Source organism: Streptomyces sp. NPDC028314 (genome assembly GCF_055565795.1).
Window position 1 is genome coordinate 54,450 of sequence record NZ_JBVHTP010000003.1, and the last position, 54,626, is coordinate 109,075.

General features: G+C 70.3%; 48 protein-coding genes and 3 pseudogenes (1 of these 51 only partly in view). 20 read left to right on the forward strand and 31 right to left on the reverse strand.

The features are described from left to right. Positions 1–176 carry the 5' end (the start) of a hypothetical protein gene (locus tag ACZ4TG_RS07905; RefSeq protein ID WP_468160568.1) on the reverse strand. Its footprint begins 382 nt before the window's first position, so only the first 176 of its 558 coding nucleotides appear in the window; it begins with the start codon at positions 174–176; its stop codon lies beyond the left edge, outside the window. Between the two features lie 168 nt (positions 177–344). Here ACZ4TG_RS07905 and ACZ4TG_RS07910 point away from each other — a divergent pair, with 168 nt between their 5' ends. After that, entirely contained in the window at positions 345–641 is a 297-nt protein-coding gene (locus ACZ4TG_RS07910; protein ID WP_468160569.1) for a hypothetical protein, read from the forward strand. A gap of 75 nt (positions 642–716) precedes the next feature. Next, the gene (locus ACZ4TG_RS07915; protein ID WP_468160570.1) at positions 717–1,922 is read left to right on the forward strand and encodes a cellulase family glycosylhydrolase; all 1,206 of its coding nucleotides are present in this window, start codon (positions 717–719) and stop codon (positions 1,920–1,922) included. A gap of 60 nt (positions 1,923–1,982) precedes the next feature. On the opposite strand, the gene ACZ4TG_RS07920 is transcribed toward ACZ4TG_RS07915, so the two are convergent. The 10 genes from ACZ4TG_RS07920 to ACZ4TG_RS07965 form a co-directional block, all read right to left on the reverse strand. Next, entirely contained in the window at positions 1,983–3,101 is a 1,119-nt protein-coding gene (locus tag ACZ4TG_RS07920) for a glycosyltransferase family 4 protein (protein ID WP_468160571.1), read from the reverse strand. Beyond that, the gene (locus ACZ4TG_RS07925) at positions 3,098–4,342 is read right to left on the reverse strand and encodes a polysaccharide pyruvyl transferase family protein (protein WP_468160572.1); all 1,245 of its coding nucleotides are present in this window, start codon (positions 4,340–4,342) and stop codon (positions 3,098–3,100) included. Before ACZ4TG_RS07925 ends, ACZ4TG_RS07920 begins: the two co-directional genes overlap by 4 nt. Beyond that, positions 4,339–5,769 carry a lipopolysaccharide biosynthesis protein gene (locus ACZ4TG_RS07930; RefSeq protein ID WP_468160573.1) on the reverse strand — a complete coding sequence of 477 codons (1,431 nt, stop codon included), beginning with the start codon at positions 5,767–5,769 and terminating at the stop codon, positions 4,339–4,341. The genes ACZ4TG_RS07925 and ACZ4TG_RS07930 overlap by 4 nt, the downstream gene beginning before the upstream one ends. A 22-nt stretch (positions 5,770–5,791) precedes the next feature. Continuing rightward, entirely contained in the window at positions 5,792–6,943 is a 1,152-nt protein-coding gene (locus ACZ4TG_RS07935; protein ID WP_468160574.1) for a glycosyltransferase family 4 protein, read from the reverse strand. Beyond that, on the reverse strand, positions 6,940–9,231 hold the full coding sequence (locus tag ACZ4TG_RS07940; protein WP_468160575.1) for a DUF2206 domain-containing protein: 2,292 nt from the start codon (positions 9,229–9,231) through the stop codon (positions 6,940–6,942). Before ACZ4TG_RS07940 ends, ACZ4TG_RS07935 begins: the two co-directional genes overlap by 4 nt. Further along, positions 9,228–10,352 (reverse strand): glycosyltransferase family 4 protein, encoded by a 1,125-nt coding sequence (locus tag ACZ4TG_RS07945; RefSeq protein ID WP_468160576.1) that lies wholly within the window; start codon positions 10,350–10,352, stop codon positions 9,228–9,230. The genes ACZ4TG_RS07940 and ACZ4TG_RS07945 overlap by 4 nt, the downstream gene beginning before the upstream one ends. Continuing rightward, entirely contained in the window at positions 10,352–10,777 is a 426-nt protein-coding gene (locus tag ACZ4TG_RS07950) for a hypothetical protein (protein WP_468160577.1), read from the reverse strand. Before ACZ4TG_RS07950 ends, ACZ4TG_RS07945 begins: the two co-directional genes overlap by 1 nt. Next, entirely contained in the window at positions 10,774–11,487 is a 714-nt protein-coding gene (locus tag ACZ4TG_RS07955) for a glycosyltransferase family 2 protein (protein ID WP_468160578.1), read from the reverse strand. The genes ACZ4TG_RS07950 and ACZ4TG_RS07955 overlap by 4 nt, the downstream gene beginning before the upstream one ends. A gap of 254 nt (positions 11,488–11,741) precedes the next feature. Continuing rightward, positions 11,742–12,857: a LamG domain-containing protein gene (locus tag ACZ4TG_RS07960; RefSeq protein WP_468160579.1), complete on the reverse strand. Its 1,116-nt coding sequence runs from the start codon at positions 12,855–12,857 to the stop codon at positions 11,742–11,744. Positions 12,858–13,226: 369 nt separating this feature from the next. Beyond that, on the reverse strand, positions 13,227–14,171 hold the full coding sequence (locus ACZ4TG_RS07965) for a LysR family transcriptional regulator (RefSeq protein ID WP_468160580.1): 945 nt from the start codon (positions 14,169–14,171) through the stop codon (positions 13,227–13,229). A 219-nt stretch (positions 14,172–14,390) separates the two neighbouring features. Here ACZ4TG_RS07965 and ACZ4TG_RS07970 point away from each other — a divergent pair, with 219 nt between their 5' ends. The 3 genes from ACZ4TG_RS07970 to ACZ4TG_RS07980 all read left to right on the forward strand — a co-directional run bounded on the left by ACZ4TG_RS07970 (position 14,391) and on the right by ACZ4TG_RS07980 (position 18,171). Further along, positions 14,391–15,671 (forward strand): FAD-dependent monooxygenase, encoded by a 1,281-nt coding sequence (locus ACZ4TG_RS07970; protein ID WP_468160581.1) that lies wholly within the window; start codon positions 14,391–14,393, stop codon positions 15,669–15,671. A 441-nt stretch (positions 15,672–16,112) separates the two neighbouring features. Further along, positions 16,113–16,466 carry a beta/gamma crystallin domain-containing protein gene (locus tag ACZ4TG_RS07975; protein WP_468160583.1) on the forward strand — a complete coding sequence of 118 codons (354 nt, stop codon included), beginning with the start codon at positions 16,113–16,115 and terminating at the stop codon, positions 16,464–16,466. A 676-nt stretch (positions 16,467–17,142) separates the two neighbouring features. Then, positions 17,143–18,171, forward strand: coding sequence for a calcium-binding protein (locus tag ACZ4TG_RS07980; protein ID WP_468160584.1), 1,029 nt, complete (start codon positions 17,143–17,145; stop codon positions 18,169–18,171). A gap of 89 nt (positions 18,172–18,260) precedes the next feature. On the opposite strand, the gene ACZ4TG_RS07985 is transcribed toward ACZ4TG_RS07980, so the two are convergent. The 3 genes from ACZ4TG_RS07985 to ACZ4TG_RS07995 form a co-directional block, all read right to left on the reverse strand. Then, entirely contained in the window at positions 18,261–18,962 is a 702-nt protein-coding gene (locus ACZ4TG_RS07985) for a 2-phosphosulfolactate phosphatase (protein ID WP_468160585.1), read from the reverse strand. Between the two features lie 174 nt (positions 18,963–19,136). Beyond that, a complete protein-coding gene (locus ACZ4TG_RS07990) occupies positions 19,137–20,012 on the reverse strand; it encodes a hypothetical protein (RefSeq protein ID WP_468160586.1) in 876 nt (291 codons plus the stop codon). A 585-nt stretch (positions 20,013–20,597) separates the two neighbouring features. After that, on the reverse strand, positions 20,598–21,476 hold the full coding sequence (locus ACZ4TG_RS07995; protein WP_468160587.1) for an AraC family transcriptional regulator: 879 nt from the start codon (positions 21,474–21,476) through the stop codon (positions 20,598–20,600). A 269-nt stretch (positions 21,477–21,745) separates the two neighbouring features. On the opposite strand from ACZ4TG_RS07995, the gene ACZ4TG_RS08000 reads away from it, so the two are divergent. Continuing rightward, on the forward strand, positions 21,746–22,861 hold the full coding sequence (locus ACZ4TG_RS08000; RefSeq protein WP_468160588.1) for a serine hydrolase domain-containing protein: 1,116 nt from the start codon (positions 21,746–21,748) through the stop codon (positions 22,859–22,861). A gap of 384 nt (positions 22,862–23,245) precedes the next feature. Here the strand turns inward: ACZ4TG_RS08000 and ACZ4TG_RS08005 are convergent, their stop codons facing one another. Together ACZ4TG_RS08005 and ACZ4TG_RS08010 are read right to left on the reverse strand one after the other, a co-directional pair. Continuing rightward, positions 23,246–23,845, reverse strand: a complete 600-nt coding sequence (locus tag ACZ4TG_RS08005) for a hypothetical protein (protein ID WP_468160589.1) — start codon at positions 23,843–23,845, stop codon at positions 23,246–23,248. A 205-nt stretch (positions 23,846–24,050) separates the two neighbouring features. Then, positions 24,051–24,224: pseudogene (locus ACZ4TG_RS08010) on the reverse strand (NF041680 family putative transposase); the annotation flags it as partial. A gap of 574 nt (positions 24,225–24,798) precedes the next feature. Between ACZ4TG_RS08010 and ACZ4TG_RS08015 the strand changes: the two are divergent. Next, entirely contained in the window at positions 24,799–25,149 is a 351-nt protein-coding gene (locus tag ACZ4TG_RS08015; RefSeq protein WP_468161418.1) for a DUF6193 family natural product biosynthesis protein, read from the forward strand. 67 nt (positions 25,150–25,216) lie between these two features. On the opposite strand, the pseudogene ACZ4TG_RS08020 reads toward ACZ4TG_RS08015, so the two are convergent. After that, positions 25,217–25,312: pseudogene (locus tag ACZ4TG_RS08020) on the reverse strand (IS5/IS1182 family transposase); the annotation flags it as partial. Positions 25,313–25,848: 536 nt separating this feature from the next. Here ACZ4TG_RS08020 and ACZ4TG_RS08025 point away from each other — a divergent pair. Further along, complete coding sequence (locus ACZ4TG_RS08025; protein WP_468160590.1) at positions 25,849–26,571, forward strand: dienelactone hydrolase family protein; 723 nt, start codon at positions 25,849–25,851, stop codon at positions 26,569–26,571. A gap of 85 nt (positions 26,572–26,656) precedes the next feature. Here ACZ4TG_RS08025 and ACZ4TG_RS08030 read toward each other — a convergent pair whose 3' ends face one another. The 3 genes from ACZ4TG_RS08030 to ACZ4TG_RS08040 form a co-directional block, all read right to left on the reverse strand. Beyond that, complete coding sequence (locus ACZ4TG_RS08030; protein WP_468160591.1) at positions 26,657–27,019, reverse strand: DUF1330 domain-containing protein; 363 nt, start codon at positions 27,017–27,019, stop codon at positions 26,657–26,659. 377 nt (positions 27,020–27,396) lie between these two features. Beyond that, complete coding sequence (locus tag ACZ4TG_RS08035) at positions 27,397–31,086, reverse strand: protein kinase domain-containing protein (RefSeq protein WP_468160592.1); 3,690 nt, start codon at positions 31,084–31,086, stop codon at positions 27,397–27,399. 167 nt (positions 31,087–31,253) lie between these two features. Then, positions 31,254–32,549: a competence protein CoiA gene (locus tag ACZ4TG_RS08040; protein ID WP_468160593.1), complete on the reverse strand. Its 1,296-nt coding sequence runs from the start codon at positions 32,547–32,549 to the stop codon at positions 31,254–31,256. A 241-nt stretch (positions 32,550–32,790) separates the two neighbouring features. On the opposite strand from ACZ4TG_RS08040, the gene ACZ4TG_RS08045 reads away from it, so the two are divergent. Beyond that, entirely contained in the window at positions 32,791–33,369 is a 579-nt protein-coding gene (locus tag ACZ4TG_RS08045) for a DUF6086 family protein (protein ID WP_468160594.1), read from the forward strand. Between the two features lie 1,326 nt (positions 33,370–34,695). On the opposite strand, the gene ACZ4TG_RS08050 is transcribed toward ACZ4TG_RS08045, so the two are convergent. Next, the gene (locus tag ACZ4TG_RS08050) at positions 34,696–35,130 is read right to left on the reverse strand and encodes an ester cyclase (RefSeq protein ID WP_468160595.1); all 435 of its coding nucleotides are present in this window, start codon (positions 35,128–35,130) and stop codon (positions 34,696–34,698) included. 447 nt (positions 35,131–35,577) lie between these two features. Here ACZ4TG_RS08050 and ACZ4TG_RS08055 point away from each other — a divergent pair, with 447 nt between their 5' ends. Both ACZ4TG_RS08055 and ACZ4TG_RS08060 read left to right on the forward strand, forming a co-directional pair. After that, positions 35,578–36,249 (forward strand): HEAT repeat domain-containing protein, encoded by a 672-nt coding sequence (locus ACZ4TG_RS08055; RefSeq protein ID WP_468160596.1) that lies wholly within the window; start codon positions 35,578–35,580, stop codon positions 36,247–36,249. Positions 36,250–36,252: 3 nt separating this feature from the next. Then, the gene (locus tag ACZ4TG_RS08060; protein WP_468160597.1) at positions 36,253–37,308 is read left to right on the forward strand and encodes a MerR family transcriptional regulator; all 1,056 of its coding nucleotides are present in this window, start codon (positions 36,253–36,255) and stop codon (positions 37,306–37,308) included. 205 nt (positions 37,309–37,513) lie between these two features. On the opposite strand, the gene ACZ4TG_RS08065 is transcribed toward ACZ4TG_RS08060, so the two are convergent. Both ACZ4TG_RS08065 and ACZ4TG_RS08070 read right to left on the reverse strand, forming a co-directional pair. Next, positions 37,514–37,804: a hypothetical protein gene (locus tag ACZ4TG_RS08065; RefSeq protein WP_468160598.1), complete on the reverse strand. Its 291-nt coding sequence runs from the start codon at positions 37,802–37,804 to the stop codon at positions 37,514–37,516. Positions 37,805–37,934: 130 nt separating this feature from the next. After that, positions 37,935–38,300: a hypothetical protein gene (locus ACZ4TG_RS08070; protein ID WP_468160599.1), complete on the reverse strand. Its 366-nt coding sequence runs from the start codon at positions 38,298–38,300 to the stop codon at positions 37,935–37,937. Positions 38,301–38,451: 151 nt separating this feature from the next. Between ACZ4TG_RS08070 and ACZ4TG_RS08075 the strand changes: the two genes are divergently transcribed. Then, positions 38,452–39,213 carry a DUF6193 family natural product biosynthesis protein gene (locus ACZ4TG_RS08075; protein WP_468160600.1) on the forward strand — a complete coding sequence of 254 codons (762 nt, stop codon included), beginning with the start codon at positions 38,452–38,454 and terminating at the stop codon, positions 39,211–39,213. A gap of 235 nt (positions 39,214–39,448) precedes the next feature. Then, positions 39,449–39,640 carry a hypothetical protein gene (locus ACZ4TG_RS08080; protein WP_468160602.1) on the forward strand — a complete coding sequence of 64 codons (192 nt, stop codon included), beginning with the start codon at positions 39,449–39,451 and terminating at the stop codon, positions 39,638–39,640. 187 nt (positions 39,641–39,827) lie between these two features. Here ACZ4TG_RS08080 and ACZ4TG_RS08085 read toward each other — a convergent pair whose 3' ends face one another. Together ACZ4TG_RS08085 and ACZ4TG_RS08090 are read right to left on the reverse strand one after the other, a co-directional pair. Further along, a complete protein-coding gene (locus tag ACZ4TG_RS08085; RefSeq protein WP_468160604.1) occupies positions 39,828–40,181 on the reverse strand; it encodes a hypothetical protein in 354 nt (117 codons plus the stop codon). 86 nt (positions 40,182–40,267) lie between these two features. Then, a pseudogene (locus tag ACZ4TG_RS08090) lies at positions 40,268–41,333 on the reverse strand (IS701 family transposase). Positions 41,334–41,500: 167 nt separating this feature from the next. On the opposite strand from ACZ4TG_RS08090, the gene ACZ4TG_RS08095 reads away from it, so the two are divergent. Beyond that, complete coding sequence (locus tag ACZ4TG_RS08095; RefSeq protein ID WP_468160605.1) at positions 41,501–41,905, forward strand: type II toxin-antitoxin system PemK/MazF family toxin; 405 nt, start codon at positions 41,501–41,503, stop codon at positions 41,903–41,905. 355 nt (positions 41,906–42,260) lie between these two features. On the opposite strand, the gene ACZ4TG_RS08100 is transcribed toward ACZ4TG_RS08095, so the two are convergent. Both ACZ4TG_RS08100 and ACZ4TG_RS08105 read right to left on the reverse strand, forming a co-directional pair. Next, positions 42,261–43,130 (reverse strand): MBL fold metallo-hydrolase, encoded by an 870-nt coding sequence (locus tag ACZ4TG_RS08100; RefSeq protein WP_468160606.1) that lies wholly within the window; start codon positions 43,128–43,130, stop codon positions 42,261–42,263. 371 nt (positions 43,131–43,501) lie between these two features. After that, complete coding sequence (locus tag ACZ4TG_RS08105; protein ID WP_468160607.1) at positions 43,502–44,965, reverse strand: MFS transporter; 1,464 nt, start codon at positions 44,963–44,965, stop codon at positions 43,502–43,504. On the opposite strand from ACZ4TG_RS08105, the gene ACZ4TG_RS08110 reads away from it, so the two are divergent. The 4 genes from ACZ4TG_RS08110 (at position 44,964) to ACZ4TG_RS08125 (ending at position 48,706) form a co-directional block, all read left to right on the forward strand. Then, complete coding sequence (locus tag ACZ4TG_RS08110; protein WP_468160608.1) at positions 44,964–45,986, forward strand: helix-turn-helix transcriptional regulator; 1,023 nt, start codon at positions 44,964–44,966, stop codon at positions 45,984–45,986. The genes ACZ4TG_RS08105 and ACZ4TG_RS08110 overlap by 2 nt on opposite strands. 259 nt (positions 45,987–46,245) lie before the next feature. Beyond that, positions 46,246–46,719: a hypothetical protein gene (locus ACZ4TG_RS08115; protein ID WP_468160609.1), complete on the forward strand. Its 474-nt coding sequence runs from the start codon at positions 46,246–46,248 to the stop codon at positions 46,717–46,719. A gap of 14 nt (positions 46,720–46,733) precedes the next feature. Then, entirely contained in the window at positions 46,734–48,179 is a 1,446-nt protein-coding gene (locus ACZ4TG_RS08120; RefSeq protein WP_468160610.1) for a hypothetical protein, read from the forward strand. Further along, positions 48,176–48,706, forward strand: coding sequence for a hypothetical protein (locus ACZ4TG_RS08125; protein WP_468160611.1), 531 nt, complete (start codon positions 48,176–48,178; stop codon positions 48,704–48,706). Before ACZ4TG_RS08120 ends, ACZ4TG_RS08125 begins: the two co-directional genes overlap by 4 nt. Here the strand turns inward: ACZ4TG_RS08125 and ACZ4TG_RS08130 are convergent. Next, a complete protein-coding gene (locus tag ACZ4TG_RS08130) occupies positions 48,685–49,350 on the reverse strand; it encodes a LysE family translocator (protein WP_468160612.1) in 666 nt (221 codons plus the stop codon). The two genes, ACZ4TG_RS08125 and ACZ4TG_RS08130, sit on opposite strands and share 22 nt — an antisense overlap. Next, on the reverse strand, positions 49,343–49,660 hold the full coding sequence (locus ACZ4TG_RS08135) for a hypothetical protein (RefSeq protein ID WP_468160613.1): 318 nt from the start codon (positions 49,658–49,660) through the stop codon (positions 49,343–49,345). Before ACZ4TG_RS08135 ends, ACZ4TG_RS08130 begins: the two co-directional genes overlap by 8 nt. 139 nt (positions 49,661–49,799) lie before the next feature. Here ACZ4TG_RS08135 and ACZ4TG_RS08140 point away from each other — a divergent pair, with 139 nt between their 5' ends. After that, the gene (locus tag ACZ4TG_RS08140; RefSeq protein WP_468160614.1) at positions 49,800–51,149 is read left to right on the forward strand and encodes an aminotransferase-like domain-containing protein; all 1,350 of its coding nucleotides are present in this window, start codon (positions 49,800–49,802) and stop codon (positions 51,147–51,149) included. Between the two features lie 80 nt (positions 51,150–51,229). Here the strand turns inward: ACZ4TG_RS08140 and ACZ4TG_RS08145 are convergent, their stop codons facing one another. After that, positions 51,230–51,874, reverse strand: coding sequence for a dihydrofolate reductase family protein (locus tag ACZ4TG_RS08145; protein ID WP_468160615.1), 645 nt, complete (start codon positions 51,872–51,874; stop codon positions 51,230–51,232). A 159-nt stretch (positions 51,875–52,033) separates the two neighbouring features. Next, positions 52,034–53,758 (reverse strand): BCCT family transporter, encoded by a 1,725-nt coding sequence (locus tag ACZ4TG_RS08150; protein ID WP_468161420.1) that lies wholly within the window; start codon positions 53,756–53,758, stop codon positions 52,034–52,036. Between the two features lie 370 nt (positions 53,759–54,128). Between ACZ4TG_RS08150 and ACZ4TG_RS08155 the strand changes: the two genes are divergently transcribed. Next, positions 54,129–54,386 carry a hypothetical protein gene (locus ACZ4TG_RS08155; protein WP_468160616.1) on the forward strand — a complete coding sequence of 86 codons (258 nt, stop codon included), beginning with the start codon at positions 54,129–54,131 and terminating at the stop codon, positions 54,384–54,386. Positions 54,387–54,626 lie beyond the last annotated feature (240 nt).

The window sequence follows — 54,626 nt, forward strand, 5'->3', positions numbered from 1 at the left end:
AGGTGCAGATGGAGGGTGGTGTGCCGCGCCGATATGCCGCACAGCGTCCCGCGCGCGCCCACCGCGTGCTCGACGCCGGGAGCGCCGTTCACCTCGCAGACACCGAATCGGGCCGGCTCCCGCGCCGTCGCGAACGACCAGCCATCGGTCGGGGTATCGATCACGCGGCCGAGCATGCCACAGCCCTTCCTCGCCCAGCACTGACCGGTGCGACGACGGCGTGCCCCGGCCTGGCCCGGCCCCTGGATGGCCGCCGTCGGATTGCGGGCGCACCGCAGTACGGGTGAGCTCACCGGCCCTGGCAGCGCTGCCAGACGGGGAAGAGCGCGGACACGTTCACGACCGTGCCGACCGTGATGGCCCAGCTGTGCTCGGACTCCCAGCTCGAGATCGGGCCCAAGGTCCAGGTCAGCTCCGGTACCGACGGAAACCGCTTCCACTTGAGCGCAGCGGCCGTGTTCGGCAACGGCACCCAGGACAGTGCCTTCCTGCCCTGGGCGGACATGGCGGACGGCGGCGACACCACGATCCGCGGACGGGTCCTCGCCGTCGCCTCCGGCGGGCTGTCCAGACCCGTCGCCCTGCCGTTGCCGTCGGACTCCGGACAGGGGCACTTCCTGCGTTCCCCAGGCGATCCCTGACCATTTGGACCGCGTCCGCGGACCCGGATGGCCTGGGGGCCCGACCATCCGCACACTTGGCCTAGGCTGACCCCCATGGTGGGGCACTCAAGTACACGGCAGCGGCTGGTCGTCGCCCTCGTCTCCTTCGTCCTGGCGACCGTCGCGACGATCGTGGCGGCGTCGTCCTCGACCGGGCCGGCGTCCGACGCGGACCCGCGCGCCGCCGGGGGCCTGCAGCGGCCCCCCGAGCCGCCCAAGGAGCACGATCTGCGGCTCGGCCTCTCCTACGGCGACACCCTCACCTGGAAGTCCGACGACGGCCTGGCCGCCGCCCTCAACGACGCCGTGGGCCTCGGCACCACCTGGATCCGGGTGGACCTGTCCTGGAACAACATCCAGCCGGACAGCCCCCGCGGCTACCAGTGGCAGCGCTTCGACCGGATCGTCAAGGCGGCCCGCGAACGCAACCTCGACGTCCTCGCCACGGTCGCCTACACCCCCGCGTGGGCGCGGTCCGCGTCCTGTACGGGGCAGCGGCCCACGTGTCCGCCGGCGGACCCGAAGAAGTTCGCGGCCTTCGCCAAGCTCGCGGCCCTGCGCTACGCGCCCCAGGGCGTGCACACCTGGGAGGTCTGGAACGAGCCCAACATCCCCCAGTTCTGGTACCCCAAGCCCGACGCCAAGGGGTACACCGCGCTGCTGAAGTCCACCACGGCCGCACTGCGCGAAGCCGACCCGACGGCCTACGTCCTCATGGGCGGGCTGGCCGCGGTCGGCACCTGGGAGTCGATCAGCTACGTCTCCCACCTGGACTTCCTGGAGCAGGTCTGCCGGCTCGGCGGCAACAAGGCGGTCGACGCGATCAGCTACCACCCCTACGCCTGGCCCCAGCTCCCGCACGACGGCAAGGTGTTCAAGGAGGTCAGCAGCGCCGGTGAGAACCTGGTCGGCATCGCCGAGCGGCACGGCACGCCCGGCCTGCCCGTGTGGCTGACCGAGACGGGCGCGCCGACCAACGGCCCCGGCAACGCCGCGGCCAACGAGAAGTCCCGGGCCGAGAACATCACGCACGTCACGGAGGAGTTCCAGGCGCGGATCGCCACCGACACCGTGCCGACCGCCGCGCAGGACAAGTACGTGGCGGCCGCGTTCTGGTTCGCCCACCAGGACACGGCCACCGGCAACGACAAGAGCCACTCCAAGTACTACGGGCTGCGCCGCTACGACGGTTCCGCGAAGCCGGCGTTCGCCGCGCTGCGGACCGCGATCGAGGAGTACGAGAAGAAGCAGCCGAAGTAGCGGCGCCCGCGCCCCGGGGCTCCGGCGCCGGCTTCCGGCCGGGCCGGGCCCGGCCGGTGGTCAGAGCGAGCGGAACAGCTCCACGTACCGGGCCAGGAGGCCGTCCCAGGCGAACCGCTCGCGCGCGGCGCGCAGGCCCGCCGCGCCCAGCCGGTCGGCCAGGGCTCCGTCCTCGAGCAGCCGGCGGCAGGCCCCCGCCAGGGCGCCCGGGTCGCCCGGGGGGACCAGCAGCCCGGTCCGCCCGTCCTCCACGACGTGCGGGATGCCGCCGACCCGGGAGCCGACCACGGGAGTTCCGCAGGCCATGGCCTCCACGAGGACCATGCCGAAGGACTCGGCCTCGGTCAGCGACGGCAGCACCAGCACCGCGGCCTCGCGGACCGCCCGGGCGAGGTCGGGGCCGGTCAGCTCCCCGGCCGCGGTGACCCGGTCGGCGACACCGAGGGAGGCGGCCAGGGCGAGGTGGTCGGCGACCGCGTCGCCGCCGCCGACGAGGCGCAGCCGCGCCCCGGGCACCTCGGCCAGGGCGCGGACCAGGACGTCGACGCCCTTCCAGGCCGAGGACCGGTCGATGCGGCCGACGTAGAGGAGGGTCGGCGGGCGTTCGGAGGGCGGCCGGCCCGGGGTGAACCGGCCGGTGTCGACGCCCGGGCTGATCTCCAGGGCTCCGGGCCGGGGGGCGGCCAGGGACACCGGGGACACGGCGACCAGGGCGCGGGCCCGGGCGAACACCCTTGGCAGCACCCGGCGCTCGTAGAAGGCGATGAGGCGGTCGGCGGCTCCGGTGCCGGGGCCGCCCTTGAGCATCGAGCCGGAATGGTAGGTGAGCACGGCGGGGCGGCGCCCCGCCACGGCCACGGCGATGTCCCCGAGGCCCGGCACGGGGGCGTGGGCGTGGACCACGTCGGCGCCCGTACGGCGCAGCCAGTACCGGACCTGGAGCGGCCACAGGGGGCTCAGGGGGGTGTTGGAGAGCCGGAGCCAGGCGCCGAGCCGCACGACCCGTACGCCGTCCTCCACGCGGGTTCGGGTGCGCAGGCCGGGGCGGCTGGTGAGCACGATGGCGTCGAGGCCGTCCGCGTCGTGCACGGCGCGGGCGACCCGGGCGGCGTACTGCTCGACGCCGCCGAGGTGCGGCGGGTAGTAGGGGGTGACGACGGCCACGGTGCGGGAGTTCACGCGGCGGCCCGCAGCAGGGCGGGGAAGCGGTCGGCTTCGGCGACGTATCCGGGCAGGCGCCGGGCCAGCTGCGCGCGGTAGCCGGAGTCGTCGTGGAGCAGCGGCTCGACGAGCGTCCACAGCCGGGGGTGGGTGACGTCCTCGATGGGCAGCACGTGGTCGCCGAGGCCGAGATCGGCCATGATGCCGCCGGTCTTGTGCTCGTACTCGATGGCCACGCAGGGCACTCCGCTGGTCAGCGAGAAGATCACGGAGTGGAAGCGGGTGCCGATCAGCAGGGCGCACTCGCGGTAGACGCCCTTGAGGTCGCGGTAGTCCACGCTGTCCTCGATGAGCAGGGGGACCCCGGTGCAGTGGGAGGCGATCCGGCGCTCCACGATGCGGTCGTCGTCGCCCAGGTAGTCGGTGCTGACCTGCGGGATCAGCACGACGCGGGCTCCGGTGGCCTGGACGGCGTCGATGGTTTCGGCCAGGGCCCGTTCGTAGGCGTCCTGCGCGGCCGGGGCCAGCCAGCGCCGGGCCGTGACCCCGACCAGCCGCTGCTGCGGGCTCACGCCGAGGCGGGTCCGCCAGTCGGAGACGGGCGCCGGGTCGAAGGCGAAGCCGGAGTCCACGCCGCGGGTGACGGCCGCGTCGGGCAGGCCGCAGCCGCGCAGCTGGGCCACGCTGACGTCCTCGCGGGCCAGGACGAGCGGGGAGCGGCCGAGGGCGCGGGCGACGAGGCGGCGTTGGACGGATGCGGGGAACGGCCCGTAGGACTGGGGGGCGAACACGACGGGCACGCCGGCGCGCTGGGCGAGCAGGACGGGCAGCAGGACGAAGAAGACGTTCTGGTGGCCGTCGAGCCCCGGGCGGGCCAGGACGTAGGCGCCTCCGGTGGACACCACCAGGTCGGCGCCGGTCAGGGCGTCCGCTTCGCGCCGGGCCTCGGCGGGCAGGGCACGCCGCAGGAGGCCCGCCGCGGCGCGGGGCAGCAGGAGGAGCCCGGCGGCGGTCGCGCCGACGGACAGCTTCCGCAGGATCCGGCGGGGCAGGGAGACCGTTCCGTCGGCGACGTGGCGGCGGATCGAGCCGAGGTTGGGTGCGCCCTCGAAGACGGGGTGGACGGCGGGGTCCTCCATGCCCGCGACGCGTACCTCGGCCCCGGGGAAGGCCTCGCGGATCTGGCGCAGGCAGACGGAGAGCAGCGCGGCGTCGCCCGCGTTCTCCCGGACGTAGGCGTTGATCACCACGATCTTCACGGGCGGTACCTCTCGACAGGCGGTGCGGCAGACGGCGTTGCGGCAGAGGGCGGAGCGGCGGACGGCGGTGCCGCCGGTGCGGCGGCGGTCTTCCGGGTGGGGTCGGGCGGGGGCGGGGCCGGGGGCTTCGGCCCGGGCAGGCGTACGGCGCGCAGTTGGAGGGTGTCGACCGGGGACCAGCCCGGTCCGGGGTCGACGTCCGGTTGCGGCGGGCGGGGCGCGGAGGGCCGGCCGCGCAGCAGCGCGGTGGTGGCGAACAGCCCGGCGGCCAGGTTGCCGATGCCCCAGGCGTAGCCCACCCAGACCAGTCCGCGCGGCGCCCACAGCGCCGACAGGCCGATGGAGGTGCCCGCGAGGATGGTGTTGGCGGTGATGAGCTGTTTCATCCGCTGGGCCAGCTTCAGCCCGAAGCAGGCCCAGGTGTTGAGGGCGACGGCGAGGGCGGCGACGGCCAGCACGCTGAGCAGTCCGCTCGCGGTGGTGGCGTAGCCGCCGCCGAACACGAGCAGGAGCAGTCCGCTGCCGGCCGCCACGACGGCGACGGCCGGCACCTGCACGGCGGCGATGATCTGCGCGGAGCGGCGCAGGAGCTCGCCGAAGCGGGATTCGTCGGAGGAGACCTCGGCGAAGACGGCCTCCCCCACGGCGGTGGACACGGAGTTCAGCAGGGCGGCGATCTGGAAGGCGACGAAGTAGTAGCCGGCCTCTGCGGCGCCCAGCTTCTGGAGCACGATCAGCGGAGTGACCAGGACGGGCGCCAGGTTGATCAGACTGGAGACGTAGCTGGCGACGGAGAAGCGCAGTTGTTCGCGCAGCCGGGTGCCCCGGGTCCGGAGGTCGAAGCGGAAGCCGAGGCGGCGCCGGAGCAGGAGGAGGGCCGCGCCTGCGGCGACCGCGTAGCCGATCCCGGCGGAGCCGAGGATGCCGACCGCGCCGAAGCCGACGAGGGCGACGGGCGCGGCCAGTTTGGCCAGGCCCTGGAGGATGCCGTCGAACAGCACGTTGTACTGCGCCATGCGGGCGCTGATGAACACCGACTTGACCAGCAGGTTCAGCGCGGAGCAGGCACAGAACAGGACGAAGAGCACGGCGAGCTGGGGGTGGTCGCGGACGAACAGCAGCTTGTGCCCGTACCACGGCAGCCCCAGCAGGTAGATCCCGGCGGCGACGCAGGAGACGAGCACCACCAGCGCCATGGACTGGGTGATCTGGCCGTTGCGGGCCGTGCCCTCGGCGGGGAAGCGGATCAGGGTGCTGTTGAGGCCGAACATGCTGAGGTAGGACAGCAGCGAGGTCGCGGAGATCAGCGAGGTGGCCAGCCCGACCTGCTCGGGCGGGTAGAAGCGGGCGACGACCACCCAGAAGAGGAAGCTCAGCCCGGCCGTCGTGACGGTCGAGGCCAGCAGGAAGAAGGAGCTGCGGAACATCTGGTCCGGGGGTCGGGCGTGCCTACCCACGGCGGGCGTCCCGGTAGTGCCCGAGCAGCGCGCTCACGTGCCGGTCCCAGCCGAAGGAGGCCTCGGCGAAGGCCCGGGCGGCGGCTCCCGTCGCGGCCCGCGCGCCGGGGTCCGCGACCAGCCCGTCGAGCGCGGCGCGCAGCGCGGCGGTCTCCCGCGGGACCAGCAGGGCCACGGAGCGGTCCAGGCCGTAGGGCGCGTACCCCGGGTCGTCGGTGGTGACGACGGGCAGGCCGCAGGCCATGGCCTCCTGGACGGTCAGCGGGAAGCCCTCGGCGGTCGAGGGCAGGGCGAACACGTCACACGCCCGGTAGGCGTCGGCGAGGTCCTCGGCGGACAGGGCGCCCAGGCGGTGGACCCCGGGGCGGCCGGCGAGGGCCGTGGCGTCCCCGTCGCCGGCGAAGACGAGGTCGTAGGCGGTGTCGCCGGCGTGCGCGTCGAGGAGGAGGCCGTACCCCTTCTTGGGGACGAGGCGGCCCGCGAAGAGCACCAGGGTGCGCCCGGCGGGCAGACCGAGCCGCGCGCGGGCCGCGGCGCGCTCCGCGGGGTCGGCGGGCGGCCGGAACAGGTCGGTGTCCACGCCGTTGGCGAGGTGGTGGCGGGCCTCCGGGCGGGCGCCGAGCCCGCCTACGAAGGCGGCGACACCGGCGTTGACGGTGAGCACCCGGCGGGCGCGGCGGAGCAGCGGCCTGCCCGCGACGGCGTAGACGGCCCGCTGGACGGCGCGTACCAGGGCCGAGGGGTGCTCGACCAGGCCCACGTGCTGGGTCACCACGGTGGGGGTGCGGGTGACGGCCGCGGCGAGCCCGGCCGCCCAGGAGGAGGCGTACAGGCAGTCGTGGACGTGGACGACGTCGGCGTGCCGGGCCCAGCGCAGGGCCGCGGGCAGCAGGGCCGGCGAGAACAGCGGGAAGGGGACGCCGGACCGGCGCTCCACCGCGTTCGACGCGGCGACGCGTACGACGCGGACGCCTTCCTCCAGGCCGGTCCCGGCGCGTTCGCCGCTGGTGAGGACGGTGACGTCGGCGCCGTGCCGGGCCAGGTGGAGGGCCTCGTTGCGGACGACGTTCTCGATGCCGCCCAGGTGCGGCGGGTAGTAGTGGCTGACGAGCAGGACCCGGGGCTGCCGCTGGGAGTGGGTCACCGGTAGATCACGGCCCCTTCGTTGCTGTAGATCAGGTTGCGTGTGGTGTCGAGGAGGCCGCGCGGATACCGGTACGTCACGAGGTCGCCCCGGAAGAAGACGGTGACCTCGTCCTTGCGGGTGGGGGTGGTCCCGAGCAGCACGTAGGACTGGGACCGCAGCAGCGCGGGGTGGACGCTGTCCTGGGTGCGGACGGAGAAGAGGGTCTGGAGCCGGCTGAAGGAGTACCGGTCGGTCTGGACGACGACGTCGTCGCCCGCCGCCCGCTGGTTGAGCCACATCGCGGCCCGGCGGTCCTCGGCGTGCGGGTAGTAGATGTCGTAGGAGGGCCCGGAATTGCTGAGCGCGAGCTGCGCGGGATAGCCGCCGAGGGCCTTGGGGACCACGCCCGTCAGGTCGAGCAGCAACCCGGCGACCAGGACGCAGAGCGCGGGGACGGCCCGGCGGCCGGCCCAGCGCACCGCCCACAGGGCGCCCACCGCGATGAACGGGGCGAAGAACAGCAGCCCCTGCTGGAAGGCCCGCAGCACGCTGTAGTCGACCGACAGCTGGGGCACGAGCGTGAACAGGCCCATCATGGCGAGGGCGCCCACGGTCAGCGTGGTCTGGTCGCGGACGGGGGTGAAGGGACTCCTGCGGCCGCGCAGGGCGACCACGAACCCGACCAGGACCAGGACCTGGAGCAGCAGGGCGGCGGCCTGACGGAGCAGCCCGTTGACGGCCGGTACGCTCACGCCGGCGCCGTCCAGCGCTCGGCCGACGGGCGTGAGCGGCATGTTCTCCTTCTCCGCGACGGGCGTCGGGTACTTCGCCAGGCTTTCCAGCGGCGGGTACTTGCCGGCCGCTCGGTCGGTCCGGGTGTAGCCGACGGTGTCCTCGCGGTACTCGTCGAGCCGCTCCTGGGGTGTGACGCCGGCGCCGCCGAAGAGGCTGTAGCGGGTGTCGGAGGAGCCGCCGCGGGCGTCTCCCGGCCCGAACAGGTCGCCGGCGACGACGCGTAGCGTGCTTTCGAGCTGGCCGCCGGTGTGGGTGAGGGGGCCGGCCCAGAGCAGCGCCAGCACGGCCGGTACGGCCACCGTCCACCACGTCAGGAAGGTCCGCATGCGGTCGTGGCCGCGGGCGCGGTGCGGATTGCGGCGGCCCCGGCGGGAGGCCAGCCGCCAGACCTTGTCCACGGTGAAGGCCGTCGCCAGGGTGCCGACGATCACGTAGATCGTCGAGTAGTGCGACAGGACCACGCCGGCCAGCAGCACCGTGAACACCACGCGCCGCAGGGGCAGCGGGCGCCGGGCGTCCGTCAGGACGAGCATCGCGCAGGCCAGGAGCAGGAAGGCGATCGCCTGCCGGCCCAGGAACGGCATGTCGGTGAAGAAGGTGGGGAACGCCATGAAGAACACGGCGGAGAGCAGGGCCACCAGCGGGGGCGCCACGTTGCGCACCGCACGGTGGACCAGCACCGGGGTCAGGGCGAACAGCAGCGGCAGGACCGTCTTGAAGACGTAGACGTCCTCGATCCCGGTGAGCCGGAACACGCTGACCGGGAGCAGGGTGATGCTCAGGCACGCGTTGTACGGGTCGGTGTAGGCGGAGATGTCCCAGAACCCGCCGCCGAGGGTCAGCCGGAAGAAGAGGTACTCGCGCTGGATGTCGTGACCGGTGACGTACCAGCCGCGCAGGGAGGTGAGCAGCAGCAGGGCGGCGGACGCCGCGTAGATCCCGGCCTCCAGGACGGGCGGGGAGTAGCGGCTGCCGCGTACCAGCAGGAGCACGACCAGCGCCGCGACCAGGACCAGGGCGGCCGTGCTGACGGCGCCGCCCAGACCGTTGTTGAGGCGGATCGGGCCGGCCACGGAGAGCACCAGCGCGGCTGCGGCCGCCCAGGCCACCGGGCGGGCGCCGCGCAGGGGCGCGCCGCGCAGCAGGGGGTGGTGTGACTCGGGGGCGAGGACGCCGAGGACGAGGAGCACGGCGGTGGTCGCGGCGGCCAGCACCAGCCGGGTCAGCGGCCGTTCCACGCCGAGCGGCGGCAGCGCGGTGTTGACGGCCAGCGCCACGAGGATGTCGAGGAGCACGGTGAGACCGGTCGCCAGCATGAGCGAGCCGCTGCGGGTGGAGACCACCTTGTCGGTGAGACCGCGCAGCAGCAGCACGGGAGCGGCGAAGAGCAGCCACAGGCCGACGGGCGCGAGCAGGAGGCCGGGGACGCCGGGCAGCGTCTCGACGGCGCAGGCGGGGCCGAGGCTCAACAGGACGCCGAGGCGCCCGCGCAGCCAGCTGGGCGGATTCATATCCCTGCCCTCCGGTACACGAGCTCCACCTGCCGCGCGACTTCCTCCCAGGTGTGCCGCCGGGCCCGCTCGGCGCTGCGTACGGCCAGTTCGCGCCGCAGGCCGGGGTCGGCCGCGAGGCGGTCCAGCGCGGCGGCGAGCGCGGCCGGTTCCGGAGCGGCCAGCAGGCCGACGCCGCGGAGCAGCTCCGTGTTGCCGGGCACGTCGGTGGCCAGTACGGGGAGGGCGCCGGCCATGGCCTCCAGGGCGGCGAGGGGCATGCCCTCGCGGTCGGAGGGCAGGACGAAGGCGTCGGCGTCCGCGTAGGCGGCGAGGAGGTCCCCGCCGTGCAGCGGACCGGTGAACCGGACGCGCTCGCCGAGCCCGAGGCGGGCGGCCCGGGCGCGCAGTTCGACGTCGAGCTCGCCGCCGCCGACGATGCGGAGCCGGACCGGGGCGGCGGCGAGGCTGACCGCGTCGAGCAGGCGCGCGAGGTTCTTCTGCGCGCTGAGGCGGCCGACGTAGAGCAGCCGCAGGGGGCGGGCGCCGGTGGCGGGCGGAACGGCCGGGGCGCTCACGGTGGCCGGGGCGGGGCGGAAGAACTCCGGGCCGACTCCGTTGGGCACCACGTGCACCCGCCCGGCCGGTACCCGGTAGGCGTCCTCGACGAAGCGGGCCTGCTGCTCGGTCAGCACGATGACCGCCGCCGCGGCGCGTGCGACGCGCCCGAAGACGTGCTTCTTGTAGGCCGGCAGGAGCCCGCCGAGGCGTCCGCTGGCGTCCACGTCGAGGTGGAAGTGGAGGACGTACGGCTGCCGGCGCAGCCACGCGGCGAGCGCCACCGTCTCCGGCAGGAGGGCGTGCGCGCAGTGCGCGTGCAGCACCGCGCCGCGCGGCGCGGCCAGCAGCGAGCCGAGGAGGCCGGGGGCGATCGCGGTGTGCGCGACCTCGGTGGCACGGTGCCTGCGTACGGCCACTCCGTCCTCACGGGCTCGCCGCGGCGCGCCGCCGGAGCCCAGCGTGGTGGTGACGACGCGGACGTCGTGGCGCTCCGCGAGACGGCGCGACAGCTGCAGCACGACGCGTTCGAGGCCGCCGAGGTGCGGGGGGTAGTACGGGGTGATCTGGAGAACGGTGCGCATCAGAGTTCCGGGGGCGGGCCGAAGCGGAAGTGGAGGGTCTGCGGATGGCCGGCCAGGGAGACCCGGACGACGGCGACGTCGGCCCCCTTGGCGCGCACCCGCGCCGTGACCGGGACCGCGGCGCCCTGGTGGGGCTCGACGGCATAGTTCTCGGTCGCCAATACCTTGCCGTCCGCAGCCTCGACGGTGAGCGTCGCGACCAGGGAGCGAGCCCCGGAGCCGTGGTCGTTCACGGCGAAGGGCACGAGGACGCTCGCACCGTCGAAGCGCGGGTTCTCCGTGAAGTAGAGCTCGATGAAGGCAGTCTGCTGACGGGTGAACGACTCCAGGAGGACCGTCCGCACGGGCGGCAGCGACCAGGCGCCCGCGCACAGCCCCGCGGCCAGGACGAGCACCAGCGCCGCCCGGATCAGACGCTTCCTCATGCCGGGGTGTGCCGCCGCTCGTAGTTCGTACGCCGGTCCTCGGCGGGCCGGCGGAAGCGGTGCGCGAAGAGCTGGCGCAGGTTGGCCATGCCGTCGGGCAGCGCGTTCAGCTTCACCTCGCCCTGGCGGTTGCGGTACTCGATGGGTACTTCGAGGCACCGGTAGCCGGCTCGGGTGGCGGCGTTCTTGATCTCCTGGGAAAAGGCCATGCCCGTCGACTGTACGTCAACGCCGTCCCAGACGTACCGGCGGAAGACCCACATACCGGACTGCGAGTCGCGCAGTCCGTTGCGGAACAGGGCCCGGCTCAGGGCGCTCAGCGCATAGTTGGCCATGGTGTGCGACCGCTTCATCGCCGAGCGGTTCTCGCGGCGGAGCCGGTCGGTGGTCATGAACTCGATGTCGGCCTCGGTCAGCGTGGCCAGCAGCTCGGGCAGCGAGTCGAACGGGTAGGTGCAGTCGGCGTCGCCGGTGGCTATGACGTCGCCCTTCGCGGCGCGGAAGCCGGCGTGGTAGGCGTTGCCGTAGCCCCGTTCCGGCTGGGAGACGACCGTGGCGCCGAGCGCGGCGGCCACCGCGGCCGTGTCGTCCGTGGACGCGTTGTCCACGATGATGACCTCGGTCTCCCAGCCCAGGGCGCGGAGCGCCCCCGTGGGCACCGAGTTCACCACACTCGGCAGGTTGGGCGCCTCGTTGAGCGCGGGAATCACGACGGAAAGCGTATTCAATTCATCCCCCGGTGCCGGACGAGAACGACGGCCCACGAGCGCCTCGGCGGCTGAGGGCCTTCACGTCGTGGAGTCTCGGCCGCGCACCCTGTGCCGGGCGGTCTGCTGGATGTTCTCTGGTACGGACGTCGGCCCGGAATCCGGGCCAGCGGTGACCTTAGCCGACTCGTGAGGCGCCCCTCCACCGGGGTGACCTGCCCGCGATGATCAAACCGGTGTGAATTCGGTCGGAACGGTCACCCGATGAGCCAGGAGCCGACGGGCTTGATCTCCTTGTCCAGCTTTCCGCCCTTGAGGGCGAGCACCTGATCGGCGGTCAGTGGCTTGTCCCACACCAGCACATGGCCGATGACCCCCGCCCAGGGCCCGCTCCAGATCCCGTGGTGCCGGGATCGGCCCAGCTGCAGCGGCCCCTGGCCGGCCCAGGCCGCGGGCACCGCGGTGCGGCCGGCCTCCTTGCCGTCGACGTACAGCGTCAGCGTCTTGGCCTGGGCGTCGTACACGCCGGTCAACAGGGCCCAGGTGCGCACCGTGTTGTGGCCCTCGGAGACGGCTGCCACGGCGGTGGACGCGGCCCCCTTCTCGTCGGTCTGCATCCGGAACGCCCAGCCCTTCTTGCCGCCGTTGTCCTCACGGCCGAGTTCGAAGGAGTACGAGGTGCCGTCGCCCTGGCTTATCGCGAAGCGCGAGCCGCCGTCGGCCTCGTTGTAGACCCACGCCGAGACCGTGAAGCTCTTGGACGCGTCGACGACCTGCTCGGCGGCCTGCGCGTAGGAGTTGCCGTTGCTGCGCAGGCGCAGCACGTTGCCGTTGTCCACCTTGCCGAGGACGGCGTCCGGGCTGAGCGCGATGTTGATCTGGCCGGAGCGGTCGCGCAGCAGGTTCGGCTCGCCGGGGACGGTGGGCGCGTTGGCGTCGGAGGGATCCTGGCCCGGGGCGGCGGACGCCGCCTGGGAGGGGCCGGGGCCCGATTTCTCCCCGCCCTTGTCGTCCTTGTCCAGGACGAGGAACCCGGCGCCGACGCCGAGGCCGCACGCGGCGACGGCGATGGCGGCCATCCAGATCCGCTTGCGCGTCTTCTTCTCCGACTCCGAACGGTCCGCCATCGCCTGCCAGTCGGGCTGGGGCGACGGGGTGAAGGCGGCCGGCGAGGGCTGCGGCACAGGCGCCTGGGGGTGCTGCGGGGGCCCGCCCGCCGACCACGGCTGGGGCAGCGGCTGCTGGTACGGATTGGGCTGCCCGGGCTGCGGGAAGCCGTAACCGCCGGGCGTCCCCTGGGGATATCCGTAGCCGCCCTGCCCCGCGGCGGGGTCCTGCTGGGGAGTGTTCGCGCGATCCGTACCGTCAGTCATGGCACGGATCGTAAAACATGACTGACGGGCAGCCATCGGACGGTACGTCACGAGACGGACTCGACGCCCTGAGCGAAGCCCTCAGGTGGGGCCGCGGTCGCGGGCCGGGGTGTCGGCCGGCCGGGGTGTCGGCTCGCCCCGGCCGGTCAGCGGCAACCGCCCGGTGGACAGCGGTTCTGGCAGCCGCCCGGTGGACAGCCGCCCTGCAAGCGGCCGGGCAGGTGCGTTCTCCGTGCACCGCGTTGACCCGGGACCGCGTCCGCTCGGCCTATGGCCGGCCACCGCCCGACCGCACCGGATGCCGGGGTCCGAACCGCAGGAGCCGACCTCCCCGCCGGGGAGGACCCACCCCCCCCACCCCACCGGAGGTCATTCACCGCCGGTGGACCTGGCGCCGGCCCCGTCATCCGTCGGTCGGTCGGACAGCTCGCGGCGGTCGGACAGCTCCGTCCACAGGTCGAGAAAGGCCCGCAACGGCGCACTCGGCCGGGCGCCCGGGCGCCAGACGAACACCTTCCGCAACCGGATGGCGGGCTCCAGCGGCACGACGACGAACCTCGGGTCGGCAGCGAGGACCGGACTCGCGTGGGAGGTCAGGGCGATACCGATCCGCTCCGCGACCAGCGCGACTTGGAGGGCGACGTCGTTCGTCGCGTAGGCGATGTCCAGCCGCAGCGCCTTCGCGGCGAAGGCCTCACGGATGAACGCATGCACCCCACTGTCGGGGCCGTAGCTGATGACCGGGCTCCGAACCGCCTCGTCGAGGGTCATCGGACGGTTCGCGGTCCAGCTTCCTGCGGGGAGGACCGCCACGATCCGGTCCTCCAGGAGCACCCGTGATGCGACGGCGGCGGGCGCGCCCTCCGGCGGTCCCGCGATCACGGCCGCGTCGATCTGCCCGTCGCGGACCTTCGCCAGCAGAGACGGGCTCGACGCCCCGGTGAGGCTCACCGCGACCTGGGGATGACGTCGGTGGTACTCCCCCAGCAGCCGGGGAATGCCGGTGCCTTCCAGACCGCCGACGGTCCCCAGCGCGAACGATCCACTGAGCAGACCGGAACGGTCGGCGAACTCCCGGACGGCCGACGCGGCCGACGCCAGACAGGCCCGGGCGTGCGGCAGCAGGGCGGCGCCGCCGGAGGTGAGGACCACCTGTCGGGGCAGCCGTTCGAACAGGGGCTCGCCCAGCTCCTTTTCCAGGGCCTGGATCTGCTGGCTGATCGCGGGCTGCACGACATGGCAGCGGACCGCCGCCTTGGTGAACGACCGCTCCTCCGCCACCGCCACGAAGTACTCAAGCGTGCGGAGCTCCATGGCGGCCAACTTATCAACTCCGGTGTTGAGAGCCTGCGTTGTGATGTCTGCCGCCGGCTGGCCGACTCGGGCCAGGCCCGGTGCGACGTCGCCCGGTGCGATCAGTGATCGTGACCGCTGCCATCACCGCTGCGTATTGGACATCCGCGGCCGGTGTCCCGAGGCTGGTAACAGACTGTCGGCCGGCTCCATGGCCCGGCGAAGGGCAAGGACAGACCGATGAGAGTGACCGTCGTCGGCGGGGGCATCGCCGGGCTGACGTGTGCCCTGAGCCTGCACGCCGCCGGATTCGAGCCACAAGTGTACGAAGCGGCGCGTACGGTCAAGGCGGTCGGCGTGGGGATCAACCTGTTGCCGCACGCCGTCCGGGAACTCTCCGAACTCGGGCTGGACGCCGAGCTGGCCTCCGTCGCGCTGCCCCCGCACCGGCTGAGCTACCGCGACCGGGCGGGCGAAGTGGTCTGGGAGGAGCCGCTGGGGCGCGCGGCCGGGTATCACTGGCCGCAGTACTCCGTCCACCGCGGCCGTCTGCAGATGCTGTTGCTGGCGGCGGTACGCGAGCGTGTGGGGCCGGACTCGGTCCGTACCGGCCTGCTGTTCCAGCGGTTCGAGCAGACCGCGGGTGGCGTCAGGGCCCACTTCCTGGACCGGTCGAGCGGCCTGACCGCCGTTGCCGACGCCGATGTGCTGGTCGGGGCCGACGGCATCGACTCCGCGGTCCGAACCCAGCTCTACCCGGAGGAGAGCCGCCCGGAGTGGAACGGCGTCCACATGTGGCGGGGCGTCGCACACCACCCGCACATCCTCGACGGCCGCTCGATCGTGGTGGCCGGGGGCACGCCCGGTGCGAAGTTCATCGCCTACCCGATCGAGGACCCCACGACAGCCGATGGCGAAGCCTTGGTGAACTGGGTGCTGGAGGTTCGGCACGGGCACGGGCACGGGCGCGGACACGGGTCGTCCGCCCCGCCTCCGGACGGCACCGGCCGTCGCATCACGGCGGCGCAGGCCCGCGCCGGGCTGTCGTCCTGGAACCTGCCGTGGATCGACCTGGCGACGCTCGGCGAACGCTCCTCAGCGATCTTCGAGTACCCGATGCTGGACCGCGATCCCCTGCCGCGCTGGAGCTTCGGACGCGTCACCCTGCTCGGCGACGCCGCACACCCGATGTACCCCGTGGGCATGAACGGCGGATCGCAGTCCATCGTCGACACCCGTGTGCTGGCCTGGTGCCTGGCCCGGGAGAACGACCCCGCGGCCGCACTCCGCCGCTACGACCGGACGCGCCGGCCGGCCGTCAACGCGGTCGTCCTGGCCAACCGGGAGCTCGGACCGGAGGAGATCATCGCGAAGGCCCAGGACCACGGCGGGGCCCTGCCCGCCGGGCAGGCAGAGAAGATCGCGACACACTACAAAAGGCTGGGCCAGGCCACCGTGACCCAGGTCAACACCCACGCGTCCTGGACGGTCCCGCGCCGCCCCACGGACCCGGCGCGCTGAGGGGCCGGCCGACACACCCCTCCAGCGAGCAGGACCCCGAGCAACCGTCATCCGCGCACGCGGCATCCGGGCTCACAGCGGACCGCACTGCTACACCCCTGCGCCGGCGCGATCTCAACCCGCTCCCGCATCGCCGAGGGCGGCCGCACAGTCGGGGCGGCCGGCAGCGTGTTCACGGGTCGGCGGCAGGGCAGCGACGATATTACTTTTCAACCTGCCAGATCACCCAACCGGCCCCGTTCTGGACATTCGGGAGCACATTCCAGCCGGGACCTCCAAAGAAGATTGCCATGTACAGCAGTCTCACAGGATCGTCATTAGGCAGGCACGAAGCGAGACGAAGCGAAGGCGTCACTGTGGGGCTGTCCGTCTAATCGGCATGCCATCACTGCGGTTTGCGTACCGCCTTCCCAGCTCAGCACGCGGAATAAGGAGCAAGTCGTGATCTCGAAAATGAAGAAGGCCGCTCGTTCTGCGGCCGTGGCGTTCGCCGCGGCCGCGACTGTGACCGTGGCCCTGCCCAGCAATGCCTATGCCATCGACCACATCCCTTGCCGTGGCGGAGAGAACTTCCTGAAGATCTGGTCGCATGACGGCAGCGGGCGTACCAGCGTGGACTGCTACGCGAACCGCGGGAGGACGTCGTTCGGCGGGTGGTGGATCGACAAGATCTCCACGGGGAACAACGACTTGATCTATTTCGACGCGAATGGCGACTCGGTGAAGGTCGAGCGGTGGCACGAGATCACCTTCCCGAACCGCCCGCCGAAGGTCAACGACATCGAAATCCTCTGACGAGGTAGGAGCTGGCGACACGGATCCGCGATTTCGCCGAGTTTCCGATCCGGGATTCTGTCACCTCTCGGATGATGACCCGGATTTCCGCGGAATGAATCCACTCGCCACCGGCTCGCTGATGTCGGCCATGCCTTTCGAGCGTGGCCGACATCAGCACATCTGACGACGTTGCGGCCCGGCCGCCGACATAAGCTGCCGCAGTGATGGGGCCGGTCGTCGGTGAGCCGGACCGGCCACTCGTACTCGCCGATCCGGGCCACGGCGGCGGCGAGCCGGCTCACGGCGTTGGCCCGGTTGGGCCTCGCCGCCCACAGGCGGCAGCCGGTGACGGTGCCCGTTTCGCCGTCCAGGTCGCCGCATGGCGCACGTTCTGGATGGTGATGGCAGGCCACGTGCCGGCGGAGCCGTTCCCCTCGAGTTGCCGCCGCGCCGAGATGCGTAACACCCTGGAAGGAGAAGCGGCAGGTCTGCCTGGCCCGTTTCGACAAGTCGGCCGCCCATGTGAAGACGGCCGAACCGAGCGACGCTCGGACACCCCCGCCCCGGATCGTTGGGCCCGCAATACAACGGCAGCTGTCCTTTCCGTGCCACCCCTCGGTAGCCGCTGGCGGCTCGCGGATCGCCGCATCCTTTGCGCACGACAACCGACAGCACTCACACGGGAGTTCGCGCGATGAGGAAGTTGTGGGTCGGGCTCGCCGCGATGACGCTCCTGGCGCCCGTACAGGTGCTCGGTTCCGCCGGGACTGTCCATGCGGCGGGCACCAGCGTGTCTGTGAGCCCGCAGAAGAACCTGGCTGTGCTGGCGGAAGCGGGGGCGGCCAACAGGATCAAGGTCACCGTGTCGGGGACCGACTTGGTCGTCACGGACTCGGGAGCCACCCTCACTGCGGGTGACGGGTGTGTGGCGGGCGCGGAAGTCCGCTGCCCTGCCGCCGGAATTCTGCGGGTCGTCGTCCGCGCGGACGACGGCGACGACGATGTCGAGATCGCCCGCGATATCAAGCTGTTCACTTCCCTCTTCGGTGGTGACGGCAACGATGACATGCTTGCGGGTTCCGGCCAGGCCTATCTGTGGGGCGATGCCGGCAACGACAAGCTCTACGGCGGGTACTCCGACAACCACGTCTACGGCGGGCCGGGCGACGACCACCTGACCGGCGGGCCCAGCAGCGACGCCCTTGACGGCGAGGACGGCAACGACTATCTCCATGCGCTCCAGAGCGGCGACATCCTCCAAGGCGGCAGGGGCGAGGACGAACTCATCGGAGATGTCGGCCACGACGTTCTTGACGGCGGGCAGGACCGTGACCGCCTCTTTGGCGGCGACCAAGACGACCGCCTTGACGGCGGGAACGGCAAAGACTACGTGCGCGGCGGAAACGGAAACGACCAGGTAACCGGCGGCGCCGATCCAGACGTCGTCCACGGTGACGCGGGTGAGGACTTCGTGCGTGGCGGCGTCGACGACGACATCCTGCTCGGAGGCGCCGGCTGGGACCAGCTCGATGGCGAGGCCGGTAACGACCATGTCGAAGGCGACGAGGGATGGGACAAGCTCTGGGGCGGAGTAGGGAACGACGACCTCTTCGGCGAGGTCGGTAACGACACGCTCCAGGGCGACGATGGCAATGACTATCTGCAGGGTGGCGACGGCACCGACATATGCCGGGGCGAACGCGAAGCGCACTGTGAGCGGTGAACGCCCAGCGTGCCTTGCGTGCCTGGCTCCCCCGGGCGGCGCCGGCCTCGGCGCCACCGGCTGTACCGATATCCCCCAAGGATCAGCGATCAGACCGGATCCCCAGCAGTCAGCGAAGGCATCGCGTGCGGACGCAGGACCATGAGCGCGCCTTCCAAGGTCGCCACCATGGCAAAGGGAAACCGGTCGACCTCAAGACAGAGCGCAACGTCATCAGGATGGACTCCTTGACGCACCCCCTCCGCCAGTTCGGCGGCGGCGCGCGACTCGGCAGCGCGGCGGAGGAACTCAGCAGCGTCCGCACCTGCTTCGGTGACCCTACGAGCGATGTACTGAGCGCACGCCAGATCTTCGTCGGCCTGCCCATCTTCGCCAGTGACCACGAACGTGACACTGTCACTCTTGCGCGCCCGCAAGAGCCGAGCCGTTGCCCCCGCCACCACGAAGCTGGCGCACAGCACCAGCGGCGCGTCCTTGACGGCAAGGGCGCCCACTGTCCCTGCCGTGGTCTTCTGCACGACGGTCCGTCCGCCAAGGTCCATAGACCGCATCAGGCCCGGCGAGTTGACGGTATCGAACCCGGGCGCAGGCGGACCGTCTTTGACCGCGACCCAATCCGGGTGGCGAGCCTTGAGCGCCAGGGCCTCATCCAGCGACTCAGCAAGAACGATCTTTTCCGCCCCCTGGGCAAAGGCCCAGGCAGCCACGGTGAAAGCACGCATGACGTCGACCACTACCGCCACGGACGGGGCTTCGACCAGATCAGTGATACCAAGCAAACGAGCGTCCATTCCGGTCATGATCGCGCATGCCCGACCCGAGGCACCCAGAGGGTGATGCGCATCACATCGTCCACTGGGCTCCACCCCCGCGATCGGTCCGCGATCAGCGAGGCGGCCCGCTCCTTCCGGCCCCCCAGAGCCAGGCGGCCCGCATCTCGGCGTCGCCGCAGTAGCGTTCCGGCATCAGGAGCCGTTGGCGGCCTTCCGCAGCTGGTACAGCTTCCCGGAATCCGAGTGACCGATGTGCTGGTATATCCGGGGCGTGCGGTCGGTGCCGCCGACGCTCCACGCCGGCCAGGAACACCCCGGGACGTGGATGCGGACCTCCTGGGCCCACGCGTCCCTCCCGGGCTCGTACGACCAGGTGCCGGAGCCCGTGCACTGCCGTGAAGCGCCGCTGGGGTGGTCGTCGGGGTCGTGCTCGCCGACGCCGGAGGCCGTGACCCGGCCGTCCGACGCGAAGACCAGCGAGCCGCCCCGGTGGTCGACCCAGCTGCCGGCCATGGTCGCCGGACCGATCGACGGCGGCTCGTACGCGGGCAGCAGCCCGACGGTGAGCCCGAGTACACCGAAGAGGGCCGTCCCCGCCACCACCGCCGTGCCCCACAGGGCCACTTGCCGGACCAGTCCCGGGTGCCGGGGCCGGGCGACCAGGCCGCCCACCGAGAGCGCGGCCGTGGCCTCCGCCCAGAAGGCGAGCACGGACCGCGTCTCCACACTGTTGTACGCCGCGAACGCCACGATCGGAGGTGCCACCAAAACCGCCACCATCAGCGGCACCCACCACCACACCTCGCGGCCACCGATGCGGCGACCGAACAGGTCGGCCAGCGCCACCGCAGGCAGCACGAAGACCAGGGACAGCAGGAACGCGATCACGACGACGATCGCGCCAAAGGAGAACAGGGCCGCCACCAGGGTGGTGTAGTCGACCGCGGTGTCCGGCGGCGGCTGCGTGCGGACGTACAGGAGAACCACCACGACGGCGAGCGCGACCTCCAGGCAGCCCACGAGCGCCGAAACCAGCAGCATCCGGCCGTACGACCGCTTCTGGTCCACGGTCAACCCCCCTCGTGGCACGGCGAAATGAACGCGTCCGCCGGGCGGCGGCTCGATCCATTCTGCCCGCCGGACTGAACGCGTTCAACTCAGAAGGCTCGGCTACTCGGAGCCAACCGCCGCGGCGCCCGACTCCACAGCCCCTCGCCGCTGGGCCGCTCTTCCTCAGGAAGCCACGTTCGCCATGACTCGGTGTCGAATTCCCCCTCGGTGACGGTCAGAAGGTGCTCCATCCGGCCACCGCACGACTCACAGTCCGGCCAGCACGGCTCCTGTCTCCAGCCGGGATAGCCGCCCAGCTTGAACCCTGGCGCGTCGGCGAGATGGGACGAGTACCGCAGCCCGGTCTCCGCGTGCAGTCCCTCGAAGCGGTCCTCGAGTGCGTCGCGGAGATCTCGTGACAGGTCGTTCCTCGGGGCGCGGGTGCAGGCGGACGGAGTCGCGGCGGAAGGGGCGGAGCTCCGGGAAGAGACTCTCCACGTCGACCCGGCGGGCAGGAGAGTGACGGGACATGTGCCGAACTCCAGATCTGGGGTGCGACGGCCAGCCCACCAGTCCTGGCCAGCTTCGCAGAAATCCCTCCGCCTACGCAGCCACGCTGCTGCGCCGTTCCACCGGGATCCACAGCTGGGAGCCGGTCTCCGCGCCGATCTCTACCGGCTGCGTCCGCAGGAGTTCCGGACCTGGCCGGCTCACGTACGGGTTCGAGGGGAACCACTGCGTGAACACGTCTCGCCACAGCGCCTGGAGGGCGCTCGGATAGGGCCCGTGGTTGTCGAAGACCGCCCAGGTCCCGCCCGGCACGTCGAGGGCGTCGAGGTCCTCGGCGGCCGCCTCGGGACCGGTCACGACGCCGATCCAGTAGTCCACCTCGGCGCCCTCCTCCCGGCTGTCGGTCAGGTGCACCACGGCCGACAGGACCCCCTCCGGCTCCCGGTGGACCAGCTCCTTCATCCGTACGATCGCCTGCTCGTCCAGGCTCTCCGCGTGCGCCGTGGCGGCCGCGTTGACCCCCTCGTGCACGAGGGGGACCCGGGCCTTCCTGCCGACGACCCGAAACGACTCCTTCTCCACGATCCGGTACCGCATGGTCGTACCGCCTTCGACGACGACACGGAAGGACATGCGCGGCTGCGACGTGAGCACCGCGCCCGTGCGCCGGGCCTCGCCCGGCCCGATGCCGTGCACCGACCGGAACGCCCGGGCGAACGCCTCGCCCGAGCCGTACCCGTACCGCACCGCGACGTCGAGCAGCGTCAGCTCCCCCGCCAGCACCTCGGCCCCGGCGAGCGTCATCCGCCGGCGCCGCACGTAGACCGGGAGCGGCATCCCGGCGAGCGCGGAGAACAGCCGCCGGAAGTGGTACTCCGACACCGCGGCGATCCGGGCCACCTCGGCCATGTCGACCTCCCGGTCGAGACAGGTCTCCAGGTGGTCCAGCGCCTGATTCAGCCGCTCCAGCACGTGTATCCGTCCTTCTTCTTCCTTGTGTCTCCACTGTAGGGACGCCCACCCTGCCAACCGGCCTCAGCCGCCGCAGGAGCCGCGGGATCCGCACCGGCCGGGCTGTCGTGACACACATGCTCGACGAGTGATCCCGGGGCTGTTCCCCGTGGGAACAGCTTCCGATACGGCTTGATGGAGCTGAGACAAATCCGATCGCGCCTCGCCCGACAAAACCAAAGCGGGAATTGTCGGGCAGGCAGCCCTGGCGCTACCTGAGCCTTACGCCCATGACTGATATCAAGGGAATGTGCGAGCCGCGGTTTGCCGCAGTCCGTGAGGCACTTGCAGCCATGCTCGGCAAGGACGACGTGGGTGCCTCGGCGGCCGTCTACGTTGACGGCGAGCCGGTGGTCGACATCTGGGGTGGGTATGCCGATGCGGACCGTTCCGTCAGCTGGGAACGGGACACCCTCACCGGCGTCAACTCGACGACCAAGAACATGATCGCCCTGTGTGCGCTGATCCTGGCCGACCGGGGCCAGCTCGATCTGTCCGCGCCGGTCGCCGCCTACTGGCCTGAGTTCGCCGTGGCCGGCAAGGAGAGCGTGCTGGTACGGCACGCTCTGTCGCACACCGCGGGACTGCCGGACCTGTCCGGGCTGACGGCGGTCGAGGAGCTCTACGACTGGGAGAGCGTGACGGCGGGGCTGGCCGCGCAGGCTCCCGAATGGGAACCCGGAACGGCCGCCGGCTATCACGCGCTCACCTTCGGCTTCCTCGTCGGTGAGATCGTCCGCCGCATCACCGGCCGCAGTCTCGGCGAGTTCTTCGCCGAAGAGGTGGCCAAGCCGCTGGGCGCGGACTTCCACATCGGGCTCCCGGCGGAGCATGACCACCGCGTGGCACCGCTCATCCCGCCGCCGTCACTGACCGACGAGTACGCCTCCAGCGCACCGCCCGGACCGGACGGCGCACGCCGGGAGTACGCCGGTGCCGCGATCCGGGTGAGGGACGTCAACTCCGTGGCCTGGCGTCGCGCGCAGATCCCTGCGGTGAACGGCTTCGGCAACGCTCGGTCGGTCGCCCTCGCCCAATCGGTACTGGCAAACCAGGGATCGGCCGGCGGCGTGCGACTGCTGTCCCCCCAAGGCTGTGAGCCCGCGTGGCAGGAGGTGTTCCGCGGCGACGACCGCGTCCTGCGCACGCCGATGTCCTGGACGGTGGGCTTCGGCAAGTTCGGCAACGCCTTCGGCTGGGGCGGCTGGGGCGGCTCGCTGGTCGTGAGCGATCCCGACTCACGCATGACGGTGGCCTATGTCATGAACCAGATGATCGACCGGGACCGGCAGGAGGACAACCGCGGCATGGAGATCATCATGGCCGCCTACGGCGGACTGCACTGACGGCGCAAGGGTCAGTCCGTGCCTGCTGCACGGGCTGCCCTCTCCCGCTCGCAGTTCCGCAGCCGAACGCCAAGCCCTCCTCGGTATCGCGGAAGACTGCCCGAACACCACCGTCGTCTACGAGACCGCACTCTGACCCACCGCGCAGATACCGGGCCGGTCCGGAGGTGGCGCGTCAGCCCGACGGGGAGACCCAGGACCTGGCCCGGACGCATGACCGCGCGGGTCGCCACCGGTGGGGTGGCGGCTCGCGCCGGGGTCCGTCAAGCGGCCTCTCCGTTCGTACGGCGCCTTGGCGCTGTGGTCGGCCTTCCAGAGACCGACCTGCCCCGGCAAGCGGAGCACACGGTGATCGGGGCAGCATCCGGGCTCAGGGGGGGTGGGTCAGCTGTAGGGACTCCACCCGCCGTACCGGGCCAGCAGCTTTCGCGCGGCGGCCGGGCTGAGTCCGAGCCCGGTCGCGGCCTGTTCGGGAGTCAGGTCGTGACGGGTGTCGTGAGCGGGCCAGTAAGCCACCCGGGCCGCCGTGATCTCCAGCTGGCGGGCTGCTTTGACCGCGGCCACCGGGGACGTCTTGGCGAGCTTCTCGATCTCCTCCTCGAGCCGCTCCAGGAGTTCGGTGACTTCAAGGGGGACGGGGACGGTGGTCTCCTCCACCCGCATCGTGTGCTCGTCCCAGTCGTCCTGACAGGTGTCCGCCTCGTCCATACCCACCTCGCGCAGAGGCCGGTCGCCGACCGCCTCCCAGTCCAGTGGGTGCTCGGGGCCCGTCCAGCCGCAGGAGCACACGGCCCGCAGGACGGCCGCGCGCGGGCCCCGGGGCCACCGGCCGTCGTAGACACTCCAGTGCTTCACCCGCTGCCCGCCCGACCCGGAGCCGGCATCGAAGTACACGGGCTCCGGCACAGTCCCGTCCCCCAAGAGCACCCCGACACGGCCCTCGTGCGAGGCCCCGTACTCATCCGTCGTCCAGATCTCCTCCACCAATGCCTCCCCTACCCGTTGCCCTGGCCGCACGCTCTCGACGGCCACGTCGACGACGATCCCGCATCCTGCCCGGAGCCACGGCCGAAACGGCAGGATTCCCCACACAGCACCTCCGCCCGCCAGGGCGTGAGCCGCCTCGTGGGCGAGCCCCATGCGGGTCCAACGCTCCGGCGCTCCCCCGCATCCGGTGGAACGAGTCGATCGCGAAGACCGAGTAGGGCCGGCCGGGCACTCTCTGGTGCTTGCCTTCCTCCCGGCCCAAGCTACGACAAAAGGACTGTTCGGCACCGGTGTTCGCGTCCGGCCGCAACCACGGCGAGACGTCGACGGCTAGCACCAGCCGACCGTCCACCGCCCTCGACAGCGGCAACCCGGCCCGGGTACTCGTCGCTGACCATGCCCTGGCCGAGGCCTTGGTCTACGTCCTGCGGTTCTTCGAAGGCAGTGAAGACGAGCAGGTGGATCCGGACGACACCGTCAAGTCCTGGAGGGTGCCGCCCACCTGGTCGGCAAAACTGTCGAGCGACCAGCGGAGCGAATTGGTGGCGTCGCGACGGCAGAATGTGGAGGTGGACTCTGACCTTTACCCTGACCTGGCTGCTGCGGGCAGCCTGGCCGCAGCGCTGGAACAGCTGGCGGCCGAACTCGGTGTCGATCTCCCAGCGGTACCCGGCGATTGGGGCCCGCTCGTTTCGGCCGGCATCGCCTCGTCGGTCCCTGAGCGCAAGCCGCTGTCCGTCCACATCGGTGCCGAGAGCCGCTGGTTCGGTGTCTCCGGCTGGAGTTGCGGAGTCGAACTCATCACCGGAGCCACGTCTGACCTGGCGGATGTCGTCAGGGCTGGTGTGGGGTGGGGAAGGGGCAGGAGCCTGCGGGAGCTGCGGGCGGAGCTGCCGTTTCTGCACTCCAGTGAGCGCGCCGAGGCCCACGAACAGGGGCCGGCCGCAGTGGTGGAACTGCAGTGGCGCACGATGCGGAAGGAGGCAGCCGAGGCACCGGATTTTCCTGAGTTCGGCGAACTCGCAGAAGCGGCTCATGCCGAACCGAGGCTGCGACAGCTCTATGCCTTCTCCAGCCACTGGACGCTCGGCTTCAGCTCCTGCACCGGGTTCCCGTTCCGCATTGAGGTATCCATCGCTCCGTCGTCCAAGGGCGGCTCGTACCGCGTGTTGAGGCATCCCCTCTCTGACGACGTTCTCGGCGAGGCCACCACAGCACGGGAAGCCGTCGCCCTGGCGGTGTGCCACCTCGCCACCGATCTCGGTCCGGCCGTCGCGGGAACCGCCGAACACGATGGATGAACGCGCGAACCAGATATCTGACCGGCACCGGCAATGATGGCAGGGCCAAGAGTTGCCCCGTAAAGGGCCGCAGAACGGTCACCAGCTTCCCGAACCGCCCCGGACTCAGCCCGCTGAACGCGGCTGCCCAGGACGGCTCCGACGCCGTGATCACACCAGCCACGGCGAGATCGCCTCATCTTGATCATGCTGGGGGCCCGCCAGCCTCCGGCGGGACACAACTCGGTCGCCCGGACGGATTCGCGCGACCGTCGACGACGACGGCCAAGCACTCGATCGGTTTCACAAGCTGCCCGGCCCGGACCTGTGGTGGTGGCGACGCCACCCCCGCATCCTCACCGGAGACCTCGGGCGCTCGCTTCGCTCGGCCGGTGCCATTCACGAGTAGAGCAGGACGCGCTTGCGGAGGCGATGAAAGCCGGCCCGGCCGAACAGCTGGCGCTTGAGCATTTTGATTCGGTCGACGTGAACCTTCGACGACGCCCGGGCCACGCTGTGCAACGGCCACGGAGCATCCGCGAAAACCCCCTTGGCGGACCACGACGGCCACTGCTACCTTCCTGGAGGCCGTGCGAGAGAACGAGGAGGTGGTACCCGTGAACGCAGTATCGACATGGGTGCTCCCCTCCGGGGTCACGGTCGGACGATAGGCAGGTCGTCCGGGAGCGCCGTTCACGAGCACTCCCGAAAGGCACGACCATGCATTTCATTTCCGAACAGCGCCTCGACGACGGCGTCCTCGAACGCGAATTCACCCTCGGCGAGATCCCCGGCACCCTGTGGACGCCTGAGTCCGCCACACCGGTCCCGCTGATCCTGATGGCCCACAACAACGGCCTGCCCAAGGGGGCAGCCCGGCTGGTGGCCCGGGCCCGGCACTCTGCGGCGTGCGGCTACGCGGTGGCCACCATCGACGCCTCCGGGTGCGGTGACCGGCCCCGTTCCGCCGCCGACGAGCAGGCTCGCGCCGGCCTCCGCCGGGCGATGCAGGCCGGCGAGCCCGTCGACGAGATCTTCGAGTCCCTCATCGGCCCGCTGGTCGAAAGGGCGGTCCCGGAATGGCGGGCCACCCTGGACGCCCTCCTTGCGCTGCCCGAGATCGGCGGCCCGGTCGGGTACTCGGGGTGGACCGCCGTAGGCATCCGCCTTGCGGTGGTCGAGCCGCGCATCGCGGCAGCCGGTTTCTTCGCCGGGGGTTACGTGCCCCGCGCCCAGCGCGAGGAGGCCCGGCAGGTCACCGTTCCGCTGCTGTTCCTGCTGCAGTGGGACGACGAAGGGAACCCCCGGCAACGGGCCCTGGAACTGTTCGACGCCTTCGGCACCACGGAGAAGACGTTGCACGCCAATCTGGGCGGACACACCGGGACCCCGTGGTTCGAGGTGGAGGACGGGAACCGGTTCTTCGGCCGGCACCTGAAGTGAGGCGGCAGGGGCCCGCGCCGTGAGGGCGGTCAACGGGTTCTGCTTCCGCGACGTCGCATCGTCTGCGACTGCTGGACTACCTGGACTACCTGGTCGACCGGCTCGCTCGGCTGGCTTCTGTTTGCAGCTTGCGAGCCCGGTCGGCCGGGTCATAGTTCGGCCCGACGCCCTCGATCAGCAGCAGGTCGCCTTCGATGTGGTCGGTCCGCAGGCGCAGGATGGCCTGGTAGGCCGGAGAGTCGTACCAGGCACGGGCCTCGGCCAGGCCGGGGAACTCGATCAGCACCATGCTGCCGGGCCATGTGCCCTCCACGACTTCGGCCGGCGGACCGTGGATGACGAAGCGGCCTGCGAAGGGGTCGAGGGTTGCCTGGATGCGCTCCAGGTACTCGATGACGTCGGAGTGATTCCGGCGGCTTTGGAGATGAGCGAAGCCGTAAGCGGGCACCACGGGGCTCCTTCGTTTTCCGGGGGGTGAGCGATGACCACGAACGTAGCTGAGGGCGGTTGGGCGGTGCGATTACCTCAGAAGTCATTGCCGCCGGGTCGGCGAAACACTCCAGGGGCGCTGCACGCCCCAACGGTCTGCCTCTCGGCGACGTGCCCAGCGGCCTCGGCACCCCCAGCTGTGCCTGTTCCGGGTCCGCCGGCTTGTCCGGCGGCACTCGCGGAGTGCGCTACGACCGCGTCTTGACGACGTGGGTGGCGGCCCTTGCCGGGCCCGCAGTTCTGACGTGGCCGCTCCTGCGCGCTGCCGTGCCGGGCTCTGGGATCGCTCGCCATCAGGCGGGCGTCAGGCCACTGGACCCCCGGTCCAGCACCGCATCACAGGTCCAGCTCCCAGTCGAGTACCCAGAGCCGCAGACGTCCGGAGGCGTGCCCGGTCAGGACGAACGAGCCGTCGCCCGTGAGGGCGAGGGCGGTGACGCCCTCCCCGTACTCGTCGAGGGTGCGGAGCCGATGGCCGCCGCGGGCGTCCCACACCACGGCGGAGGACTGGTCGTTCCCGGCGGAGACGGCGACGTGCCCGTCCGTACTGGCACGGAAGGCGTTGCACGTCCCGAAGGCGCCGAAGGACCGCGCGGCCTTCCCTGTCGCCACGTCCCACACCTGAACACGGTGGTGGGGCGCGCTGTGCCCGCCGGACGTCATGAGGTGGCGGCCGTCCGCGGTGAAGTGCAACGAGGCGTCGAGGCCCGAGGTGGTACTGATGGAGGCGTCACGGAGGGTGTGAAGCAGCCGGCCGGTGTCCACGTCCCACAGCGTCGTGGCACCGAGGCCCGCCGACGCGGCGAGAGCTCCGTCGTGGCTCAGGGTGAGGGTGCCGCCGCGCCGGCCGTGCAGGGTCTGCACGACCTGGGCCGAGGCCAGGTCCCAGAGCCGTATCGCGCCGTCGTCGCTGTGCGCCAGCACCCGCCGTCCGTCGGCGCTCAGCCGGACGGTGCCGGTCGCGTTGTACGAGGCCTTCACCCCGTCCGGTAGGACGCGCAGGCACGCGCCGGTGTCGAGGTCCCAGAGGCGGAGGGCGCCGTCCTTGGCGCCGATGGCGACCAGCCGGCCGTCGCCGCTGACCGACAGGGAGTGCGCGGCGCCTCCGTGACCGGGAAGGAGGCGCAGGCAGGTGCCGTCGGTCGTGTCCCACACCCGGACCTCACCGCGGGCGTCGGCGGAGACGGCCCGACGGCCGTCTCCGGAGAACTCCACGGCGCGGACACGGATGCCGTGGCCGGTGAGGACGTGCGGCGACCAGGCGGCGCGCAGACCGGTCCGGACCGCGTGGGGCGTGAGCTCCCGCCAGGCGCCCATGACGCGCGGCGCCCTCTCGTACCCGGGGATCTCCCGCGCGCGCCTGAGCGCGTCGAGCGCATCGGCGGGACGGTCGGCCGACAGGGCCCGGCGCGAATCCCCCAGCAGGGCGTCCACGCGGGCGCCGAGCCGGCTCATCTCCGCCTGGGGGCTGGGCCTGCTCAGCCTGGGTGGGGCGGTGTATGCGGTGGGCAGCGTCCAGACCCGAACCTTCCGGTCCTGGCCGACGGACACCCAGGAGCGCGGGTCGCCGAGGGCCTGGATGGCGCTCGTCGCTCCCGTTCGCCCGTGAGAGAAGGCCGTTCTGCCCGTATGGGCCCGCAGGGTGTGCAGGCATTTTCCGCTGCCGGGCTCCCAGATGCGCACGACGTCGTCTGCCGCGAGCAGGAAACGTCCGTCCGCGCTGAACGACAGGACGTACGCGTTCTCCCGGCCCGCCAGGACGCGGACGCCGCGGCCGCCGTCGCGCAGGTCCCAGACCCTGATGCTCCCCCCGGCGCTCGCGGCCGCCGCCCATCGGCCGTCGGGGCTCAGCGCCAGAGCCGTCACCGGCGTGTGCCCCGCCGGCAGGGCCAGCAGACGGCTTCCGTCCCGCGGATCCCACAGGGAGACCTCATGCTCCGGGGAGGGGCGCGGCTCCGTGCCGCTGAGCAGCAGCAGGCGGCCGTCAGCGCTCAGCGTCATGGCGTTGCTCCGCACGCCTTCCCGCTGGAACAGCGGCCGCGCGCGGGAGGCGTCCCACACCCGGAGCACGTCGTCCTTCCCCCGGCAGACGGCGACGCCGCCGTCCGCGCCGAGGAGGATGTTCCCGTGCATAGGACGGCCGGGCCCGCCAGCTCCGCGCAGCAGCCGTCCCCTGGTACGGCCCCGGATGCTGAAGCGGCGCTCGGTGAGGTTCCAGAACCACGCTGAGCCGTCGTCGTGGCAGGAGACGGCGAAACGGCCGTCCGGGGTGAGGTCGACGGCTTCCACCGTCTGCCCGTGCCCGTCCAGCATCCGGAGGCACCGCCCACCCGGGACGTCCCACACGCACACGGTGCCGTCGGCGTGGCCGGTGACCGCGATCCGCCCGTCGCCGCTGATCGCCACGGGGACCCTGTCGTGCTCCCGGTACGACGCGCCCTCCCCGTCGAGGGCGATGCGCCCGGTCCACGGCACTGTCCAGGGCACGGTCCACTCTGCCGTACTGCGGACACCGGAGATCTCTCCGGAGCGCAGGGCCCGCACGGTGGCGGAGAGTTCGGGGTCTTCGGGCGGCGCGTCGGCCGCGCGACCGGGCGCCTCCTCGATGAGGTCGCGGGCCGCGTCCACGTCTCCGCGCTCCAGGTGCACCTGCGCCAGCAGGTCCCGTACCGCCCAGGAGTCGCCCGCGTCCGCGCGGACGGTCTCCAGCCGTACGACCACGTCCCGGTCCGTGAGAGCGCCGCTCCGCCACCGCGTCAGCCCGGCGTTGTAGGTCGCCTGCGGGTGCCGCGGGTCGGCCGCCAGAGCGGCGGCGAACGCCTCCTCGGCCTCGTCCGGCCGACCGAGGTCGAGGAGGGACAGAGCGCGATTGTTGAGTTCGTGGGCCCGGAGTTCGGCTGCCGAGGGGGCCGGACGGGGATGGACGGTGCCGGTCACCTGCCGGTACACGGCGGCCAGGCCGGCCGCGACCTCGCTCATCGACGCGGGCCGGTCAGAGGGATCCTCGGCCAGGCAGCGGGCGAGCAGCGCGGCGAGGGCCGGTGGGATCGCCGGCGGCCGTACCCCGGCCTCGTCCGCGTCCGCGCCGCCGCCGTGCGCCGGGCCGTCGTACGGACGGCGGTCGGCCGGAGGCCGGTCGCGCGGGCTGCGGTCTTCCGGGCCGTGGTCGTGAGGACCGCTGCCGCCGGCCGTGCGGCCGCCCGCCGGGCTCTCGTCCTCGGGGCTCTCGTCCTCCGGGCTCTCGTCCTCCGGGCTCTCGTCCTCCGGGCTCTCGTCCTCCGGGCTCTCGTCCTCCGGTATCCCGCCCGTCCGGCTCTGCTCCCGGAGGCTCTCCAGGGTGGCCCCCGCCACGGGCCCCGCCGCCCACACGATCTCGCCGGTGTACATCTCCAGCACGGACACGGCGAAGCTGAAGATGTCACTGCGCCGGCCGAGCGGCCGCCCCATCGCCTGCTCCGGTGACGCGTACGCCACGGTCATGCCTCCCGTGGAGACCGGGACGCTGATGTGGGCCGGCCCGCCGGGCGTGGAGGCGGGGAGGACCGGCCGCGCCCTGGCAAGCCCGAAGTCGGTCACCTTGGCGGTGCCGTCGAGGTCAAGAAGGACGTTGGCCGGTTTGACGTCCTGGTGGACCAGGCCCCTGTCGTGCGCGTGCTCCAGACCCCAGGCCGTCTGGATCGCCAGGTCCAGGATCCGGGCGTGCACGTCCTGGGGCGTGCCCGAGTAGAGGCCGCGGTCACGTATCCGGTCCGCGAGGCTGCCTCCGGCGACGTACTCGGCGAAGACGCGCGGCTCACCGTCGAGGACGCGCACGTAATAACACCCGCACACATGCGGATGGAGGCCCAGCGACACCCACGTCTCGGCCTCCGCCAGGAAGAGCTCGCGGTCGGCTCGGTCCCGGAACAGCTCCGGGCGGCAACTCTTCACCGCCAGGTCAACGCCCCAGACCAGGTGCCGTACCCGGTACACCAGGCCCATCCCGCCGTCGCCGTGCAGCCGTAGCACCTCATACCGGCCGTCCACGACATCGCCGACCCGCCATGGCGCCGCTGACGCGTTCGTCCTGTCGGGACCTCTCATCAAGACCTCCGAAGCTCGTGCACGCCGGGGTCTCATCTTGCCGAATCCTTGAGGCGGTTCCGCAGTCGGCCCCGTGCGCGAGCACCTGGCCCACCTCCAACCGCGCCTGTTCACGCCCGGTTGGTCCCGTCGGACCCAACGGGACCAACCGGTGCGCCCGCAGTCCCGTGAGGGGCGACACGTACGAAGTCGCTGCGCCCGGTGACCGGGTTCAGCACCGCGACCTTCAGCGGGCTCCTGGCGGCGGCCTGGATACGAGAGAGCCAAGTCTGATTCGGTACCAGGATCGTCAGGTCCTTCGGCCACCGGGCGAGCGCTTTCGGGTCAGGGCACACCACACCGGCCAGGTTGAACCCGCCGTGTCCCCATCTCTCCCGGGAGTAGACGAGCAGCCCGTTGCCGTGGGCCGGGCTCTGATCGCCGTACTTGACCGCCTTGCCCGAAGCGGAACGGACCATCTGCGTGAAGGACTCCCAGACCAAGGCATCCAGGCCGACGTACTCGAAGAAGCCCGCCAGCCGCTGCAACTCCGCCTCCCGTGCCCGCTTCCGTTCCCGCGCGCGCTCCTCGACGGCTCGGCGACGTTGCACAGCGGCAGCGGCCCGTTCCGCGGCTTCCTGGCGAAGCCGCTCGGCGTCGGCGGCCCGTTCGACGGCCTCGGCCTCGGCCTCCAGCCGGGCGCGGGCGACGGCCAGGTGCTCGTAGGCGGGAGCCGTCCAATACACCGTGCCGTTCATGCCGGTGTGAATGTGTACCCGCTCGTCGAGGACCCACTTGATCGCGTCACCGAGCGAGCAGGTTATGTGCTCCCACTTGGCCCTCGCCTTCAGGGTGCGCGGCTCCCAGGCGTAGCGCACCATCCCGTGCCAAACCGTCCAGGTCTCGCCCCGCTGCCGTGGGAAGCGCACCCGCAGCGAGGGCACGACGCGCTCCCACGGCCGGTCCTGCAGGGCGACCCAGCACACCGCCACCCCGTCCTGTGCGTAGCGGTCCGTACGCATCCGGGCGTCCTGCGGCGTCATCGGCGACAGCTGCGCCTCCAAAGCCATGAAGGGGCGGCCGTGCGCGTCGAAGACCATCACGTCGGCGCGCCAGTTCCGGGTCTCGCTGCTGACTTCCAGGTCCGCCCGGAAGCCCGCCGCCCGGGCCGCCATGGCCAGCTCCAGCTTGAGCAGGTGGTGCTCCGGCGACTCGTTCGCCAGCTCGCAGTCCTCCGGCCGCACCTGGTGGTAGAAGTGCCGGGCACTGCGCTGCGAGACCCGGGCGAAGACCCGTCCCCGGCACTCCGGACACGCCAGCTCCAGCTCCTTGACGCGATGAACGTCCGTCCAGGCGCGACCGCACCCGAGATCGTCCAGCGATGCGTCCAGCCTGCCCCATAACGGGTGTACGGCCGTGTACCCCATCAGCCCCCCTCATGCGCCCCACCGCCGGCGTCCCCAACCCGGGACGGCCTCACGCCCCTCGCCCCCGGTGCGCCGCCGCGTATTCCCCGTCGTACGACGCCTGGTGGAGGGCGACGCCCGTCCCAGCCGGTGTCCGCTGCGCAGGTCACGTTCCCTTCCCCCGGCCCTCATAGGCCCCCGTCCGAGAGACGAATAGTCGTACCACAGAGGAAGATCAACTGTCCGCGTACAAGGATCTCAGATGTCCGCTCACCCGGACGGCCCGCTGTCCGTGACACCGCGCTCATCTGCCACCGGCATCTGTCCAAGACGCAACACGGACGACGGCGATGATCCGGCTGGATACGCTGACTGTCATGATCAGCTGAAAGGTGCCGCGTTGAGCCAGTACTTCGACATGGGCGACGAGACCCTGTGGAACCCGTCCAACGGAGCCTCTCGCATGTTCCAGCGCCTGGTGGCGGTCTTCGAGGCCGAGCTGAATCTCCCATCGGGCATCGGGCCGATGGAGAACGACGAGTGCCAGATCCACCCAGCCACTTTCGAGACCTTCGTCAACGCCCTGCTGGCGCAGCACCGAAGAACGAGCCACGCCATCATGCTCGCGCTTTCCGAAGGCTTCACCGCCACAGCGCTAGTGCTAGCAGAGCGCGCCGGAATCACGGTGGACTGGGCAGACCTCGGAGCTCCCTCGGATGCCCCGCTCGAAGACGTCCAGGTTACGGCTGGGACAGGATTGTCCGCCCCATCGGAAGGCGGAGCCTGGGGTGCGGGACTGCGTGAGAAGGCGAGGGAGCTGGGGCGGCGCATGCCCTGCTGACCCGGGCAATCGCGCATGACGAACGGACCACAGGACTCCAACCCGTGCTGCTCGCCACAAGAGTTCGGCGATTCCTGATGAGGACTCTTGAAAACGGCTCTGACCGCAGTTCCGTGAAGCAGGTGGTCGGCGCTTCCTGCTGGGGCAGGCGGATCCACCACCGAGTGCAGATGTCCGCACGTGTGACGGACGAGGCAGGGGCGAGCTGTCCAAGGCTGCCACCTGGTCGAGTGGTGCCCCCACGGCCTTCACCCAGTCAGAGCCAAGTAGATCGATTCTTCTTACGACGTTTGCGTGAAGCGGTGCATCTACGACGTTCCGGTGGAAATAACGGACACCGTCCATCGTCCATACGAAAGGTCGTCATGACACACACCCGCCTCGTTGGTCTGCTCGCCGTTGCGGCCATCGGCGTCGGCGCAGGAGTCGCCGCCGCACGTCCAGTGGCGTCTAACGCGGCACACTCTCGGAAGGCCGTAACGCACGTAGTCGCGGGCGGAGTACGCTTGGCGCCCGGGCAGACCGGGGTCGCCAACACCCCTGACTGCCCAGCCGGGGAGCTGATCACCGGGGGCGGCAGTTTCGTCTCCTCGAACACTGGCAACCCGGACAGCACCTTCGTCCTGAGCCGCAGCAGCCCCCGCTTCCCCTATGACAGCCGGCCCCTGCAATGGTCGGTCGCGGGCAAGAACACGGGTAGCTTCCCGGTGGACATCACTGTCTTCGGCCTCTGCTCGGAAGGCACTCTCGGCTCCGCTGCCACGGACGCGAGTGCGAGCCTGCCGACGGTCCCGCCCGGCCTCATGCCCGGGAAGTCACCTGGCACGCGCTGACCGTCGGGTCGTCGTGGGCCATGCGCTCACTGCAACACGATCACCTGGTTGAAAGCGGTGATGCTCATGTCTGGATGAGGATGCGGGTCCGCAGGAGTTCGAACGAGGCTCGGCCCTACATGGCTCACTTGAGTGTTTTCACGCGGTTGATGTGGCCTTCGACTCGACCGCGGCGGCGAGATTCTGCAGCAGGGGCCAGCGGTCGGCGACCTCCATCGCGTCAGGGGCTGGGAGTGCTCCGGCGCCGTCGGAGGGTCCAGCGGCTCCAGCAGTCGCATGCGTCCAGCGACCAGGTGCAGGCGGCGACACAGGCGTTCGCCGGCCCGGCCGCCGAGGTCGACGGAGTGGGGAGTTTCGGCGAACGTTTCGGCACCGGGCCGGCCGCCGTGCGGTGAGCCGGCCGAGGTCGCGGGTGCGGTCAGCGGAATCCTCGGTTGCCTCCGCGAGCACAACCGCACCGTACCCATCACGTCAAGCCCTGGTGCCGCCCGGACTATTCCGGCGTACCGCCGGGGGTCGGGATGACGCCGAGCTGTTGCAGCAAGCCGAGAAGGTCTTTGTCCGACCACTTCTCCGCCAGCCTGCCATCTTCAATGCGGTGAATCACCGTCGCCGTCATCGTGAGCTGGTTACCGGTGGCGGGGATGCCGGGGAGGTCCCTCTCGTGCACTCCGCGGGCCGTCAGCCGGGTGACGACTTTGTCGCCCTCCGCGATCTGGTCTTCGATCTCATGGGTCCCGGGCGTGGCCTCCCAGAAGAGACGGAACGCCTGCTTGAGCCCCTCGCGACCGGTCCCGAGCCCTGGAAACGGTGGCGGTGAATGGTCCTGGTAATCCTCGGCCACGAGATCGTCCATGGCCTCCACGTTGCCCTTGTCGATCTCCGCGTAGAAGCGGCGAACCAACCTCTTGTTCTCTTCGCTCGACACGGGACTCCTCTGCGCGCGGCGCAACGCTGAACCGGCCTTTACGCCCGGAAGCATGACCCGCCCAGCCATGGAATGGCGCCTCAGGCGCGCCCGGCCTCCGTGTGCGATCACCCGGAAGCACCCATGCGCGTCATTCAGCACGCCAGCAGCAGGACGCTGGTCGGGGGCCTGGTCCCAGCGGTGGCCGCTCACGCGGCGGACGCCGGTGGCGGCTGGGCTTGATCACCGCCTTGCGCATCGTCCGCCACCTCCTCCAGTCGCCCCCGCTCGTCCTTCCAGCTCACCGGCCTCTGCCCGGCGTGCCTGAGTGCGATAGTTGGTCCGCTTGGCCAAGCGCGGACACGGGGGAGCGGAGGGGCCGAGCTGGTCGTGTAGCGGGCTCTGTTTGACCTGTTTGACCTTGACACGGTGACAAGGTTTTCACTGGGCGCCAAGGAGGTGGTCTCGATGACGACTACGAAACAGGACACGGATGCGATACGAGCGCTCCAGGGGCTGGAGGACGGCCGTGCATCCGTGCGACTGCGAGCTGCTCTGGCGATCGGCACGACGCCTGACCCGCGCTTCGTCGACAAGCTCATCGAGCGCTGCGCGATCGAGCCCGAGTTCTTCGTCCGCGATATGTTGACCTGGGCGCTCACCCGCCACCCGGTGTCCATGACGCTCCCCCAGCTCGTCCGCGAAGTCCGCTCGGAGCGCCCGCAGGCACGGAGCCAGGCGCTGCACACGCTGTCCAAGATCGGGGACCGGCAGGCGTGGTCGGCGATCACACGGACGCTGTTGTCCGACGCCGACGACGAGGTGGCGCGGAGCGCTTGGCGGGCCGCGGTCGTGCTCGTGCCGGAAGGCGAGGAGTCCGCCTTGGCCGCAGTGCTGGCGACGCAGCTCGGGCGCGGCGAGCGGGAGGTGCGGCTGAGTCTCAGCCAGGCGCTGGTCACGCTGGGTGAAGTCATTGCGCCGGCTCTGCGTGTTGCGACGACGGACCCTGACCCACACGTACGAACACACGCGCTCGCCACGCAACGGCTGCTGCGCGACCCGGATGCCGGATTCGAGTTCGCGATCGAGGAAGCGAAGCGCGTCGTGGCTCTCGGCGGGACCGGCCAGGAGGGACGATAGGACGTGTTGATCGGTGAGGTGGCGCGACGGTCCGGGGTCAGTGCCCGCATGCTCCGACATTACGAGTCGCTCGGCCTCGTACGGCCTTCCGGTCGTAGGGGATCCGGATATCGGGAGTACTCCAGGGAGGACATCCGGCGGATCTTCCATATCGAGAGCCTGCGGTCGCTGGGGCTCTCGCTGCGTGAGATCGGGCGCGCACTCGACGATCCCGACTTCACGGCCTCGGCGCTCGTCGGCGACCTCGTCCGTCAGACTCGCGAACGCATCGCGGCCGAGACCGAATTGCTGACGCGGCTACGCCGGATCGAGGCCGCCGAGCCTGCCGGCTGGGAAGACGCCCTCCAGGTCGTTGCGCTCCTCCAGGCACTCGGCTCGAAGAGCGCCGACGCGCGTCAGCGCGCGGCCCTTTCCTCGGCCGGCGAGGTTCCGGTGCCGGTGGAGGCCTTGGTCGAGGCGGTACTGAGCGAGGCGGAGCCGAACGTCGCAGGAGCCCTTCGATGGGCGCTCGCGCGGTCGGGCGACGGTGGCGACGGCGGCTCGGCGCTGCTGGCGGAAGCCCTCGATTCACCGGTGGCCGCGGTGCGGGAACGTGCCGTTCGATCCCTCGCCGAGATGACCGGCGGTGAGGCTACCGCGCACCTGCGGCAGGCCCTCGCCAGCGCCGACGTCGTGGTCCGGGGGTATGCGGCTGTGGCGCTCGGGACACGTGGAGTGGCCGATGCCGTTCCGGCGCTCATCGACATGATCGCGGAAGGAATGAACGACACCGATGCAGCCGATGCGCTGGGCGCTGTGGCGAGCGACACCGCGATGGCGGATCAGATCGCGACCGGGCTCGTCGATCGCCTCGCCCACGACACCGCTGAAGCGCAGCCTGCACGCGGAAGGCTGGCCCAGGCGCTGGCAGCCATCCCGGGGACGAAGGCGACATGTGCCCTTGTGGAGCTATCACATGACGACGACCGCACCGTTGCGCTGACTGCGGCGTACCTTCTTCGGCTACGTTCCGCCCCTGGCGCCGACCGGGCGCGGACCACACCGCTCCCCCACGACTGAACAAGGTCGAGGGCGGCTGATGCCGGGCCGTGGCGAGGGGTTGGGCGAGCGGCTTGGACTTGTAGCAGGCGCCCTTCCGCAGCACCCGCGCCGGAAGATCTCCGGCCGCCCCGCGAACCGCGCGTACTGTGCCCCTTGACCTTGTTCGGCGTCGTTCCCTGGCGTCTTCCCAGCCGTCCTGATCCTCCAGGTCGACGTCCTACCGTCAGCGCCGGCTTCCGACGCCGACCTTGAGGATGGATTCCAATTCCGTGATCGGGGTGGGGGCGTAGGCGAGGAGCTCCATGCTGTGGCTGCCCTGTTCGTCAGTGAGGGTGCGCAATGCGGCCTCGTAGCCGCGCAGTTCGCTGAGCGGAGCGTGGGCGTGGGCGAGGGCGAGGATGAGGGTTTCGTCGGCCGATTCCTGTACCGCCTGGATGTCGCCACGGCGCTGGGCCAGGTCCGCGGTGACGGCGTCCGTGGTGGAGGAGGGCGCGGTGACCGCCACGCTCATCACGGGTTCCAGCAGGATGGGGGCGGCTCGTTGGACCGCGTTCCGGAAGGCCTCGGCTGCGGCGATCTGGAAGGTCAGAGCGCGGAGTTCACTCGATGGTGAGAGCCGCCGGTGACGGTCACCGTCAGGTCCACTACGGGGTAGCCGGCGAGCACCCCGGCCAGCGGGCGCCCTCGACGCCCTCCTGCACCGAGGGAATGAAGTTGCGGGGTATCGCTCCGTCGGCGCTCGTGTCGACAAATTCGTATACCGGACGGGGTTCATGGGGCTCCAGTGGGTGCTGCGGGTCCAGCGGGTCCAGGTCCAGCACGACGTGGGCGTACCCGCCTCGATCGCCGGCCTGCCTGATGATCCTCCCCTCCACCGCGCGGACAGGTGCGGTGATGGTCTCCCGGTACTTCACCCGCGGGGCACCGGTGTCGAAGTCCTCGCCGAAACCGTCGCGCAGGCGGGCGACCAGGTCCCGTAGATGCGGCTCTGATATGCCGCTGAGAATCACCTCGTCGGTGCCAGTGACGGCCCGGATCTCGCAGTCGGCGTCCGTCCTGGCGATGTGACCCAGGACGTCGGCGCGGGTCGCGTTGAGTCGTCAGTGGTTCATTGCTGTAGCGGTCAACAACGCTCGTGATCAATACACCTAGGGTGTGCGCATGAGCGAACATTCGAGCGAAGTGTCAGTCGAGCTCTATCCGGAGTTGGCTGTGCCAGGAGGTCTGAGAGAGGCGTTGACATGCGAGGCAGCTCGCCACGGACGCAGCGCCGACCCTATGGAGCCCGTTGAGGGGTTCGACCCCGCTGTCGCCGCATGCTGCGCACGTGGGGAGGCACGGTTCGCGGTATATGCGACGAACGACAACGAACGCGAGTTCCGTATCGAGATCTCCTCGGATTCCGGCTGGCCCTGGGGCGCCTTCGGCAGTACCGATGACCTCGCAGTGGTTGCCGCCATCCTGCACGAATGGCGTAATGGCTCACCGATCAGCCAACTGCGCCGCGAGTGGGCGTTGCTCGCGGCGGACCCGCTGAGCGCCGCACCGACCGGAAGGATCGTGTCGACTGCCTGGCGACTGACCTTGGAACGCTCGCGGGCGATCAGGTTGGGCGACGCCGAACTGGCCGAGGCGCTGTATGCGAAGCCGCCGCTTCGCGTCTTCTTCCCGTTTCCCTCGCACGGCCAGTTCAGCCTGCTCAGCAGCACCGCGGATCCGTTCCACGAGGAGGTTCCGCGTCTGATTCCGGCTGGAGAGGGATTGTGGAACGTGGTCACACCACATTCCACACCGTCCCCGTCACGTGTGCTGGGTTCCGGGCTCACTGCTGGTGAAGCCGCAGCGCTGGTGGCAGCGAACATCCCTGCGGACGCGGGCCCGGCCGTCGAGGGAGGCTGGCCGAAACGAGGAGGTACTACCTGACCTGCTGCAATCGCGCGCGAACCTGCATCACAGATCGGTTTTCGTCATCGTTCCAGAGCCTGTCTGACGAATCATCACTGGGCCGGGACGTGGTGCTCGGTTCAATTCTCTTGCCGTCCTGACGTCGGCCAGCGATTCTGTGCCAGTGCCAGGACAGGGGAAGAGGAAGCGGCGGCAAGCGGCCGAGAGGCAGCGGCTGGCTGCTCGCACTGCGCCGGATACGGGACGGTGGGAGGTGGTCTTCGAGACTCGGGACGAGTCGGAGATACGCGCGCAACTGCGCCGTCTTCGAGAAGCACGGATCGACGGGTCGATGATCCGGATCGAGACGCTGTGTGGCCGTCTGGTGCAGCAGACCACCTATCGGCTGAGCCGGTTCGTGGCGCACCCCGCGCCCGAGTCCGACCGCGAGCACTCTGATCATTGATGTTGTGGGGGTGGGCAGAGGCAGCGCGGACTCGCGTCGCCCGATGCAGGATGCGCTGGGCCTGAAGCCAATGCTGTTGCAGGCTGCCCGGGCCGTCCGGACTGTTTCTGAGGCGGTCGCTTTTCGCGGGCCGACGGACCATTGCGAGACTGATGACGGCAAGGGCTCAATGGCCCATGCCGGGTCGTCAAAGGACTTTGCAGGTCAGTTCGTACAGAGACGAAGACAGCGCGCCGATTGCCTGCGTTCGTTCTCCAAGACCTACCTCGGAGGGGATGATCTTCGCTCCCCCGATGAAGCTGACCTGGTCGGTTGCCTCATTCGCTTCGTGCGGAACCACGTCAATCGGCGCTTGGTGAACGAACGGCACGAACCGCTCGTCGAACTCGAACACGTCCCCTACGCGCATTCGTACCTTTTCAACGGGACCGCCGTCACCTCTACCGACGAGGATCTCGTCCGCACCATCCGGGTCCTGAACCCTTTTCGCTTCCAGAAACAAGAGCTTGGCGAAAGCTACAGCTGCAGCTGCAGCTGCCATGCCGGTCCGCCTGTGCTGCCGTTTCGCACAGCATATTGCTAAGTCATGGCACAGCCATCTTGCACTCCAGCCATAGATCGTGATCTTCATGCTTGAGCGGCTTGTCGTCGGTAGTGGCTGGTCTGGGATCGGGCCTGGTGGCGGCGTCGCCAGACGGACCAGCCAAGCCGGTGGACAGGGTCAAAGACGCGTTGGATGACGAGCGTGATGAACAGTCATTGGATCTCGTTGCAGGTGAGCGGTATCAGCTCGTCGGGTGAGGGATGACGGTCGCGTTCGTTCGCGCGGACGACGGCGAGGAAGGCGTGCGCCAGCATGGCCAGGGTGACCCAGCGGGACCAGGACGAGTAGCGGCGGACCTGGTGCTCGTCCAAGGCCGCCAAGCCCTTGCCGGACTGGAAAAACTCCTCGACCCGCCACCTTGATCCAGCGACGCGCACCAGGGTGGTCAGCGGCACTGCGACCGGCGAGTAGCAGCGGTAGTGCGCGAGTTCGCCGGTGCCGCGGTTGCGGCGGATCAGCACCTGCTGGCTCCCGGGCCGGGGGTCGGTGAGGTCGATGACGGCCCAGTCATAGACGCGGTGGCCCTTGGCTCCGGCCCCTGCGGACAGCTTCTGCCAGGCCCTCTTGGGCACCTTCCTGGCCAGCGTGTCCGCGCGGAACTTCCCGGCAACTGTGGTGAGTTCGTGCGAGCAGGCCACCGCGAGGACGTAGCCGGTGCCGCGTTCCTCCAGCGCGGCGCGCAGCCTCGGGTTGCCGCCGTAGACCTCGTCTCCCGCGACCCAGGCGGCCCGGCGGCCGGCGTCGGCGACCTGGGCGTTCTCGATCCTGCCCGCGGTGCGGGTGTACTGCCGCTGAGCACCGACAGTGTCGGTGCCCTTCTTCACGTCGCCGGTCTCGTCGACAACCAGGACAGCCTCGTCGTCGTGCAAATGCTCGACCACGTAGGCGCGCACGTCGTCGCGGACCTGGTCGGCGTCCCACTTGGCCCGCCCGAGCAGGTGCTGCATGCCGTCCGGGGTTTTGTCCCCGGCCCACTCGGCGATGGTCCAGCAGCTCTTGCGCGGCAGGTCGGGACAGCAGGCCGAGTACCAACTTCCGGGCCCGGCACCGGGATTCCACCCGCGTGAACCGTCCCGCTATCCGGCTCATCAGGCCCTCGAACGCTTCCTGCCAGCGGGGCAGGGTCTAGGCTGTGACCTGCGGCCACAGCATGAACGTTTGTCTTCACACACCGATGACCAACGGTGGCCGCGCCCGTCTCCACAGCACGTCAGGGTCGCGCAGCGTGTGCCTGCCGTCCTGTAGTTGGAGGACTTGTGCAACGTGGCGAAGTCTGGTGGGTTCAGTTCGACGAGCGGAGGTTGGTCGTACTGCTGTCGGGAGAGGACACGTCCGGGATCCGGGTGATGCAGGTCGTCGCTCCGGCGGGCGTCGACATCGGCGGTCTGGGCATCGAAGTGATGGTGGGCGCCGGTGAAGGACTGCCGTTCGAAGGCGTGCTGCGCCTCGCGTTCCCGCGTCCAGGCTTCACCCCGTGCACGTGGCTGACCACTGTGTCCCGGGACGACCTGATAGAGCGGGAGGCCGTCCTGTCCTCCCTGAAGCTCAGCGAGATTGACGGCGCCCTCCGACTCGCCGAACAAACGCAGGAGCAGACCCCGGCAACGACCGCGAAGCTCAGCGAGATACGGGACGCCCTCCGTCTCGGTGAACTCGGGTAGACGAAGAAGGAGCCGACGCCCGTGACGGCGTGGGCGATCTCGGGCGAGATGATCCACGCTGGCCTCGGCGCCCCTCACCATCGAGATCACGATCTACGGCTGGAATACTAGGCAGCGCATGCCGTGAGGTTCCCCCGCTGGGTGGGAGTGGCTGACCAGCTGGTCAGGCGGGTTGACGTGGTTTCAGGTTCACCGATTCGGCCGTTGCCTGGTCGGCGTAGGCGTGCCTCCGCCCGGCGACGGACCAGCGTGAGCAGGGCGTGCCGGCTGATGCTCAGGCGACGCCACCGGCGGGTGCCGAGGTTTACGTTCTCCGGGGCCGATGCCATGGGGGTGCGGCTCGGTCGGGGCCCGTTCACCAGCGAACGGCGGTGAAGTCGACCGGTCGGGGCTGCAACAGTCGCGTGCGCTCTGCCAGCGTTTTCAACCGACTCGACATCTCGTCGGCGGGCAGCCGCCGGCGATCGCCGTGGCCCGGCAGGACCCATTCGAACCGGAGCCGTCCGGCCGCCCTGGCCAGTGAGGCGGCCAGCTCCTCAATGGAGTACCAGGTCACGCTTTCCGCGACTTCCAGATCACCGGTGGTGCGTGACCAGTAGAAGCTGTCCCCGCTGAAGCAGTACCGGTCGTCTGCGAGGTAGAGCACGCTGCCCCGAGTGTGTCCGGGCAGCGGGTGGGCGGTGACCCCCTCGCTGATCTCCAGAGGTTCGAGACCCCCGATCACCTGGTCCGCGTCCGGCGCCGCATCGAGGTCGCCCTCGTGGATCCACAGCCGGGCGCCGAAATGGTCCGCGTAGCGGCGGCCGTGTGCGGCGTGGTCGCGGTGGGTGAGTAGCACATCGGTGACCTGGCCCGATGCTGCGTAGCGCTCGGCGAGTTCACGGCTCCAGCGCGGTGTGTCGATCATCATGACCGTCCGGGAGGGCCGCAGAAGCAGGTAGGAATTGGCCCCGGCCGTGTGCTGTGAGTTGTGCCCGCACAACAGTACGCCGCTGTCCAAAGCCATCGGAAAGGGATCGAGCCCCTGGTCCGGTTGCCCGGAGGTAGGGCGGATCGAGCGGGTGGGGCAGGCGAAGACGGCTGCGTGTAAGCGGCCGGTCTCCATTTCATCGCGCGGCGGGCGCAGAATCTGGGACTTTCCGTCAGCCTCGCCGATCAGCTCGGGCGCGAGCTGTCGAGCGACATCGCAGTTGAAGCAACGGTCGTCCACGTACCAGCCGTCCACGGCAAGTGTCCTTCCAGGGGGCAACGACCCCCGATCGGGGCCGCCTTTCAGGGATACCCCACCCGCAGCCGAAATCGGTAGGCCCTGCCGATCTTGTACTTCCGGTCCCAACGCGTTCTCCGGCCCCCCGATCGACGCCAGAGTCATCCAACAGACCTGGAGGACGTCGAGGGCGACGCCGGCAGGCGGGAGGCCAGGTCGGGGGCGGTGCGGCTGCGGGCTGCGGGCTGCGGCCCGGCGTTGCCTCAGGTGACGGTCGGCTGCGTCCAAGCTCGCACCGCCGCCGATGACGGACCGGCAAGCCTCCGTCGTGCGGGATCCGCCCCATATGCCTCGCGGGTCCGGTCATACGCCGCCGGACCAGCGAACAGCTACCGGTGCTTGCTCGGCAGCTTCAGCGAGACGAGACCGCCCGCCAGCGCGCCGACCGCGACGAGCATCGCGGTCACGGAGATGGCGTGCGCCGACGCGTTCGCGGTGTGGCTGCCGACGGCGCTCAGATACACGCTGCCGTACGCCGCGATGCCGAGCACCTGGGCGATCTGGGCCGAGGTCGTCATCACTCCACTGGCGTCCGCCACATCGGCCGGCCTGACCTTGGCGAGCGAGACGGTCAGCAGCGGGCTGGTGACGTAACCCATGCCGATACCGACGACCAGTTGGAGCAGCGGCAGGGCGAAACCACCGTGCCCGTTCGAGCGCATGTCGAAGCCGATGCCGAGGTATCCGAGCGCCGCGACCGCGCACCCGGTGGCGATCAGCGGCCGGTGGAGCCGTTCGGGCACCTTCTGCCAGGTGAGGCTGCCGGTCGCCACGCCGAGGGCGAGCGGTGCGAAGACAAGGCCGGTACGGGTCGCTGATTCGCCGAGCCCGGACTGCATGTGCTGGGAGAAGGAGAACAGGAAACCGGCGTACCCGGCCATCGCGAAGAACATCGCGGTCGCGGCGGGGACCAGCCCGGGCGTCTTCAGCACCCTGCCGGGCACCAGGGGCGCACCGCCCCGCCGTGCGACCGCCCGCTCGACGAGGGTGAAGACCACGAGCATGGGGACGGACGCGACGAGGGAGATCTGCATCCACAGGGGCCACCCCCGCTCGTGGCCCATCACCAGCGGGACGACCAGCAGAAGCAGGGCCACGGTCAAGGTGATCAGGCCGAGGACGTCCAAGCCCTTGGAGCCGGCCGGCTTGCCATGCGGCAGCAGACGCAGTCCGGCGATGACGAGTACGACGCCGATCGGCACGTTGATCAGGAATACCGCGCGCCAGCCGCTGCCGAAGAGGTCGGCGCTGACCAGCAGACCGCCGGCGACCTGACCGACGACCACGCCAAGGCCGATGGTCGCCGCATACAGGCTCAACGCCCGGGCACGGGCGGCGCCTTCGAAACGGAGCTGAATCAAGCTGTAGATCTGCGGCATCGTCATGGCCGCGCCGATGCCCTGCACCAAGCGGGCGCCGATCAGGACGCCAGAGTTGGGGGCAAGACCGCAGCCGAGCGAGGCCGCGGTGAACGTGATCACCCCGAACAGGAACATGGCGCGGAAGCCGTTGCGGGCGCCGAGGCGGGCACCGGTGACCAGCAAAGTGGCGTACGCGATGGTGTAGCCGGAGACGATCAGCTGGAGCGCCGAGCCGCTCGTGCCGAGGTCGGTACGGATGGTCGGGGCCGCGATGTTGACGATGGTCGAGTCGAGCAGGGCCATGAAGACGGCGCCCAGCATGACGACCAGCAAGCGGTTGTTGTGACGGTGGTGTGCTGCCGTGTCCGGAGCCGGCGGCGGGATGGCTCCGGGGTCCGCCATGGCAGCCCGGTTCTGTGTCGTCTCATTCATGACGGCGATGATCCTGGTGGTGACATACCGCTACCAGATACCCAGTTATCCCGGTAGCGGGGGTATCTGGCTACGGTGTGAAAGCGTCCCGCACACTGTGATGGTGACGCACGACAAACACCCGGCCGCCGCAGGCAACGAGGCACACAGACGCTCCGAACTGGGGGCGTTCCTCAGGCTCCGGCGTGAACGGGTCACACCGCAGGACGTGGGCATCTCGCACAGCACGCGCCGGCGTACGCCGGGGCTGCGGCGCGAGGAGGTCGCGCAGCTCTCCGGGATCGGCGTCGCCTGGTACACGTGGCTGGAGCAGGGGCGGCGTATCAACCCGAGCGTCCAGGTCCTGGACGCGATCGCGCGGACGCTGAAACTCGACCGGACGGAACGCGACCATCTGTACCGGCTCGCGGACGTGCCCAGCGTGCCGTTGGACGCGTCGGGGCGGCAGCCGCAGCCGCCGGAGAACCAGACGATCCTGGATGCGCTGACTCCGCTGCCGGCGAGCATCGTCAGCGCGCGATACGACCTGCTCGCCTTCAACGACGCGTACGCAGCGCTCGATCCGGCGATCGTGCTGGTGCCGGAAGCGGAGCGCAACATCATGTGGCACCTGTTCACGGTCGGACAGCATCTGCAGCCGCTGGTGGAGTGGGAGCGGGAGACGTCCTTCATGGTGGCGCAGTTGCGGTCGGCGTCGGGGCAGCGGCTGGGCGATCCGCACTGGACCGAGTTCATCCGGAAGCTGTCGGAGACGAGCCCGCAGTTTGCCGAGGTATGGGCCAGGCACGAGGTGGCCGCCTCGGAGACGCGGCGGAAGTCGTTCTGGACGGTGGACGGGGAGCTGCTCGGGGTGACGACGACGGCATTCGCGATCGCGTCATCGCCGGACGTGAAGATGTGGATCTATACGCCGGAAGACGCGAGGACGGAGCGGTTGCTGGAGGGGCTGGTGGAGCGGTACCGGAACGTGGGGGCGGCGGAGATGCTGCGGCAGGGGGTACGGACGGGGTTGCCTGCCTGAGGGCCTTCCCCCGGGACCGGGAACCTTCCCACACCTTGGAGCGGTCCTCAGCACAACCCCGACGCAGCCCCATGCCGATACACGAGCTCGCCCTGCTGCTCTACTGCCGACGCACCCACGGCCGCCTCGCCCCCGCCGCGGCGTGGACTCAAGGGTGAGACCGCACCCGACCCCTCAAGGCGCTCCCCCAAGGCCTTGCCCCAACCCCCTTTCCCTACATGCCGATCGGCATGTCATCGGGTCATGATCCAATGGTGTGATGGCATGGGATGAATGGGATAGCGCAAAAGCGGACGTAACCGCGCAACAGCAAGCCTCGATGCGACTCAACCAACTGCCGGGCGGCCCCACGGGCGGCGGACAGGACGACCTTGTCGTGCACCAGGACGACCTCGGCGCTGTGGGCCATGAGGCCTTCTTGCTCTACAGCCAGTTGCAGAAGGGGGCTGACATCGCCGGCGCTGGCGCCGACAAGGAGGGGGCCGGCTCCACGATGCAGGCAGCAGCAGCCTTGAAAGGCAGCAACTTCGCCCTCGGGAATGAGCTGGAGACGACGGTATCCGTGTGGACCTCGCAGGCCAAGAGCATCCTTCAGGCCTGTGCGCACATATCGAACCACCTGGACTACTCGAAGAAGGCGCACGCCGAGAACGACGCCGCGATCGCCGCGTCCCTCCGGAATCGCGACGGCTCGGCCGTGTCCGTTTCCCGCCTCAACGAGTACTTCAAGTAGGGGAAGAACGCATCGTGAACTACACCGAACTCATGGAAATCGACCTCGGCAAACTGGGGACGGCGGTCGCCGACTGGAAGCGCGTAGCCGGGGAGATGCAGCGGCTTGGCGGCGAGGCGCGCGACGGCATGAAGGCGAAGGCTGACAAGGCACGCTGGGAGGGTGTCAACGCAGGCGTGACCCGTGACTTCGTCGGCAAAACGGTGAAGGAGTTCGAGGACCTCCACAAGGAGGCGCAGAGCATCTTCAGTGTCCTCGATGACGCGCACACCGAACTGAAAAGCATCCAGCAGCAGGCCAGGAGCGTGACCGCCGAGGCCAAGGCGAAGGGCTTCAGCGTCACCGGACGCAAGGACGGGACCATAGTGATCGCGGATGCCCTCATTTGCGAGGTGGGCGGGCCCGGGCAGAGAAAACGCGACATGATGCAGTGGTACGCAGACACACTGACCGGGATCGTGAGCCACGCCACCGAGGTGGACGCAGCTGCGGTACGTGCGCTGCGCGCGAGCCACGGCGGCGATCCGACCAACGCCGGCCACGCGGCGTACACGTCGCTCGACCAGGACATGCTGCCCCGCGCCGTGAAAATCGCCGGGCTGGGGGAAGATGCCAACGACAAGCAGCGCGCGGAGCTGCGGCGGCTGTGGCAATCCCTCAGTCCCGAGGCCCGGGCGCAGCTGTGGACGCAGCACAAGGACGACCTGCTGGCGGCAGGTCTGTTGACCCCTTCGGTCAAGCGAGTGGCCGCTGACGACGGCGCGGGACCGTACGACGTCGATTCACCCGGCTTCGGAGACTACTGGAAGGAGTTCCAGGCCAACGGGATCTCGAACAGCGGTGACTTCATCGGCAAGACGGATGCGGCCCGGCACATGGATCACTATCTGAACGGGACCGGCAAGACCCTCGACCTCGACGTCGACCGGATGCTGAGCGAAGAGAACGACACGGTCCTGCGTGACGTGTCGGCGACGACGCGCGCCAAGCAGGAGGACGAATGGCGCCGCCAGGCCCTGGACGCCTTCGCGCAGTCGGGCGGCAAACCCGTCGCGATCCCCGTGGAGACCTCGGGTCAGGGTTACACCCACGACAAGGGTCCGGACGGCACGGCAAACTGGTACCTGGCCGTGGGCAGCGCCATGACGAATACCACGGGTGTCGTGACGGCACTGCCGGGCCCGGACGGCAAACCGCAGGTCAACATCGACTATCAGGTCAATGTGTGGGACCGGTACAACTGGGATCCCGGAAAGGCCACACCCATCGGTCCGACCACGGTGACCGACGCCGATATGGCCCGAATGCACACGACGGGACAGGCCAGGGAATTCGACATGAGGGGAAGCAGTTCGGTGCAGCAGCACGACCTGAGTTCGGGCGGATCCTGGCCTGAGCCGAAGGACCCGGGACGGGACGGCACACGTACGGACATCGGCCGGAACGGGGACGCCCGATGAACGTGGGCGCGCGAAACTGGTGGCACCCGGCACTGGTCGCCGGGGTGGCCGTGCTCACCGGGCTGGCGACCGGGTGTTCGGGGACGACGGGGAACGGCACCCCGGCAGCGGACCGCTCATCGGGGCAGGTGTCGCACTGGGTGGACGGGGCCTCCGTGGAGTCGGTCGCCAAGACGTTGCAGGTGCAGTTGCCTGCGGCGGCAACCGAGGCGAAGGCGGCGCACCTGGAGGGGCTGCAGGACGACGGCCTGATCATGGCATTCGTCCTCCCCACGGGCGAGGTGGACAAGTTCGTCGCACAGCTGAAGCCCGAGGAACCCCTCAGCCTGCGGGAACAGCCACTCGCCCGCAGCACCAACCCATCGACGCCGTTCACGCATTTGGGGCTGCCGGAGCCCGATCTGCTGGCGAGGGTCCGCGAGGGCCAGGTGTGCGCGCCGTGCGAGGACAACCTCAACTGGCTGAAGGTCGCAGTGGTCCAGGTCGACGACCGCACCAGCCGGGTCTATCTCAGCGGCGTTGACTGAGAGTGGCTGGCCGGGGCCGACGTCTCGATGGCCAGGGATACGGCGAGGGCGCCGAGCACCGTGCCCATCAGGTAGCGCTGCACCTTCAGCCAGGAGGGGTGGCGGGACAGGAAGCCCGCGATCGTGGCGGCGGCGAGCACGATGGTCAGGTTGACCGCGACGCTGACCACGATCTGGATCGAGCCGAGTGCGAGGCCCTGGAAGAGGACGTGGCCGCTGTCCAGGTCGATGAACTGGGGAATGAGGGAGAGGTACATGATGGCGATTTTCGGGTTGAGCAGGTTCGTCACCAGGCCCATGGTGAAGAGTCTGCCCGGCGAGTCGTACGGCACCTCCTGCGGGTGGAAGAGGGAGACGCCGCCCGGTTTCAGGGCGTTCCAGGCCAGGTAGGCGAGGTAGGCGGCGCCGGCCAGCTTCACCGCGAAGTACAGCTCGGGCACGGCGATGAACACGACCGACAGGCCCACGTTCGTGGCGACCAGATACAGCATGAAACCCAGTGCCACACCGCCGAGGGAGATCAGCCCGGCGCGCCGGCCCTGGGTGATGCTCCGGGAGACGAGATAGATCATGTTCGGGCCAGGGGTGAGAACCATGCCGAGTGCCACCACCGTCACGCCGAGGATCCCGCTCGGTTCAAGCACGCCATTCCCTCATTTCTTGGTACGGCGCATCGCCGTCCTCCGCAGGTGACTTGGCGGCGTTGTGGACGTGCTGGGCGACGGCGAGGTCGTGGGTGAGGTCCACCCTCGGTGCATTCGGTGGTGCACCCAGGATTGCATTGAGTCGAGTGTGGAACAGCGGGGTCATGTCCCGGTAGGCCGTGGACTTCCGTATCGCCTTGGGGATCGCGTCCCGGCCGATCGAGTGTGAGTCGAAGCCGCACCGGCGGCAATCGGGCAGGCACGTGGAGGTGCTGACGAGCAGTAAGGGATTGGTTGTCGTCGTGTTCACTGAGCCCGGAGCTCCTCTCCTTGGAATCGGTGCAATACGAGAGGGTATTACCGTCCCTAGCTCAGTGCAACCACAGGATTGCACTGAGTGCAATCCTGTGGTTGGATGAACGCCCGCCGGGCGGACGAGGGGAACTGGTATGACCAAGAACTTCCAGAGCGTTGCGGACGCGGTGGCCGCGGAGATCGCGGCCGGTTCCCTCCGGCCCGGCCATCGCCTCCCGACACAGCGCGAGTTCGCACGGCAGCACGGCATCGCCAACTCCACCGCCACGCGCGTGTACAAGGAACTGGCCCGCCGCGGCCTGACGGTGGGCGAGGTGGGACGCGGGACGTTCGTGCGCGCGGTATCCGCCGGATCCGGATCCCCCGCCCCCGCCCTCACGGAACCGGCGGTCGGCCGGATCGACCTGGAGCTCAACTACCCGGCCGTACCCGGGCAGAGCGCACTCCTTGCGGAAGGGCTGAAGGGACTGTTGCGCCCCGACGCCCTCGGGCACGCGCTGAGGCCGGTGGGCGCGTCCGGCCTCCCGGCCGTCCAGGAGTCCGCCGCCGACATCCTCGCCCGCGGAAACTGGCGCCCCGACCCCTCTCGGGTCCTTTTCGCGGGCAACGGACGACAGGCCCTCTCGGCCGTCATCACCGCCCTCGTGCCACCAGGCGGGCGTCTCGGCGTCGAGGAGCTCACGTACCCCGTCATCAAGGCCGTGGCCGCCAGGCTCGGCATCACCCTGGTCCCGCTCGCCATGGACGACGACGGGCTGATCCCGGAGGCCGTCGAGGAGGCCCACGCCGGGGCCCCGCTGCACGCCGTCTACGTACAGCCGAGACTGCACAACCCGCTCTCGCTCACGATGTCCGAGCAGCGCGTCGAACGTCTGGCCGAGGTCCTGCTGCGGTTGCGGCTCCCTGCGGTCGAGGACGCCATCTGGGCGTTCCTGCGCGACGAACTGCCGCCGCTCGCCGCCTACGCCCCCGAACGAACCGTCCTGATCGACAGCCTGTCCAAGCGGGTCGCCCCCGGTCTGACCCTCGGCTTCGCGGTGGCCCCCGCCACCCTGGCGGGTGAGGTCGCCGCCTCCCTGCGGTCGGGCGGCTGGGCCCCCATGCGTTTCGCCATGGAGGCCGCCCACCGCTGGCAGCAGGACGGCACCGTGAAGAAGCTGGTGGCCGCCAAACAGCGGGAGGCGGCGGTACGGCAGGAGGTCGCGGCCCGGCACCTCGCCGGGTTCACCGTGCGAACCGAGCCGCGTTCCTTCCACTGCTGGTGGCAACTGCCGCGCCCCTGGCGGGCGGACACGTTCGTCGCCGCCGCCGCGCGGCACGGCATCGGGGTGGTACCGGCGGCCGCGTTCACCGTCGGCGCCAACCACGCGCCCAACGCCGTTCGCCTGGGGCTCGCCTCCCCACAGCCGGACGTCCTGTCCCAGGCGCTCGCCACGCTCGTCGAACTCGCCCGATCCACCCCGGAGGACCTCGTCACCGACTGAGACCCCGGTGGGGCGTGGGCGGGCCAGCCGATGGGGAATACGAGGTCCCGGGGGGACGGGCCCCCGGGCGCGGCGCGGCTTCAGTCGTCGCTTCCGACACCGCGATCGGGTGCGCTCATGTCCCCCGTCGCGGGGATGCCGTCGACGAGCCCGTAACGCAGATACACGGTGCCCTTCGGGCTGGCTGCCGGCGGTTCGAGGAGCCTGACGTTGGTGGGCACCGCGCCATCGTCGAACACCTTCTTCCCGACGCCGAGCACGATCGGGTGCACCCACAGGTCGAGACGGTCGAAGAGCTTCTCGCGCAGAAGGGTCTGTACGAGGTTCAGGCTCCCGACGACCTTCACGTGCTCGTGCCGGTCACGGATCTCGCGCACCGCGCCGGCGAGGTCCGGGCCGAGCTGCGTGGACCCGGCCCACGAGAGGTCGGGCCGGCCGCGGGAGGCCACGTACTTCGGGACGCTGTTGAAGAGCGTGGCGATCTCGTTGTCCTCGCCGCCCTCCTGGTGGGGCCAGTAGGCGGCGAAGATGTCGTAGGTCCGCCGGCCGAGCAGGAGGGCGTCCGTGCCCTCGTACGCGGCACCGACCTGCGCCCCGGCGACCTCGTCCAGCAGGGGCGCCTGCCAGCCGCCGAACGGGAAGCCCACCGGGTCCTCGTCCGGGCCGCCGGGCGCCTGCCCGACGAGATCGAGGGTTGCGAACAGCTCGATGTGAATGAGGCCCATGACGTGCTCCCTATGCGTTGGATATCCCGTTCAGTAGGTAGACCCGCGGGCGCCGCCAGACTCATCGCTGCGGCGGCACCCGACCTCGCACTCGCCAGCCGCCGGCCGGACCGTCCTGGCGCGGGGCCCGGGCGGGGCCGTGCGGCGGGGGTGCGCCCGTCAGGGGGCCGGGGGCGGGGCTCCCGGGTCCTTGCGGTCGGGGTCGTCCTTCGTTTTCCCGGGTGCCTCGTCCTGCGCCGGGCCGATGCGGATCTCGAAATCGCCCTCGTACTTCTCGTGGCCCGCGATCACGGCCTCCTCCATCGCCTCCTCGGCGAGTTCGCCGCGGACGATCAGCGGGTCTTGGCGGAGGTCCCGCAAGAGGGCCCAGCACATGCCGATCATCACCAGGACGAACGGGGCCGCGACGAGGATCGTCAAGTGTTGCAGGCCCGCGAGGGCGTCGCCCTTGCCCTCACCGACGAGCAGCATCACGGCCGCCACGCCACCGGTCACCACGCCCCAGAAGACGACGACGAACCGGGCGGGTTCGAAGGTGCCCCTCTGGGAGAGGGTGCCCATCACGATCGACGCCGCGTCGGCGCCGGAGACGAAGAAGATGCCGACCAGGATCATCACGAGCAGGCTCATCACACCGGCGATCGGGAACTCCTGGAGCACGCCGAAGAGCTGCGCTTCGGGCGTCGTCGCGCCGCCGAGCTTTCCCTGCTCCTTCAGGCGCATGGCCGTACCGCCGAAGATGGCGAACCAGACCAGGCTCACTGCGCTGGGCACCAGGATGACGCCGCCGACGAACTGACGGATCGTACGGCCCCGGCTGATGCGGGCGATGAACATACCGACGAACGGCGTCCAGGAGATCCACCAGGCCCAGTAGAAGACCGTCCAGCTGCTCAGCCAGTCGGCGACGTCACCGCCGCCGGTGGACGCCTCGGTGCGGCCGATCAGCTGGGGCAGCTCGTCGAAGTAGGCGGCGAGGGAGGTGGGGATCAGGTCGAGGACCATGATGGTGGGGCCTACGACGAACACGAAGACCGCGAGGACGACGGCCAGCACCATGTTGATGTTGGAGAGCCACTGGATGCCCTTCTCCACGCCGGAGACGGCGGAGAAGACGAAGCAGACGGTCAGCACGCCGATGATGGCGACGAGGAGCCCCGTCCCGGCCTTGCTCAGCCAGCCCACCTCGTGCATGCCGCTGCCGATCTGGAGCGCGCCGAGCCCCAGGGACGTGGCGGAGCCGAACAGCGTGGCGAAGATCGCCAGGATGTCGATCACCCGGCCGGGTGCGCCCTCGGCGCGCTTCTTCCCGAGGAGCGGGACGAAGACGGCGCTGATCGTCTGCCGCCTGCGGCGCCGGAAGGTGCTGTACGCGATGGCCAGGCCGACCACCGCGTAGATGGCCCACGGGTGCAGCGTCCAGTGGAAGAGCGTGGTGGCGAGCGCGGTCTGCATGGCGTCCGCCGAGTCGGCGGGGTCGGTGCCCGGAGGCGGAGTGGTGTAGTGCGCGAGGGGTTCGCTGACGCCGTAGAACATCAGGCCGATGCCCATGCCGGCGCTGAACATCATGGCGACCCAGGAGACGGTGCTGAACTCCGGCTTCTCGTGCTCCTGGCCCAGCTCGATCCGTCCGTACCTGCTGATGGCGAGCCAGAGCGCGAAGACGACGAACCCCGAGGCGACCAGGACGAACGCCCAGCCGGCGTTGTGCATCAGGCCGTTCAGCAGGGTGTCGGAGACGCTCTCCAGCGAGCTGGTGGCCGTGGCGCCCCAGATCACGAAGCCCAAGGTCAGCACGGCCGTCACGCCGAAGACCACCCGGTCGGTGACGGGCTCCTTGTCCTCGTGCGGGTGGCGGCCGGGCAGGGCCGCCTTCACGGGCAGCCGCAGTCTTTGCCCCCGTTTACGTTGCTCCTCGGACACAGGCGGCACCTTTCGCGATCACGGCCCGATTTGGCTTCTGCTATCCCGTACCACGGCGCGCACACCAGTCCCGGTATCAACAGGCGTCGGTCGGGTGCCCCGCTGTGAGGTGCTAGGCCGCACGGGTGTCGAGGAGGAGCGGCACGAGGGCTCGCTGCGACTGGCGCCGCGGTACGGACCTGGCCCGGTGAGGTGAACCTGTACCTCGGATGGCGGCGGGGACGGTGACAGCGGTGGCAGCCCGCCGGGTCGCGCCCAAGGCTCGATGCCGGAGACGAGTACGGGTACGGGTACGGGTACGGGTACGGGTACGAGGGAAGGGCAGCAGCCAATGCCGCAAGCCGAGGGGGAGGGCGTCACCGCGCGCCCGACCGGTTCCGTGGATCAGCCTCGGAGCAGAGCCGGACACCTGCGGGCTGCGATCAAACGAACCAATCTGCTACCGGCATTCCTGGTGCTCACGGTCATGATGGTGGCTCTGTGGCTCATGGGCATGCCATTTCTGCAGGCCCTGACGATTTCGACCGCAGTGAAGATCGCGTTGGCTCTGCTCGAACTCCGTCGGCTGCCCGACCCTCCCGGCCGCTGACGGGCGGGCCGGCCCGCCAAGCCGAGACGCCAGTTCCCGGTCCGTGTCCACGACGGGGTGGATGGCTACGGCGGGGACGGTATGCCCGTGTCCCCGCCGTAGCCTTCGTGGCCCTGTATCGGCCCTGGTCGCTCAGCTCACGCGCTCGATGCGGGCCCGGCGGATCAGGTTCTTGCCCGGCTCCCGCACCTTCTCGAAGGCCGCGTTGTTCAGCAGGACACAACTACCCGACGGACCGTT

Excerpts from the sequence above, each read along its gene's own strand:
- ACZ4TG_RS07915 (WP_468160570.1), top strand. The coding sequence starts at position 717 with ATGGTGGGGCACTCAAGTACACGGCAGCGGCTGGTCGTCGCCCTCGTC.
- ACZ4TG_RS07930 (WP_468160573.1), bottom strand. The coding sequence starts at position 5,769 with ATGTTCCGCAGCTCCTTCTTCCTGCTGGCCTCGACCGTCACGACGGCC.
- ACZ4TG_RS07940 (WP_468160575.1), bottom strand. The coding sequence starts at position 9,231 with ATGAATCCGCCCAGCTGGCTGCGCGGGCGCCTCGGCGTCCTGTTGAGC.
- ACZ4TG_RS07945 (WP_468160576.1), bottom strand. The coding sequence starts at position 10,352 with ATGCGCACCGTTCTCCAGATCACCCCGTACTACCCCCCGCACCTCGGC.
- ACZ4TG_RS07950 (WP_468160577.1), bottom strand. The coding sequence starts at position 10,777 with ATGAGGAAGCGTCTGATCCGGGCGGCGCTGGTGCTCGTCCTGGCCGCG.
- ACZ4TG_RS07960 (WP_468160579.1), bottom strand. The coding sequence starts at position 12,857 with ATGACTGACGGTACGGATCGCGCGAACACTCCCCAGCAGGACCCCGCC.
- ACZ4TG_RS07965 (WP_468160580.1), bottom strand. The coding sequence starts at position 14,171 with ATGGAGCTCCGCACGCTTGAGTACTTCGTGGCGGTGGCGGAGGAGCGG.
- ACZ4TG_RS07970 (WP_468160581.1), top strand. The coding sequence starts at position 14,391 with ATGAGAGTGACCGTCGTCGGCGGGGGCATCGCCGGGCTGACGTGTGCC.
- ACZ4TG_RS07980 (WP_468160584.1), top strand. The coding sequence starts at position 17,143 with ATGAGGAAGTTGTGGGTCGGGCTCGCCGCGATGACGCTCCTGGCGCCC.
- ACZ4TG_RS07985 (WP_468160585.1), bottom strand. The coding sequence starts at position 18,962 with ATGGACGCTCGTTTGCTTGGTATCACTGATCTGGTCGAAGCCCCGTCC.
- ACZ4TG_RS08000 (WP_468160588.1), top strand. The coding sequence starts at position 21,746 with ATGACTGATATCAAGGGAATGTGCGAGCCGCGGTTTGCCGCAGTCCGT.
- ACZ4TG_RS08025 (WP_468160590.1), top strand. The coding sequence starts at position 25,849 with ATGCATTTCATTTCCGAACAGCGCCTCGACGACGGCGTCCTCGAACGC.
- ACZ4TG_RS08040 (WP_468160593.1), bottom strand. The coding sequence starts at position 32,549 with ATGGGGTACACGGCCGTACACCCGTTATGGGGCAGGCTGGACGCATCG.
- ACZ4TG_RS08045 (WP_468160594.1), top strand. The coding sequence starts at position 32,791 with ATGTCCGCTCACCCGGACGGCCCGCTGTCCGTGACACCGCGCTCATCT.
- ACZ4TG_RS08055 (WP_468160596.1), top strand. The coding sequence starts at position 35,578 with ATGACGACTACGAAACAGGACACGGATGCGATACGAGCGCTCCAGGGG.
- ACZ4TG_RS08075 (WP_468160600.1), top strand. The coding sequence starts at position 38,452 with ATGAGCGAACATTCGAGCGAAGTGTCAGTCGAGCTCTATCCGGAGTTG.
- ACZ4TG_RS08085 (WP_468160604.1), bottom strand. The coding sequence starts at position 40,181 with ATGGCAGCTGCAGCTGCAGCTGTAGCTTTCGCCAAGCTCTTGTTTCTG.
- ACZ4TG_RS08110 (WP_468160608.1), top strand. The coding sequence starts at position 44,964 with ATGACGGCGATGATCCTGGTGGTGACATACCGCTACCAGATACCCAGT.
- ACZ4TG_RS08105 (WP_468160607.1), bottom strand. The coding sequence starts at position 44,965 with ATGAATGAGACGACACAGAACCGGGCTGCCATGGCGGACCCCGGAGCC.
- ACZ4TG_RS08115 (WP_468160609.1), top strand. The coding sequence starts at position 46,246 with ATGGCATGGGATGAATGGGATAGCGCAAAAGCGGACGTAACCGCGCAA.
- ACZ4TG_RS08125 (WP_468160611.1), top strand. The coding sequence starts at position 48,176 with ATGAACGTGGGCGCGCGAAACTGGTGGCACCCGGCACTGGTCGCCGGG.
- ACZ4TG_RS08140 (WP_468160614.1), top strand. The coding sequence starts at position 49,800 with ATGACCAAGAACTTCCAGAGCGTTGCGGACGCGGTGGCCGCGGAGATC.
- ACZ4TG_RS08145 (WP_468160615.1), bottom strand. The coding sequence starts at position 51,874 with ATGGGCCTCATTCACATCGAGCTGTTCGCAACCCTCGATCTCGTCGGG.
- ACZ4TG_RS08155 (WP_468160616.1), top strand. The coding sequence starts at position 54,129 with ATGCCGCAAGCCGAGGGGGAGGGCGTCACCGCGCGCCCGACCGGTTCC.